The sequence below is a fragment of the Streptomyces melanosporofaciens genome, assembly GCF_900105695.1.
Classification (GTDB): Bacteria; Actinomycetota; Actinomycetes; order Streptomycetales; family Streptomycetaceae; genus Streptomyces; species Streptomyces antimycoticus.
This window is the reverse complement of sequence record NZ_FNST01000002.1, coordinates 3428613-3485459: the sequence shown is the minus strand read 5'-3', so window position 1 is coordinate 3485459 and position 56847 is coordinate 3428613. Positions and strand designations below refer to the sequence as shown.

The window sequence follows — 56847 nt, the reverse complement described above, 5'->3', positions numbered from 1 at the left end:
GTGGCGGACCGGGGAGGGTGAGCAGGGTGCGGACGAGGTGATCGCTGTAGGAGCAGCCCTGTTCGTGGACGAAGAAGCTCTGCGCGGCCAGTTCGTCCCAGTCCGCCTCGCGTCCGGCCAGCGGGTGGCCGGGGGCGGCGAGGTAGACGAGGGGTTCGCGGGCGATGGGGCGGGCGACCAAGTCGGCGTCGGCCACGTCCTGTTCGATCAGGAGGGCGAGGTCGAGCCGTCCCGTACGGAGTCCCTCGACGGCCGCCGCGGTGCCCGCGGGGTGCAGGTGGAGGTCGATACCGGGGTGGGTGCGGCGCAGCGAGGCGATCACGCGGGGGAGGTGCGAGGCGCACAGGGACTCGCCCGCGCCGAGCGCGACGGGGCCCTCCACCGCGCCGTCCGCGCCGTCGCCGTTTCCGGCCGCCGCCACCGCGCGCAGCCGGGCCTCGGCGTCCAGGACCTCCTCGGCCTCCTTCAGCAACCGGCGGCCGGCGCTGGTCGGCAGGGCGCCTGAGGGCAGCCGGTCGAAGAGGCGGGTGCCCAGCTCCCGTTCCAGCGTGCGTATCTGGACGGTGACGGTGGACTGGGCGAGATGGAGATCCGCGGCGGTCGCGGTGAAGCTGCCGGTTCTCGCCAGTGCCGCGAACGTCCTCAGGAGTCGTGTGTCCACGAGGGTCAGGATAGGCAGCCGCCACCTGGCTCCATCGGGTTTCTCGATCGCCTCCAGCGAAAGGAATCGTTGGACGCGATACCGGCCGCGGTGGAACCGTGGACGGCATGACGGCACCCACGACAGACATCGACGTTCTGCACTACTCCGCCTTCACCACCCACCCCGACGGCGGCAACCCCGCCGGTGTGGTCCTCGACGCCGCGGCCCTCGCGGACGACGACGCGGCCATGACCGCCGTCGCCGCACGGGTCGGCTACTCGGAGACCGCGTTCATCACCGAGCGGGACGAGGCCGCGCGCCGCTACCGGCTTCGGTACTTCAGCCCGCTCGCCGAGGTCGCCTTCTGCGGACACGCCACCATCGCCACGGCCGTCGCCCTCGCCGACCGCGACGGCCCCGGCGAGCTGATCTTCGACACCGCCTCCGGCGAGATCCGCGTCGAGACCACGGCCGACGGCGACGGCCCGTCCCGCGCCACGCTCACCAGCGTTCCCACGCGGTCGCGCCCCGCCGACCCGGGCGCGGAGGTCGAACCGACGCTGGCGGCGCTGCGCTGGTCCGCGGACGATCTGGACCCGGCCCTGCCCCCGCATGTCGCCTTCGCGGGCAACGACCACCTCGTCCTCGCCGCCGCCACCCGCGAGCGGCTGACGGACCTCGACTACGACTACGACGCGCTGGAGGCGGTGATGCGGCGGCGAGGCTGGACGACGGTGCATCTGGTGTGGCGCGAGGCGGGGGACGGCTCGGCGGACGAGGTGACGAACGGCCTCGTCTTCCACGCCCGCGATCCGTTCCCGGTCGGCGGGGTGGTCGAGGACCCGGCCACCGGCGCCGCGGCCGCCGCCTTCGGCGGCTATCTGCGGGCACTCGGCCTGGTCGGCGGCCCGACCCGGGTCCGTATCCGCCAGGGCGAGGACATGGGCCGGCCCAGCGATCTCCTGCTCGACGTCACGCCCGACGAGCCCCGGGCGCGCGTCAGCGGGCAGGCCGTCCGGATCCCGCAGAGCGGGTGAGGAGCGGCGCGAATCACCGGCGCGGGACACCGTGACCCCGTGACACCGGCCTCGGCGGTCAGGGTGCGGGCGGAGCCGCCTGTACCAGGCCCGTCTGGTAGGCGATGACGACCAGTTGGGCACGGTCGCGGGCGCCGAGCTTCATCGTCGCGCGGTGGATGTGGGTGCGCACGGTCAGCGCGCTGAGCGTGAGGATCTCGGCGATCTCGGTGTTGGACCTGCCCTCGGCGGCCAGGCCCATCACCTCGCGCTCGCGGCCGGTGAGCTCCTTCTGGGACTCGATGCCCGGCATGGAGAACCCGTCGTCGGAGGCTCCCGGAGCCTTGAGGGTGCCCAGCCCGACGGCCCACTCGGTGAAGGAAAGTAGCCACGGCAGGAGGTCTCCACATCTGGTGCCGAACATCTGGTGCCGAACGTTTGGTGCCGACTGTCCGCCCAGGCTCTCCGGGAGGGGGCGATCGTGTCGTCGTGCGCCTGCCGACAGTTCGCGCTACTGAGAACGCAGTAGGGAGGGGGCGAGGGGGTCCGCCGCCGGTACGACTGCCCCTGTGGGGTGACTGGGGGTCCGGGCTGATCGGGGTGGTCGGGTGCGGCGCCGTTTCGCGCCTTCGGCGCAATTGAGCAGCGGCGCCGGGGGTGGGGGGCGCGGCGCCGCCGCCGGGCGCCGGGTCGGTGGGGGTGGGCGCCGGGGCGGCTGAGCTGGTGGGGGGCCGCGGTTGGTGCCGGACAGCCGGGAGGGGGTTGGGGTACCCCCCTTGAAAACGTTTGACAAATTAGTTGCTTCAGATCAAGCGTTTTTTCGGGGGGTGTCCAGAGGGGCCTATCGGAGGCCGTGGAGCTTGGTGATCAGACGTCGCACGAGAGCCACCCGGTCGCTGCCACGCGGTCGGCAGTCCTCCAGACGGCGGACGACCCCTGGCGGCACGTCCTCGACCCCGACGGCGTCAACGACCTTGTCGAGCGCGCGGATGCCCCAGTACTGGTTGAAGGCGAGCGGCTCCTTGACGACGGCCTCGGCGAGGAGGGTCAACGCGTCGGGCACCGGCACCGCGTACAGCCGCGCGTACGCCGCCAGCCGCAGACCGCCGTCCGGGGAAGTGAGCCAGTCGTCCAGGTCGGGATCCGCGAGCCGCTGAGTGGTGCGCACCAGCCGCGCGAAGATCCCGCTCATGCGCTGCGTACGGGCGGATCCACTGGCCATCGACCGACGGACCTCGAGGTATTCGGCGGCCAGTCGGCGCACGTCCGCCAGCGCCGTGGGGTCGTCGGTCTCCGGTCCGTCGTCGCCGCTTCCGACGAGGGCGGCGTCGGCGATGCGCTCGGCGGCCTCGATGCGCTGCTCGACGGCCTTGAACTCCACGCGGAACCCGCCGGGCAGTTCGATGCTGTTGAGCAGATCGCGCAACCAGGGCACGACCGCCACCACCAGGAGCGCCACGGTGACGTTGTCTATCTTCAGGTCCGGCGCCAGCACATGCGTGACCGCCACCGCGACAGCCACCCCGCTCACGACGGACGCGACGATGTACCGCCGCCACGCGGCCCGCCCATCCACTCCGTGCTCCCCCCGCCTCATGACCCCCAGCCTTCCCCAGCCGGGGCCACTTCAGACCGGCGAGCATGGGCTTGGGCCAGCCGCCTACGCTGCCCGCATGATGCGCGCAGCGGTCTTCGACGTCGGCGAGACCTTGATCAGGGATGACCGCGGATGGGCCATGTGGGCGGACTGGCTGAACGTCCCCCGCCATACCCTCTCCGCACTCGTCGGGGCGGTCGTCGCTCAGGGCCGTGACAACGCCGATGCCCTGCGACTCATTCGGCCCGACATCGACATCGCGGCCGAGCGAGCCGCGATGGAGGCCGCTGGGGTGGGTGAGGAACTGAGCGAAGCCGATCTCTACCCGGATGTCCGCCCCGCCCTCGCGGCCCTCCGTGAGAAGGGGCTCCGCGTCATCATCGCGGGCAACCAGACCGCGCACGTCGGCCAGTTGCTACGAGAGCTGGACCTCCCGGTCGACGAGATCGCCACGTCGGGAGAGTGGGGCGCGGCCAAGCCCGACCCCCGGTTCTTCGCCCGCGTACTGGACCTCGCGGGCACCCCGCCCGACAAGACGGTGTACGTGGGGGACCACCCCGCGAACGACATCCGCCCGGCAAAGGCGTCGGGACTGCGCGTCGCGCATCTGCGCCGTGGGCCGTGGGGCCATCTGTGGTCCGGCACTGCTGAGGCGGCTGGTGCCGACTGGCAGATCGACTCGCTGCACGATCTCGTACGATTCGCCGCCAGTTGAGGTGAGCAGCCCCGCTGCCGCAAGGGCGCTCGCTACCGTTCGGAGGGGACGCACCGAACGGAGCACCGGTATGCCCAGCGATCTCGGCAAGCGTGTGGCCTATCAGCGCCGCATCGCTCGAATGACACAACAAGAGCTGGCGGACGCCGCCGGTGTGCACGTCGGCACCCTGCGAAAGATCGAACGCAACGCCCGGGGCGCCGGTGACAACGTGGTGGAGGCCCTCGCGGCAGCTCTCGGGGTCGACCCATCGGTCTTGTGGGGAAGCCGGGACCGGACGGACGCCCGCGTTCACGCAGCGATGCCATCCCTGTCGGCCGTCATCGCGGCGTACGACGTGCCCGACGACGGGCCGGTGCGGCAGCTCAGCGAGCTGAGCGCAGCCGTGGATGAGGCGGTGACCTGGCGCCTGGCCGCCCAGTACGTCCGGATCGCACGCCACTTACCCTCGCTCATCAGCGAGCTGATTCGTACTTTCCACCTCGCTTCGGCAGAAGCGAAGCCCGAGGCAGCGAGCCTGCTCATCGGTGCGGTTCGAACCGCTGACGCTGTGGCGTACAAGTACGGTGCCCGGGATCTGTCTGCCCGTCTGGTCGATCTGATGCGCTGGGCGGCGCCGTACACCGACGACCCGCTGCTGGACGCCACCGTCGCCTACGTCCGCACCGAGACCTTCTTCGCCGCCCGCGCGTTCACGCCTGGGCTACGCGCGCTGGAGGCCGCATTGGACCGCGCACCCACCAGTGAGGATGAGGCGGCCATGGCTGCCCGAGGCGCCTTGCACATGCGCGCCGCTGTCATTGCGGGGCGCGCCGGTCTCGTGACGGCCGCGGACAAGCACCTCGCGGAGGCTCGGCGCCTGGGGGATGCCGTGCCTGAGAACGTCTATCAAGGCACAGCCTTCGGGCCGAACAGCGTCCGCGTCCACGAAGTGTCCGTTGCGGTCAGCCTCGGTGGTGACCATGTGCGTCGCGCCCTCGACGTGGCCAACGATTGGGCCCCGCCGCGGGACCTTCCTGCCGAGCGCCGCAGCGGGTTCTACATCGAGGTGGCCCGTGCGCAACTGTGGTCAGGGCTGACCCGCGATGCGTTCGAGTCGCTGAAGGCCGCGCGGCACATCGCTCCACAGCACACCCGTGATCACCCATGGGTGCGAGAGGACGCCGCGACTCTCCGCCGCCTGCGGCGCGGAGATGCCGAGAGCTTGAGCAAATTCGCGGAGTGGTGTCACGCGGGTGAGTGACCCGCACTGACCCTCGCCGGGTCACTTACGGCCCTTCCAGCGGAGAACCATCTACCTGTCCACACCGACCAGGCGGATGGGACCGCTGTACGCCGCCCGACCCATCATTCTTCCCCGGCGGGATCGCGTACGGCCTGACGTCGTCTGTGAAGACCACCGCGACCAAGGCGAACCGAATGTCAGTTGACTCTCTCAAGTCCCCACCATGGGCACCTCCGAGCAATACCGACGTAGAGATGGTGCGGGTCGGCCCGCACTGGGATGTCGTACGGGCGCCGGAGGCGCTCGGCGGGCGGGCGCTGGAGTTACTCGGTGGGGCAACCGGGGCCGTCATCGCCGACTACAACCTCATGTACTGGCTCATCCGGCCGGGCAGCGCCCAGTACTGGCGACGCATCCGGCAGGTTCAGACGCTCGGTACGGGGCGCGTCGAGACCTCGTACATCGGCGTTCCCCCTGTCGATCGCACCAGCGGGCCGTATCTGCACTGGCGCGTGCCGCTCGGGCCGGGTCGGTATCTCACCGACGCCAACCGGCTTCGCGAGGCCCTCGCCCGAGCAGCCGGTGCCGAGCTGGGCATCGATGAGGAGGCGGATCGGTGACCGAGGGCTTCTTGGCCGCGCAGCAGCCGGCAGCTCCGCGGGGCATCGAGTTGCCGGATCCCGACACGCTGACCGGGCCGCAGCTGGAGGGCTGGCACTGCGCGCTGTGCGGGCGGCGGCTGTATGCCGATCAGTTGCTCGGCACGGTCGAGTGGACCTGCGGCAGCAGGCCGCGGGAGGTCGAGCTGTGGGTGTGTCGGCCGCTCTGCCGCGAGGCGTGAAGCGGAAAGTCCGCTGCCGTGGTGTGGCACACCGGGGCAGCGGACTTTCCGCTCGGAGATGGTCTTGGCTCAATTCCGGGCAGTGCCGACGTGGTCAGCCGATGGGGTTGACGAAGGTGGCCGGATGGGTGGCGGCTCGCTGGTCGACGAGCGCGCCCCACGGCCACTCCAGCTTCAGCGAGGTGGTCTCGTTCGGCGGAGTGACGACGGCGAAGGCGGGCTTGTAGGAGCCCTCCTCGCTCTCGTCGGTCATGCCGAGGTTGATCGTGAAGTCGGTGCTGTCCCCGGGGCCCAGGGTGATCGAGCCGTACTTGGCCGACGAGCGGGCCAGCGACCAGACCTGACCGCCGTTCTCGGACGTGAGGTCCACGCCCGCGAAGCCGCCGATCTTGCAGGTGCGGTCGCCGGCGTTGGTCAGCACGATGCTGGTGGTCGTCGAACCGCCCGCGTTCGGGTCCGGGGCCGCGTCCTCACCCGTGGCGAACGACGCCTCCAGGCCGGAGGTGTGGCAGCGCTCGACGCCCGAGCCCGCCCGGTCACCGTTGGCGGCGTGCCCGCCGCTCGACTGCTTGCCCGCGGCGCCCGCGTCGGTGCCGCCCTTGGCAGCGGGGTCCGCCTTGGCACCGGAGTCCTGCGCTCCGGCGGAGGAGCCCCCGCCGTTGGACTCGGCGCCGGCCGCGGGCTTCGAGGCGTTGGCGTCCGAGTCGTTGCAGGCGGTCAGGGTGAGGGCGGCGGCTGCGGTCAGGGCCGCGGCGGCGATGCGCAGGGTGCGGCGACGAGCGGTGCGAGCAGTGGTGTTGGAGCTCATTTCGGGTCCCCCCGGGGCGGTCGGTGTCGTTGTCTCCTCGGTACGACAACCACTCTGCTCGGGGCCGCTATCGCCAGGCTGCCGCACCGCTAACACCCGGGTAACTGGCCGCAAGCGTGGAGGTCAGAGGCCCGAATCAGGCCGGATACGCGTGGGTCTGGGTCGCCTTGAGGGTGGCCCAGACAGTGCGGCCCGGGTGGAGGGCGAGTTCGGCCACGGCGGGTGTGGTGAGGTCGGCGAGTAGGGGGAGTTCGCCGGTGAGGTCGACGCGGATCTGGTCGCCGTGCGACTCCATACCGGCGACCTCCAGCCGCCACAGGTTGCGTGCGCTGGAGTCGGGGCGGTCGCGGTGGAGGGTGACCGCGGCGGGTGGGAAGGCGACGAAGACCGGGCCGGTGAGGTCCTCGGTGGTGGTGATGGTGGCGCCGCCGTCGAGCCGTACGGTGTGGCCGTCGGCGCGGCCCTGATAGAGATTGAGGCCGACGAGGCTGGCGATGTAGTCGGTACGGGGACGGCGGGAGATGTCCGAGGGGGCGCCCTCCTGGACGGTACGGCCGTCCTCCACGACCACGAGCCGGTCGGCGAGCACCATCGCGTCCAGCGGGTCATGGGTGACCAGGACGGCCACCGCCTCGAACTCGGCCAGATGGCGGCGGAGCCCGGCGCGCACGTCGAGGCGGGTGCGGGCGTCCAGCGCGGCCAGCGGCTCGTCCAGCAGGAGCAGCCGGGGGCGGGTGGCGAGGGCGCGGGCGAGGGCGACCCGCTGGGCCTGACCGCCGGACAGGGCGCGGGGTTTGGCGCCCGCGCGGTCCCTCAGGCCCATCCGCTCCAGCAAGTCGGCCGCCTGGGCGCGGGCCTCCGCCTTCGGCACCCCGTGGCAGCGCGGGCCGAAGGCCACGTTGTCGAGGGCGGTGAGATGGGGGAAGAGCAGATAGTCCTGGAAGACGACGCCGACCGGGCGGTGTTCGGGCGGGGTCCGCAGCCGGCGCTCCGGCTCCTCCAGGGTCCGGCCGTCCAGCCGCAGCGCACCCGTGGTGAGCGGGGTGAGCCCGGCCAGGGCGCGCAGAGCGGTGGTCTTGCCCGCGCCGTTGGGCCCGAGCAGAGCGACCACCTCGCCGGGGGCGGCGGACAGCCGCAGGTCGAGGCGGAAGGTGCCGCGGTCCACGACGAGGCGGGCGTCGAGGCCGTCGGTGCGCCGCCCGGCGTCCTCGGTGGGGGAGGCGTCCGTGGTCATGAGGCGGCCATCCAGCGGTCGCGCAGTCCGGCCAGGACCGCGATGGAGACGGCGAGCAGGACGAGGCTGAGCGCGATGGCGGCGGCCGGGTCGCTCTGCAGCGCGAGATAGACCGACAGCGGCATCGTCTGCGTACGGCCGGGGAAGTTGCCCGCGAAGGTGATCGTGGCGCCGAACTCCCCCAGCGCCCGCGCCCACGCCAGCACCGCGCCCGCGGCCACGCCGGGCGCGACCATCGGCAGGGTGACGCGGCGGAAGGCGGTGAAGCGCGAGGCGCCGAGGGTGGTGGCGGCCTCCTCGTAGCGCGGATCGGCGGCCCGCAGCGTGCCCTCGACGCTGATCACGAGGAACGGCATCGCCACGAACGCCTCCGCGATCACCACCCCCGCCGTGGTGAACGGCAGCGTGATGCCGAACGCCGAGTCCAGCCAGCGGCCGACGATCCCGTTGCGGCCCAGCGCGAGCAGCAGCGCCACACCGCCCACCACCGGCGGCAGCACCAGCGGCAGGGTCACCAGGGCGCGCACCAGCCGGCGGCCGGGGAAGCGGGCGCGGGCCAGCAGCCAGGCCAGTGGCACGCCCAGCACCAGCGCCACGGCGGTGGCGGCGGTCGCGGTGATCAGCGAAAGGCGCAGCGCCTGCCACACCGCGACGCTGGTGAGCTGGTCGGGCAGACTCCGCCAGGGCGCGCGGACCAGCAGCGCCACCAGCGGAAGCACCAGGAAGACCAGACCGCCGAGGGCGGGCAGCAGCAGCGGCAGCGGGACCCCCGCCCGGAAGCGGGGGGTGCCGGACCGTCGCCGCGAGCCACCGTCCAGGACCTCCGCCGGGCCGGTCACGGCGTCCGGCACCGGCCCCGACTTCTGCTCCGTCACGGCTTGTGGAAACCGGCCTCGCCGAGCACCTTCTGGCCCTGCGCGGACTTCACCAGGTCGATGAAGGCGGTGGCCGCCTCGGCGTTGGGGGCGTTCTTCAGCAGGGCGATCGGATAGTCGTTGATGGCCTGCTTGGACTCGGGGAACTCCACGCCCGCGACCTTGCCGCCCGCCGCCTTCACATCGGTCTTGTAGACGACGGAGGCGTCCACCTCCTTGAGCTGCACCTTGGTCAGGGCGCCCTTGACGTCCTGCTCGTACGAGACCGGGGTGAGCTTCAGCTCGGACGCGTCCAGCGCCTTCTGGGCCGCCGAGCCGCAGGGCACCTCCTTGGCGCACAGCGCGACCTTCAGCCCGGAGCGGGTGAGGTCCTTCAGCGTCGCGATCTTCTTCGGGTTGCCCGGGAGGGTCGCGATCTCGAGCTGGTTGCGGACGAAGGTGGCCGGGGTGCCCTTGGCGTCCTTGGCGTCGGTGACGGTCTTCATGGTCTTCGGGCTCGCGGCGGCGAAGACATCGGCGGGCGCCCCGGAGGTGATGCTGGCCGCGAGGGCGTCGCTGCCGCCGAAGTTGAAGGACACCTTGGTGCCGGGGTGTTCCTTCTCGAAGGTCTTGCCCAGCGCGGTGAAGCTCTCCTTCAGCGAGGCCGCCGCGAACACGGTCACCGTGCCGGACGGCTTCTTCGAGGACGAGCCGGAGTCGGACTCCTCGGAGGAGTCGTCGGAGTCGCCGGAGGAGCAGGCGGTGAGTGCCATGGCGGCGAGCGCGAAACCGCCCACCGCACGGTAGGTCCAACGGACTCGGGATTGGGATCCGGATACGGAACGGGTCGTCATGGAGTCTGTCTCTCCCTCTCTGCCTCTGCTGCCGCTGCCGCCTGTGCCACTGCCGCCCTCGGCGCGCGTGCTCACGGGGTTTCCACGACCACGTTGGTCGACTTGATGACGGCGACGGCCGGAACGCCGGGCTCCAGCTTCAGCTCCTCCGCCGACTCCCGGCTGATCATGGACACCACGCGGAACGGCCCGGCCTGGATCTCCACCTGCGCGGACACATCGCCCAGGATCACCTCGGTGACGATCCCCGAGAAGCGATTGCGGGCCGAGGAACCGGGGTTGTCGCGCTCCGCGCTCCTGGCGACCTCGCGGGCGAACGCGGCGAGCGCCGGGCCCGGGATGATCCGGCGCCCCTGCTCGTCCCGTTCGGCGGTCAGCCGTCCGCTGTCGACCCAGCGCCGCAGGGTGTCGGCGCTGACCCCCATCAGGGCCGCGGCCTCACCGATCCGGTACGTATGCATCCGCCGATGGTAGCGCCGCATCTGCGAGCCGGTACATGGCGGTCAGGTGGTATTCGTCCAACGATTCGGGTACGAAGGCTGGCATCTGCGCGAGGGATGGGGCTCAGGGCTCGTCGTCCGCCTCGGCTCCGGGCTCCTCGTCCCCGTCCGCCATCCCCGCCAGCTCCCCCAGCGTCACCGGGGCCGCGAACGGCCGTGCCGAGAGCGGTCGCAGATCCTCCGCCGTGGCCGGGCGGCCGGTCAGCGACGCGGTGACGGCGGCGACGGCGAACCCGCAGATCCGGCCCTGGCACCAGCCCATCCCCGGGCGGGCCAGGAGCTTCATGGTGCGGGGGTCCTCGGCGCCGAGTTCGCTGCGGGCTCGGCACAGCTCCCCGTAGGTGACCTCCTCGCAGCGGCAGACCACCGTGCGTTCGGTCAACCGGCCGGTCCAGCCGGCGGGCACGGGGTAGGTGTGGTGCAGGGCGGCGGCGAAGGCCCGGCCGTGGCGGATCGTGGTGCGCAGCCGTCGCGCGGCGCGCGGATCGACCGGCAGCCCGTGGGCCGCCGCCAGGGTCAGGGCGGCCAGCCGTCCCTCGGCGACGGCCAACGCGGCGCCGCCCACGCCCGTGGTCTCCCCCGCGGCCAGGACGTCCGGGACGGTGGTGCGCTGACGGGCGTCGACCACGGCGACGAGGGAGCCGTCGAGGTCGCGCCGGGTGTCGGCGCCGACCATCAGCGGCAGTTCGAGGGCGGGGGTGAATCCCCAGCCCAGCGCCACCAGATCGGCCTCGAGCACCTCGCCGCCGTCGAGCCGCACCCCGCGCACCCGGTCCTCGCCCAGGATCTCGGTCACCGCGGCCCGTGTCCGGTACGGGATGCGGTGGCGGGCCATCAGCGCCGCGTACCGCAGCGCCTCGGCGGACTTGGCGGGCGCCTGTACCGCCCCGCCCAGGTGGCGCAGCCAGCCATGCGCCGGGTTGGCCTCGCATACGGCCAGGACGCGCACACCCGCCTGAGCCAGACCCGTCGCCACCGGCAGCAGGAACGGGCCCGTGCCCGCGACCACCGCCCGGCGACCCGCCGCCGTCCGATGCCCCTTCAGCAGTGCCTGGACGCCTCCGGCGGCCATCACCCCCGGCAAGTCCCAGCCGGGCAGAGGCAGTTGGCGGTCGTGGGCGCCGCAGCAGAGCACCAGGGCGCGGGCCCGCACCCGGTCCCGCTCGACGGGGGCCGTGTCGTACGGACCGTTCAGGCGCAGGGTGAACGGCCCGGTGTCCGGGCGGGAGCGGTCGATCAGCCAGACCTGATGGCCGGGGAGGTAGTGGAGGCGGCCGAGGCGGCGCTGGTGGTGCAGCCGGGCGCGGAGGCGGGCGAAGAGCCGCCCGTCGCGGTGGCCGGGGTGCGGGGGGTGTTCGTCGTCATGGCGCCAGTACTGGCCGCCGGGGAGCCGCCCCGCGTCGATGAGGGCCACGCCCAGGCCCGCCTCGGCGGCGCCGACGGCGGCGGAGAGCCCGGCGGGTCCCGCGCCCACGACGGCCACGTCATACGTCGGCGGATCAATCGACATCGCCACCACCACCGCCCTTACCCTCGCCATCTACACGGCTATCGACACCGCGACGGTCGCCGTCATCGCGACGGCCACCGCCGTCGCCGCCCTCCGCCGACAGCCGCATCCCGTCCCGCGCCGGGACCAGACAGGCCCGCTGGCCGGGCCGCCCGTCCACGGTGATCAGACAGTCGAAGCACACCCCGATCCCGCAGAACAGCCCGCGCGGTCTGCCCTCCCGCCGCGTCGTCCGCCAGGCCACGATCCCGGCGGCCATCAGCGCCGCGCCCACGCTCTGCCCGGGCAGCGCCGTGACCGTCGCGCCGTCGAAGGTCAGCCGATACGGCGGCGGTCCACTGCGGGTGCTGCGCTCACTCATCCGCGCCCTCCTTCGCCCGCGAAGCGTTCGGGAGCGAACGGCGCCAGGTCCAGCTCCGTCGCCTCCCCCGTCAGGGCCTGCGCGATCAACTTCCCCGTCCCCGCCGCGAGGCCGATGCCCGCGCCCTCGTGGCCGCAGGCGTGCCACAGCCCGGGGGCGCGCGGGTCGGGGCCGATGACCGGCAGATGGTCGGGGCAGTACGGCCGGAAGCCCGCGTACACCCGCATCGCCCGCACCGACGCCAGCACCGGGAACAGCCCGATGGCGCCGCGGGCCAGCGCCTGTAGGGCGGCGGGGGACGGTCGCCGGTCGAAGCCGACCCGCTCCCGGGTGGAGCCGATCAGCACCGTGCCGCCGCCCGTGCCCTCCACGACCGGCGACGCCTGCAGCTCCGCGTCCGAACTGGCCACGGCGTCCACGTAGTCGGCCGCGTAGACCTTGTGCCGTACGGTCGCGGGCGGCAGGGGTTCGGTGACGAGGACGAAGCCACGGCGCGGCAGCACCGGCAGTTCGACGCCCGCGAGCCCCGCCACGGCACCGGCCCAGGTGCCCGCCGCGTTCAGGACGGCGGGGGCGCTGATGGTGCCGTGAGGCGTTCGTACGCCGGTGACCGGGGAGCCCACGTGACCATCGCCCGGCCGCCCGCCACCCGGCCGCAGGAACCCCACCACCTCCGTCCGCGTCCGCACCACCGCTCCGTGCCGCCGCGCGAGCCGCAGCAGCTGCGCCGCCGCCAGCATGGGCTGCACCTGGGCGTCCTGCGGATACAGCGCGCCTCCGGCGGCCTCGCGGGTCAGCCGCGGTTCGAGGGCGTGGAGTTCCGCCCCGGACACCTCGTGTACGTCGACACCGAGGGCCCGCTGCCGCTCGGCCAGCGTCCGCAGCGCGTCCAGGGCGGTGGGGGTGGAGGCCACCACCAGCCCGCCCTTGGACTCGAACTCCCACAGCCCGCCGTACGCGCCCAGGTCCTCGCCCCACACCTGCCGCGAGTACTGGGCGAGTTCCAGCTCCGGGCCCGGCTCCTTGTCCGAGACCAGGACGTTTCCCTCGCCCGCACCCGAGGTGCCGCCCGCGACGGCGCCCCGGTCGACCACCACGACCCGCAGCCCGGCCAGGGCGGCGAACCAGGCCGCGGCCGCACCGACCACCCCGGCGCCGATGACGACGAGGTCGGCGGTGCTCGGCAGCTCCTCGGTGGTCCCCGGAGTCGTGCTGGAGGGGCGCCCACGGGAATCGGATGTCTCTCCCACCATCGCCACGCTCCCCTACGTCCCCTACAGCAAAAACCCGGCCGGAAACGGATCGTCGGGATCGAGATGGAACTGCGCGGTGCCGGTGACCCACGCCCGCCCGGTGATCGCGGGCACGACGGCGGGCAGCCCCGCCACCGTGGTCTCCTCCAGCAGCCGCCCGATGAACCGCGTCCCGATGAACGACTCGTTCACGAACTCCTCGCCGAGGCCCAGCTCACCGCGTGCGTAGAGCTGCGCCATCCGCGCGGAGGTGCCGGTCCCGCAGGGGGAGCGGTCGAACCAGCCCGGGTGGATGGCCATGGCATGGCGGGAGTGGCGCGCCGTCGACCCCGGGGCCTTCAGATAGACATGGTGGCAGCCGGTGATGTCCGGCCGCTCGGGGTGGTGCGGCGGCTCCTGCGCGTTCACCGCCTCCATGATCTTCAACCCGGCGGTCAGCAGCTCCTGCCCCGCCGCCCGGTCGAACGGCAGCCCGAGCGCGTCCAGCTCCACGATGGCGTAGAAGTTGCCGCCGAACGCGATGTCGTAGCGCACCTCGCCGAAGCCGGGCACCCGCACCGTACGGTCCGTGGCCAGGCTGAACGAGGGCACGTTCCGGATCGTCACCGAGGTCGCGGCGCCGTCGCGCACGGCGACGTCCGCGACCACCAGGCCCGCCGGGGTGTCCAGGCGGATGGTGGTGACCGGTTCGCGCACCTCGACCATCCCGGTCTCGACCAGCACCGTGGCCACCCCGATGGTGCCGTGCCCGCACATCGGCAGCACCCCGGACACCTCGATGAAGAGCACTCCGTGATCCGCGTCCGGCCGGGTCGGCGGCTGCAGGATGGCCCCGCTCATCGCGGAGTGGCCGCGCGGTTCGTACATCAGCAGGGTGCGCAGATCGTCCTGGTGCTCCATGAACCACCGGCGGCGCTCGGCCATGGTCGCGCCCGGGAGCGTCCCCACCCCGCCGGTGACCACCCGGGTGGGCATGCCCTCGGTGTGGGACTCCACGGTGTGCAGGACCCGCCGCGACCTCACGAGCGCCCCCTTACCGTTCGCCGCGACCTCACCGGCTCCCCTTCGCCGATGGGCCCTTCGCCGACGGGCGCCTCACCGGTACCCCAGCCCGAGCACGGTCTCGGTCTCCCGGACGACGCGCGCCGCCACCTCGCCGCTCAGCCGCGAGCGCGGCGGCCGGCAGGATCCGCCGCGCAGCCCGGCGAGGTCCATGGACGCCTTGATGGCCTGGACGAACTCGGTCCTGGAGTCCCAGCGCAGCAGCGGATGCAGCGCGCGGTACAGCGGCAGCGCCTTCTCCAGGTCCGCGCCGACGCCCGAGGTGGCGAGCCGGTACAGCTCCACGGTGGACTCGGGAATCGCGTTCGGATACCCGGCGATCCACCCCACGGCCCCGGCGAGCCCCAGCTCCAGCAGGACGTCATCGGCGCCGACCAGCAGATCCAGCCCGGGGGAGCGCTCGGCGATCTCGTACGCCCGCCGCACATCCCCGCTGAATTCCTTGACCGCGACGATCAGCCCCTCCCCGTGCAGCTCGGCCAGGAGCTCCGGGGTGAGGTCGACCTTGGTGTCATGGGGGTTGTTGTACGCCACCACGGGCAGCCCGGCCCGCGCCACCTCGCGGTAGTGGCCGACCACGGCCTCCCGGTCGGCGCGGTAGCTGTTCGGCGGCAGCGCCAGCACCGCCCGCGCCCCGGCCTCCCGCGCCTGCTCCGCCCACCGCCGGCTCTCCAGCGCCCCGTACGCCGCCACCCCCGGCATCACCCCGAACCCCTCGGGCGCCGCCTCCACAGCCACCCGCACCACCCGCGCGCGCTCCTCGTCCGTCAGGGTCTGATACTCCCCCAACGACCCATTGGGGCAGACCCCGTCACATCCGTGCTCGGCGAGAAACCGCACATGGGCGGCGTATCCCTCGTAGTCGACCGACAGCTCGTCATCGTCATGGAACGGAAGCGCCGTGGCGACATGAACGCCACGCCAGGGCGCGGAAACACCGGGAATCTCGGGCATGCGGAACCTTCTCGGGGAGGGGACCAGGCCACTTGTCCGTTCAACGGTAACAGTGCAATGTCACACCGCACAGACCTCGGCACGCGACTGGTTATGGCAAGAGGACGCCGGATCGGCGGCCGGGGCGCACCTCACCGGAAGTCACCGGAAACGCACAGGAGTTCACACGGCGAACGGTGCGGTCTGGACCTTTTGCGGCGGGGAACTTTGTGTCGCATTGAGCAGTGAACGTGACTACTATTCACCTCAATTCGACACGACCTCACGGCTTGTCAGGCGGCTCGAAATCCCTAAACGGGGACTGCTCTACGTCTCTTGTCAGCCAGGTCACCGGCATGAAAGGCTCGGCCCGCCCCGTAAGGGGAATCCCCAACTCCGAGGCAGAGCTGTGCTGTTGGCTGACCACCCCGCAGCCCGTTTATGAGAGGGTTGCCCCCGGCGGGGGCGCCGCTGTTCGTGAGTGAGGAATTGCCTCCATGCCCGACCACTCATCGCCCAGGGAATCTCCCGGGGACGGCTCCCCGGCGCGCCACGGTCTCGCCGAAGCGCCCGCCGAGGAAGTCGATGGCGCGGCCTCCGCGACGGCGCTGCTGGGCGCCTATTGGGAGGCGGTCGCCGATTACGCGGAACTGTGCACGACCACTCCAGAAGACGGGATGCGGCTCGCCACCGAGGCGTTCCGGCGGGGTATTCGGGAAACCCGCCACCGCCGCACCCGGGGCTTCGGCAAGCGTCTCCCGTGGCTGCCGCTCTTTCTGACCTCCGTACGCAAGACCGCAGCCGACTGGCACGCCCACCGCCACGGCGACCGACTCAACCCGGAGCTGCGGACGTGGCTGACCTCCGACCTCGCCGCCCGCTTCGCCGCCCCGCCCCGCGACCAGCCGCTCGCGCTGCGCGCTCTGCGGGATCTGCCGGAGGCGGACGGGGAGCTGCTGTGGCTGGTCGAGGTGGAGGCGCGGTCCACGGAGGCGGTGGCCCGGCAGCTGGGCTATGACCCGGAGTACGCCACCGAGGAGATCGACCGGGTCCGCGCGGCCTTCCGTGAACGGTGTCAGCGCGCCCATGTGGAGACCCTCACCGACGAGGAGTGCCGCAGCTACGCCAAGCTGCTGGACGCCGCCACCCGGGCGCCCGACTCCCCCTCACCCGCCGACCTGTGGCAGCACCTCGCCCGTTGCCGGTCCTGCCGTGACGCCGCCACCTGCATGTATGTGGACGGCGAGGGGCTGCCCGGCGCGCTGACGAGCGGGGTCATCGGCTGGGGCGCGCACCCCTATCTCGCGCGGCGCCGCGCGCTCGCCGAGCGGGCCCCGGGCACCACGCCCAGCGCCCGCGCCGCCGCGCCCACCGCGCACGCGGTCCGCGCGTCGCTGTGGGAGCGGCTGCGCGACCGGGTCCTGGACGCGATCGGGGGGCGACGGAGCAGACGGGCCGGTGGCAGACGGGCCGGTGACGCGGGCGGCAGAGCCGGAGCCGACGGCAGAGCCGGAGCGGGCGGGGCCGATGGTGCGGGTGGTTCCCACGCCGGCGGGCACCGGGCCGGCCGGAGCCGCACCTCCCGCCGCCGGTTACGCAGAGCCCGTACGACGGTCATCCTGGCGGTGATAGCCGTCGTCGCCCTCGCCGCACTGGTCGCGATGACCAGAACCGCCACGGACTCCGACGACCGCAGCGGCGGGTCCACGGGCCCGGACGAGACCTACGGCGGCCTGGCCCCCGCCACCTCCTCACCGCACAACCCCGGCGGCACCGCCTCCCCGAGCCCCTCGACGGGCGGGAGCGACGGCAAGGACCCGGGCGAAGGCTCCGGCCACGACCCCGGCAAGGGTTCGACGAGAAAGCCCCGTCACTCCCCCTCCGCGTCCCCCCGCCCTCCAAGGGCGACTCGGGCTCCGGCTCCGCCTCCGGCCACGGTGGAAGGCCGCCCTCCGGCCGGACGCCCGGCACATACGCCGACTGCACGGCCCGCTTCGAGCTGGTCACCGAATGGCCCGAGGGCTTCAAGGCCGCCGTCACCCTCACCTCCCGCAAGGCCCTCGACGACTGGCGGGTCACCTGGACCTTCCGCGACTCCCAGCGGGTGACCCAGATGTGGGACGGGGAGTTCACGCAAGCCGGCGCGAAGGTGACCGCCACCGCCGCCGACTACAACAAGCGGGTCAAGGCGGGCGGCTCCCTCTCCGTGGGCTTCCTCGGCACCTGGAACGACGGCAACCGGCCGCCCGGGGCGTTCACCCTGAACGGCCGCCCCTGCGCGGACTGACGACAACGCGCTGCCCGGCCCGAACGGCGTTCCCACCCGGATGGCGGAACAAGTCCTCCGTCCAGGGGGAAAACATCTCGGAGTGAGCAGTGTCCTGAGCGGCATCGTGACCCTGCCCCCCGACGCCCCCGCCGGGCGGGCGGCGCGGGTGGTGGTGGAAGTGCGCAACGTGTCCCGCTCCGATACCCCCGAGTCGATCGTGGCGGCACAGGTCCTCACCGATGTGCCGCTGAGCCCGGGGGCCACGTCCCGTTCAGTGTCACCGTCCCGGGTGAGCTGGTGCCGGGCGACAACTACGGGCTGCGGGTCCATGTGGACGTCAGCGGCTCCGGGGTCATGGAGAGCGGCGATCTGGTCAGCGCCGAGGCCAACCCCGTACCGGCCGGATCCACCGCCGGTCTGATCGCCTCGGTCACCCTCGTCTGAGGGGCGTCCCCGGCGCGATGCCGCACCGGGGGCCTCCCGACTCCGTGTGGTCAGTTGTCGCTCGCCGCGTCGGAGTCCGCCTTGTCGGCCGCCGACTCGGCGTCGTCCACCAGCTTGTTCAGCTCGTCCAGCTCGGAGGTGGACGGGGCCGGTGCGGTGGCCGAGGGGGCGGACGACGACCCCGATGAGCCGTCCGAGCCGTCCGCGTCGTCCGAACCGCCCTTGCCGCCACCGCAGCCGGTGGCCAGCGCGGCGCAGAGCACCGCCGTGGCCGCCACGGTCCAGGGGCCGCGCCGCACGGGCCGGCCGCGCCTCATGTGCCGGAACCCTCACCGCGCGAGGCGCACCACGTCTGGACCTTCGACAGGTCCTTCTGGCGCTGCTCGAGCGTGGTCACGAGGGACCTGCGGAAGGTGAGCTTGTGGTTGAGGAAGGTCTCGACCTCGGTGTGGTCCGCCTTCTCGGCCCGCTCGACCCGCTTCGCCAGCCGGGCCACCGACCCCTTGACGTTCGCCTGGCCCTTCAGCCGCTTCAGCGCCCGGTCCAGCCGCTTGTCGATCTTCTTGGCGCGCTTGCACAGCCCCTGGGAGCCGTCCCCCGCCCCCTTGTGCGGCTTCGCGCTCGGGGTGGCGGCCGGTGTCGAGGCCGGGGCGCCGCCGTCCGCCGCCGCGACGCCCACCGGACCGAGCAGCGCAGCGGTGGCCGCGCAGGCCACGATGACGCTCTTTCCACGGTGCATGGTGCTGTTCCTTCCCTCGGGGCCGGACGGCCCGGGAGGGGCCGGGCCGTCCCGGACTGGGGAAAAACCTAGGAGCCTTCTTTGTGGAAACTCTGTGGGCCGGAAAAGCCCTCCCTCACGGGCCTGTTGGACCGCCCTCCGGTGTTCCCGACGGCCGCAGGACGAAGCCCACGCCGCGCACCGTGTGCAGTATCCGGGGCCGGCCGCCCGCCTCCAGCTTGCGGCGCAGATAGCTGACGAAGGTGTCCACCGCGTCCGTCCGCACCTCGAAGTCATAGCCCCAGACGCGGTCCAGCAGCTGATCGCGGGTGAGCACGATCCCGGCGTTGCGGGCGAACATGTCCAGCAGCTCGAACTCGCGCCGGGTGAGCCGCAGCGGCGTTCCGTCCAGCCACGCCTCCCGCGCCTCCGGCGCCATCTCCAGCCCGCCGGCCCGCACCCGGTCGGTGGCGGCGGGCGGACGGCGGCGCAGCAGGGCGTGCAGCCGCAGCACCAACTCCTGGAGTGCGAACGGCTTGACGAGATAGTCGTCGCCCCCGGCCTGCAGCCCGGCCACCCGGTCGGCCACCTCGTCGAGCGCCGAGAGCATCAGGACGGGGACGTCATTGCCGTCCCCGCGCAGGGCGCGGCACACCTCGATACCGCTGAGGTCGGGCATGGAGATGTCCAGGACCACCACATCGGGCGCGCCGTCGCGCACCGCGGCGAGCGCGGCGTGGCCGCCGTCCGCGAGGGTCACGGAGAACCCGTTGAGCCGCAGCCCGCGCTCCAGGGACCGCCGTATGGCCGCGTCGTCGTCGGTCACCAGGACGCGACCGCCACCTGTCTCTCCCATGTCCCCACCACCTCCGGCCGGGCATGGTACGTGGCGCGTGGTGCGCCCGGCCCGGCCCAGGGGGCCGGTATGGCCTTTGGGCCAATTGACTCTGTCCCGTCCGCGCCGTGGGATAAGCGTGGTTCACCCCTTTCCCGCCGCGCCCGCCCAGGAGCCGGTGTGTCCTCCGCCCGCGAAGGAGCCAGCGTGTCCCAGCCCGCCACCACCCCGGACGCCCTGGACGCGCCGCGTACCCCGGACGCGCCACACCCCCTGCAGACCCTGGAGGCCCTCGGCCCCAAGGGGCCCTACCGCTCCCGTCACCGCCTCACCATCAGCGATGTCACCGGCGCCCCCATGGCCGAACTCTCCCTGGTGCCCCGGCTGTTCGTCACCCGGGCGCTGGCCGCGCTGCACGCCGCCGCCACCCCGCCGCTGGAGGAGCGGCTGGCCGCGCTGAAGCGGGCGGGGGAGCTGTTCGCCACCGGCACCGTCGCCGGGATGACGGCGGCGGCCTACGAGAGCGCGGTGTGCCGGATGTCGGGCACCCCGCTGGCCAATGTGCGGATCGCCGTGGAGGCGATACGGCTCAGCGCCACCGAGGCGTACCGCAGCGTCCAGGCGGCCCGCCCGGTGGGGGCGGTGGGCGACTGGCGCGATCCGTACGCCCGCGGCGGCACCGCGGTGTGGATCCGGCGCGGCGATGTCTTCGCCGTGCACGCCGCCGGCAACCACCCCGCCGTGCACGCCCTGTGGCCGGAGGCGCTGGCGCTGGGCTACCGGGTGGCCGTACGCCCCTCCCGCCGTGAGCCGCTCACGCCGTACCGGCTGGTCAGCGCCCTGCGCGAGGCGGGTTTCGGGACGGATCAGGTGGTGCTGCTGCCCACCGACCACGACGCGGCCGGGGAGATCCTGCACGGTGCGGATCTGTCCATGGTCTACGGCGGCCAGGAGGTCATCGACCGCTACGCCGCCGATCCGGCCGTGCTGCCCAACGGTCCCGGCCGCTCCAAGATCCTGCTCACCGCCGACCGGGAGTGGCGCGACCATCTCGATGTGGTCGTCGACTCGATCGCCCGCCATGGCGGCACCGCGTGCGTCAACGCCACCGCCGTGCTCGTCGAGGGCGATCCGGCGCCGGTCGCCGAGGCGCTGGCGGAGCGGCTCGCCGCGCTCCCCAGCCTGCCGCCGCAGGACGAGAAGGCGGTGCTGCCGGTCCATCCGGTCGAGACCGCCCGTGGCTTCGAGCGCCTGCTGCTCGGCAAGGCGGCGGGCGCCCGGGCATGGCTGGGCGGTGACGGAGTGGTGGACGACCTCGGCGACGGCAGCGCCGCCCTGCGCCCCGCCGTCTTCCAGCTCGACGATCCGCGGGACCCGCGGCTGGGTATGGAGCTGTCGTTCCCCTGCGTCTGGGTGGCCCCCTGGACGCGTGCGGCGGGGGCCGCGGCGCTCCGGGACAGCCTGGTCGTCACGGCGATCACCGGGGACGAGGCGCTGCTGGACGCGCTGCTCGCCGAGCCGTCCATCAAGAACCTCTACATCGGGGACCACCCCACGCACTGGATCGCCCCGGGCATCCCGCACGACGCGTATCTCGGCGAGTTCCTGATGCGTACGAAGGCCGTCATCCGCGGCTGACGGCGCCGACCCGGCGTCGCCCGTCCTGACGACGCCGGCCCCGCGCCGCCTGTCCCGACGGCGCCGACCCGGCGTCGCCCGCCCCCACGAGGAGCATGAGGAGCAACCCGTGCCGACAGCTTCCCTTTCCGTGCTCGACGTCCCCTTCGACGAGCGCCCCGACCCCGACGAGTACATCCGCGCCGCCATGGAGTGGCACTTCGGCCCGGACACCGGCTCCCCGTTCTGGCTGCGGAAGGCACGCACGCTGGACTTCGATCCGCGCCGGGACGTCAAGGGCGTCGCCGATCTCGCGCTCTTCCCCAATGTCACCGGGGAGTTGCGCGAGGTGCCGGTGCGCGATCTGATCCCCCAGGGCTACGGCGCCGACGCCCGGATCGTCGGTGTCTTCGAAAGCGGCGGCACCACCGGCGCGCCCAAGCGGATCGTGTGTCTGCGCGACTGGCTGGACCGGCTCACCCACGGGCTGAGCGCCGACCTCGACGGGCTCGGCATCCCGCGCGGGGTGGACTGGCTCGCCATCGCGCCCAGCGGCCCCCATATGGTCGGCGAGATGGTCGCGGGCACGGCCGCCCGGCACGGCGGGCTGATGTTCCGCGTCGACATGGATCCGCGGTGGGTGAAGAAGCTGATCTCCGCCGGGAAGGCCGAGGAGACCGACGCCTATGTGAGCCACCTGGTGGAGCAGGCGGCGTACGTCCTGCGCACCCAGGAGATCGGGGTGCTGATGACCACCCCGCCGCTGCTGGAGCGGCTGGCCCGGCATGACGACCTGATCGAGCTGATCGGGGAGAAGGTCAAGGGCATCATGTGGGGCGGTGCCCATATGGACGCCGACACCCGCGATCTGCTGCGCACCGAGGTCTTCCCCGGCTGTGCGCTCTACGGCACCTACGGCAACACCATGATCCTCGGCGGCGCCACCGAACGGCTGGGGCTCGGCCCGGACGAGCCGTGTGTCTTCGATCCGCGCACGCCGTTCGTCACCTTCTCGGTGGTGGACCCGGCGAGCGGGGAGCCGGTGCCGTACGGCGAGCGCGGCCAGGTGGTGATGAACCACGTCAGCAAGTCCGCTCTGCTGCCGGGCAACCTCGAGCGCGATCTGGCGATCCGCGTCCCGTCGCCCGAGGGCGCGACCGGGGACTCGGTGGCGGATGTGGGGCCGGTCGCGATGTTCGACGACGAGGTCGTGATCGAGGGCGTCTACTGACGGGCGGCGTACGGCGGGCGGCACCTGGCCCACACCGGGCGGCCGGACGGCACGCCTGACACCACGCCCCCACCAGGCGTTTGCCCACGTTCCGCCATGGACCCATTCAGTCGCGACAGGCGCAGTGGTTACGATCTGGCGCGATGGGCAGAGGGCAGGGCGGAGTGGGCCACATACGGACGGACGCGGTGCGCGGCACCGTGCCGTCCGTCCTCTGCCGTGCCGTGCTGCTGCTCGCCGCGGCGATCTGGGTGGCGCCCTCGTGCGTCCATCCCGCCGCCGACCACAACGGCCTGTCGACGGGGTGCCCGCGCCGTCCGGCGGACACCGCCGCGTGGGCCGAGCCGCACGAGAAGCCGGTCAGCTATCCGTCTCCCGGGCACGGCCCGTCCGACGTCTCCGGCTCCGGCACCGGCTCCGGAAGCGACGACTGTGTCACGGGCCCCCGGGGCGTGGTCCAGGCCCTGGTGCCCACGCCCGTACCCCCGCTCTTCCTCGCCGAGGTTCCACCGCCCGGCGGCCACCGGAATCCGGACTCCGTCCGGGCGCCGCCCGACCGCCCCGTCCGCGCCCTCGGCCTCCATCAGCTCCAAGTGCTTCGGACCTAGGCCGGCGCCGGTAACCGCGATGTACCGCTCCATCCATCCAGCGTGCGCACTGCGCGACCTGCGCGAACGGTGAGCACTCCGAGGACAAGGACAGCCATGGGCTCCAAGGGATCGAAGACGAAGGGCACCGCGGCCGACCGCCGCGCGAAGATAGAGGAACTGCGCCGCGCGGAGAAGGCGCGCGAGCGCAGGTTCCGGGCCATCACCATCACCTCCGTCGCGGTGATCGTCGCCGGGCTCGCCGTCGGGGGCTACTTCCTCGTCGACGCGGGCAACAAGAAGGACGAGAAGGAGGCGAAGGTCACCTCCGCGGTCGTGAAGACCGGCGAGTTCAAGGGCATGAAGACCTGGAAGAACCTGGGCCGGACGCATGTCCAGGGCACGGTGAAGTACGCGATGTCGCCGCCGGTCGGCGGAAACCACAACCAGGTCTGGCAGAACTGCAACGGCGACGTCTACACCAAGCCGCTGGCGAAGGAGAACGCGGTGCACGCGCTGGAGCACGGCGCGGTGTGGGTGACGTACACCGACAAGGCGACGAAGGAGGACATCGCCACCCTCTCGGAGCGGGTGAAGAAGACCCCGTACTCGATGATCAGCCCCTACCAGGAGCAGGACGCGCCGATCGTCCTCAACGCCTGGGGCAACCAGCTGGACATTCAGAAGGCGTCGGACCCGCGGGTGGCCGCGTTCTTCAAGAAGTTCGTCCAGGGCAAGCAGACGCCCGAGCCCGGCGCCTACTGCACCAACGGAAAGACCTCGTGAGCGACGGGACCGCCGTCGGCCGCGCCGCACGCCAGCCGTTGGTGGCGGGGATCGCCGCCGCCCTCGCGCTGCTGACGCTGGTGGCGGTGGCCGTCCTGTGGCTGACGAGCGACCGCTCGGAGGGCACGACCGACACGGGTACGCCGAAGGACACCTCCGCCGAGGCCGGTTTCGCCCGCGACATGTCCGTCCACCACCAGCAGGCGGTGGAGATGTCGTTCATCGTGCGCGACCGCACCGGCGACGACGAGGTGCGGCGGCTGGCGTTCGACATCGCCAGCACGCAGGCCACCCAGAGCGGCATGCTGCAGGGCTGGCTGGACATGTGGGGGCTGGACAAGACGTCCGAGGACCCGCCCATGACGTGGATGAAGAACGGCATGGACGGCATGGAGGGCATGGACCACGGCTCGATGAAGGGCATGGACGGCGGCGGCACGTACAAGCCGCACGACGGCTCGCTCATGCCGGGCATGGCCACCAACACCCAGCTCGACGCGTTGCGCAAGGCCAAGGGCAAGGCGGCCGAGGTGCTCTACCTGAAGCTGATGACCGCCCATCACAAGGGCGGCGTCGAGATGGCGAAGGGCGCGGTCGAACTGGTCAAGGACCCGACCGAGAAGCATCTGGCCACGACCATGGTCCAGGGCCAGCAGTCGGAGATCCAGCTGATGGCCGACATGCTCAAGGCACGCGGCGCGTCCTCCTGACGCCCCGCCGATGGCGCCCCCGCCCCGGGGGCGCCATCACCCCTCGCGTTCCCCCTTGCGTACGAACACCCCGGAGCGGGCGGCCTGATACGTCGTCTCGACGGTGGTGTGCACCAGCCGGTCGTCGATGGACCCGCGCAGAATGAGCACCCGGTAGTAGAGGGGCGCCGCCAGCGCGGCGATGACCTCCCGCGGATCGGTGTCCTCGGGGATCTCCCCCCGCTCCACCGCCTGCCGCGCGATCAGGGTCACCTCCTCGATCCGCCGCACGAACGCGGCACGGACGATCTCCTCGACCCGGGGATCGTGCGCGGCGGCCGCGAGCAGCCCCTGGAGTACGTTGCGGTTGCGCAGCGCGTTGTTGAAGTCCGCGATGGCCTGCGTGAGTTGCGTCAGGTCCCGCCGGAAGTCACCGGTGTCCGGGGTCGGCAGCGTCGAGCCGCGCTCGGCCAGCAGCTCGACGACGACGCCCTCCACCGTGCGCCAGCGCCGCCGGATGGTCGACACATGCACCCCCGACCGCCGGGCGAGCCGGTCCAGGGTGAGCGCGGCGAACGAATCGCGGTCGAGCTCCTCGTAGGCGGCCGCCAACACGGCGGCACGAGTCCGGGCCGTACGCCCCCCGGGGCGAGCCGACCCATGCGGTGGTCGCTCTGTCATGACGCGCCGACTTACGGCCCCTCCACCCTCGTGAGCACCAGACCTTCACGACATCCGGGCGCCCTACGCCGGGTAACCCATTGCACGGCGTACACGCCCCTCGCTATTGTGACACCCGTTACCTAATGCGCGCGACAGCGCATTAGGCCAACGGGGCGCAGAGTTGCCGGACCTTCCTCACGAGGGGAAGGAAGGTCCAGCACGCCCCCCTTTTCTTCCCACCGAGGCGACGCTCCCGGCCCGATACCAGCAGGGCCCGCGCACAGGTGGACGACGCGCTGACGGCGAAGGCCCCGGACCATAGGTGGTCCGGGGCCTTCGCCGGGTTCAGGGGGCGGGTCAGCGTGTGGTGGCGGTGGCGGCCTGGTCGATCAGGTTGGTGACGGCCTGGGGGCGGGAGACGGAGACGGCGTGGGAGGCGTTGATCTCCACGGTGTGGGACTGGGCACGGTCGGCCATGAAGCGCTGGGCGGCCGGCGGGATGTTCTTGTCCTGGGCGGCGAGCAGGTACCAGGACGGGACGGTCTTCCAGGCGGGCGTGGTCGCCTTCTCCTCCAGGGCCGAGGCGGCGACCGGGCGCTGGGTGGCGGCCATCAGGTCGGTCTGCGCGGTGGGGACGTCGGCCGCGAACTGGTCGTGGAACTTCTCCGGCTTGATGTACAGGTCGGTTCCGGTGCCGCCGTCGGGCAGGGGGAAGGGGACGGAGTTGAGGGTCTCGCCGAGGGTGCTGCCGGGGTACTTGTTGGAGAGCTCCAGCGCGCTCTCGCCCTTGTCCGGGGCGAAGGCGGCTATGTAGACGAGCGCCTTGACGTCCGGGTCGCCGACGGCGGCCTCGCTGATCACGGCGCCGCCGTAGGAGTGGCCGACGAGCACGATCGGGCCCTGGACGCTCTTGAGGACGCTGTGGAGGTAGGCGGCGTCGCCGGCCAGACCGCGCAGCGGGTTGGCGGGGGCGAGGACCGGGTAACCCGCGTGCCGCAGGCGCTTGATGACGCCGTTCCAGCTGGAGGAGTCCGCGAACGCGCCGTGCACCAGCACCACCGTGGGCTTCTTCTCCGCCGGGCGGTGTGCGGCCTTGGCGGCGGTGGCCGGGGTCGTGGCCGCCAGTGACAGGGCGGCCAGCGCGGCGAGCGAGCCGGCGAGGACGGCCTGGGTGCGGATCGGGCGAAGCAGGGACGTGAGGTTCATAGCGGAGCTCTCCATCTTCCCAGGGGCGCGACGACAGCGCCTGCGTCTGCGGCCCCTGGCTTGTTGTCCGGGGCGATACCGAGAAACCTAGCGGCCGATTACCTCGTGCGCAAGTAACTCGTGCGCGATCTTATGGAAGGCGAGCTTCTAGAGGGCGAGAGAAGTGCGACAATGGCTGCTCACGCGACCGACCGACGGCCAAGGAAGAGGAGGGGACCGGTGAGCGACACCCCCACCCCGACATCCGGCGAACCCGGCCGGCCCGGCGAGCCCTCGCTGCTGCTGGACGACCAGTTCTGCTTCACGCTGTACGCCGCCTCACGCGCGGTGACCAGCGTCTACCGCCCCCTCCTCGACGAGGTCGGGCTGACCTACCCCCAGTACCTGGTCATGCTCGTGCTCTGGCAGCACCGCACCGCCCCCGTCAAGGACCTGGTCACCACCCTGCACCTGGACTACGGCACCCTCACACCGCTGATCAAGCGGCTGGAGACGCACGGTCTGCTCAAGCGGCAGCGCCGCCCCGACGACGAACGGGTGGTCGAAGTGGCGCTCACCCCCGAGGGCGCCGCGCTCCGCGAGCGCATCCGCACCGTCCCGTCGGCGATCGGCGACGCCATCGGGCTCGGCGATGACGAGATCAAGACCGCGCAGGAGCTGCTGCGCCGGCTGACCACCAACGTCGAGCAGCACGCTTCCGGCAACGGCAACGGCAAGCGGTCGGCCGGAAGCGGACCGGCCGAATCCACCCCCTGAGTCCCCGAAAAGCCCCGCTCCCCCGGTGGGTGCCGTACCACCGGGGGGAGCGGCGTGCGTCGAACGGTCAGTGCGGGTGAGCCGGGGTGAACCGCACCGGAAGGGCAGCCATGCCGCGCATCATCAGCGTGACCCGCCATTCGAGGTCGTCCGGGTCGACGGACAGGGTGACGTCCGGGAGCCGGTCGAGCAGGACCTCGACCGCGGTGCCGGCGATGACCTGGGCGATCTCACGGGCGGCCGGGGGGCAGCCGTGCTTGCCGTGGCTGAAGGCCATATGGGCCTGGTTGCCGCCCGCGCCGGAGTGGAAGTCCGGGCGTACGTCGGGGTCGGCGTTGGCCGCGGCGAGGCCGAGCATCAGGCAGTCGCCCTTCCTGATGCGGCGTCCGCCGAGCATGGTGTCCTCGGCGGCCCAGCGGCCGATCCAGAACGGGACCGGGGTGTCCTCCCACAGCACCTCGTTGAGCGCCTGGCCGACGCTGCGTCGGCCGCCGGAGAGGGTGATGGCGAACCGTTCGTCGGTCAGCATCAGCCGGAGGGCGTTGGCGATCAGGTCGCTGGTGGGCTGCTGGACGGCGTAGACGCTGCCGAGCAGGTCGTTGACGATCTCGTCGTCGGTGAGCCCGGCCGGGTGGGCCACCAGATGGGCGGCGATGTTGACCTGGTCGGGGTTCTCCCGGACGCGCTTGATCAGCGCCTCCGTCCGGGTCTGCATATTCCGCAGCGCGAGGGGCGCGTCGTTCCCGGTGAGGTGGAGCGCATCGTCCTGGATGGCGGCGGATTCGGTGTCGTCCAGGCCGTACAGCCGGGTCACCACCCGCAGCGGGATCTGGCTGGCGTACTCGGCCACCAGATCGGCCCGGCCGCTGCCCGCGAAGGTGTCGATCAGCCGGTCGGCGACGCGCTCGCACTGCGCGCGCAGTTCGAACTGGTCGACCGCCGCCAGACCGTCCCAGATCGCCTCGGCCCGCCGCTGGTGATCGGCGCCCTCGCTGAACAGCATGGTCGGGCGGTAGCCGACGAAGCTCATCAACTCCCAGTCGGACGGCACCAGATGCCAGGAGTGCCAGCGGCGGGAGTCGCGGGCGAACAGATGGGGATCGGTGGTGACCCGGACCACCTCGCGGTAGCCGAGCACCGCCCAGACGGGGATCGTGCCGTCCAGCAGGACGGGCACGACCGGGCCGTGGTCCCGGCGCAGCTCCCGGTAGAGCTCCAGCGGCTCGGCCCGGAACCGCTGGTAGTCCAGCGGCACCGACCCGGCGGGCACCACCCCGTCGGGCGGCGCGGGGGCGGACCGGAAGACGGGCTCGGGCCAGTCCTCCGACAGGCCCTCCGGCGCGTCCTCCGACGCGTCCTCGAACGGGGACATGGGGTCAGGGGTGGTCACGCGGTGCTCTCCCCGGCGGTGCCGTTGGCGGAAAGGGAGTAGAGGTAGCGGGCGAGCGCGACCAGTACGGCCTTGCTGGAGTCGCGCTTGCGGGCGTCACAGTCGATCATCGGCACCTCGGGCGGGAGGTCGAGGGCCTCCCGCACCTCCTCCAGCGAGTGCTGCGGCTCGGTGAAGTTGTTGCGGGCCACGACGAACGGCGTGCCGTGGTGTTCCAGCCGGTCCAGCGCGTACCAGGAGTCGGAGAGCCGATTGGTGTCCACCAGGACGACCGCGCCCAGGGTCCCGGAGAAGAGCCGGTCCCACAGGAACCAGAACCGCTCCTGGCCCGGGGCGCCGAACAGATAGAGCACCATCTGCTCGTCCAGGCTGATCCGGCCGAAGTCGAAGGCCACCGTGGTGGTGGTCTTGTGCCGCACGAACGAGGCGTCGTCGATGCCGACGCCCGCCTGCGTCATCGTCTCCTCGGTGCTCAGCGGGCGGATCTCGCTGACCGACTGCACCATCGTCGTCTTGCCGACGCCGAACCCGCCCACGATCACGATCTTGAGACCGTTGCTCGCGCTCTCCGGCAGCGGAGCGTGTCCGGTACTGCCGGGGAGTGCCATGCTGACGGTGTCGTCAGAGATTCTGGAGTGCAACGAGCACCTTCTTCAGGGTTTCGGGCCCGGGCAGCCGGCCGCCGGGGCGGGCCGCCTGCGGATGGCGCGCGGTGATCCGGCCGGTGTCCAGCAGATCGCACAGCAGGATCTTGACCACGCTGACGGGCAGTTCCAGATACGAGGAGATCTCCACGACCGACAGGGGGCGGCGGCACATCCGCAGGATCCGGACGTGCTCGGACTGCATCCCGGGGGTGGGGTCGCTTTCGCTGACGATCAGCGTGACCATGTCGAACCGGCTCTCATCGGCCCGGCTGCGGCCGCCGGTGACGGTGTACAGCCGGTCCGGCCCCTCCTTGTCCAGCGGCCCTCGGATCATGCCGTCGCCCCGCCGCCGCTGTCGCCCGCGACCACCCTCGGAGCGGCTCGCAGATGGTCGCCGATCTGCTCGACCAGCTCGTTCATGTTGTGGCCGATGACGCCGACATCGGCGTCGTCCTGGGCCACCACGGCGAGATGGGCGCCTTCGCCGGCCTCGACGATGAACAGAATCCCCCCGTGGAACTCCGTCATCGACTGCCGTACGCCGCCGCTGCCGTCGCCGAACTCGATGGACGCGCCATGGGCGAGGCTCTGGATGCCCGACGCGATGGCCGCGAGCTGATCGGCCTGGTCCACGGACAACCCGGAGGAGAGGCACAGTTTGAGCCCGTCCCGCGACAGCACCAGCGCGTGGCGTGACCCCGGGGTCTTCTCCAGCAGGTTCTCCAACAGCCAGTCCAAGCTGCGGTCAGTGGTGTTCATCGGCGTTCCTTCTGTCACGGCTTGTCGTTCTCGGCAGGCTCGGCGGACTCGGCGGTCTCGTGGTGATCTGCGGATACCGAAGGCTCGGTGTCACACGGAGCACCGGCGGCGAAACCACCGCGGGCCGCCTGGCGGAAGGCGCCGAAGCGGGCTCCGGCTTCCTCGGGTCGTGGACGGCTGGTCTTGGCCTTGGGTTCCGCCTCGGCCGCCTGGGCGGCCGCCCGGGTGGCGGCGGCGAGCGTCTCGCCACGGCGCCGCTTGGGCAGTCCGTTGACGGGCCGTGAGGGCTGCGCGGCGGGATCCGGCGCGGACGACGGCGAAGGGGACGGCGAGGTGGCGGGTGCGGGGGCCGTCGCGGCAGGGGCCGCGGTGGCGGTGGCCGTGGACGCGACAGCCTGGGCGGGCGCCTGCCGGGGTACCCCGGAGCGTACGGAGCCCGGTGCGTCGAGGACGACCGCGTCCTGGTTGACGTGCGTGATCAGCTGCTGCGGGATCAGGACGACCACACCGGTGCCGCCCCGCGCGGACGGCCGGAAGGAGACGGTCAGCCCGTGCTTACGGGCCAGACAGCCGACGACCGCCAGGCCCAACCGGGTGCCGGACAGGCTCATCAGGTCCAGGCTCTCGGAGGAGACGGACTTCTGGGCGCGGTCCAGGGCGGCCGGGCCCATCACGAGCCCGCCGTCCTCGATGGTCACCACGACGCCCGCGTGCGTCTCCTCGACGTACACATGCACCTCCTCGGTGGGAGGCGAGAAGCTGGCGGCGTTGTCCATCAGTTCGGCGAGGGCGTGCATGACGCCCTCGGCCGCGTAACCGGCCACCGCGGCGTTGCTGGCCGAGTGGACCCGTACCCGCTGGAAGGCGCTGATCCGGCCGATCGCGCCGCGCAGCACGGACTCCATGACGATCGGCTTGGTCCAGCGGCGCCCGGAGCGGGCGCCGGTCAGCACCGCGATGCTGTCCGCGATCCGGCCCGCCTGGGCGGTGGTGTGGTCCAGCTTCAGCAGATCGCCGAGGACGGTCTCGTCGTGGCGGTTCTCCATCTCCCGCAGATCGGCCAGCATGCTGGTGGCCAGCGCCTGGACACGGCCCGCGGCGTTGGCGCACGCGGCCATCGCGGAGGCGCGCATCCGCTCACCGTCGCCGATCTCGCGCAGCAACGCCCGCAGCAGGAGCTGATGGGCCCTGCTGGTGGGGCGCTCCATGCGGGTGATCACGGTATCCACCGAGCCGCCCTCACGCAGTCTCCGCACCGCGGACGGAATCGTTTCCTCGGCGAGGCGGGTGGCCTCGATCTCCTTGGCGGCGGCCATGGTCTCCAGCTCCGTGACCCGCTCCTGGAGACGGCCGATGGTCCGCGAGCGGTTGGTGGCGACCGCGAGCGCCACCCCCAGCAGCACGGCGGCCACCGAGCAGAAGACGGCGACGGCGGCGCGCTGGGCGGACGGCACGGCGGTGGTCACCCACAGTCCCGCGCCACCGGCGACGACGGCGGCCAGCAGGGGGACGGTCAGGGCCCCACGTGTCACCGAGGGCCCTTTGTACGGATGGCTGGATATGTGTGCTGACATCTATCAGGTCCTCATGGGCGCGTTGAGGGTTTCTGGCTGGACCACGCGGACATCAAGCCGTGGGCGCCACATGTTAGTAGAGTCACGTCGCTTTGACCGGTCCCGCTCATCACATGGATCATGACGGTCCGTCAAGTTGGAGCGCCGAGAAGCGTCATCTTCCGGACGCATATGCCGCTGCCATCGCTCGCAAGCGATACAGACCCCAAAGCGTCACGGATCCGGAGACGTCACGGACCCGGAAGCGTCACGGATCCGGAGACGTCACGGATCCGGCAGCGTCACGGATCCGGCAGCGTCACGCCCCCGAACTTTCACGGAATCGCCAGCTCCGCCCAGATGACCTTGCCGTCCGAGGTGTAGCGGGTGCCCCAGCGCTCGGCGAACTGGGCGACCAGGAAGAGCCCCGGCCGCCCTCGTCCGTCGTCGCCGCGTACCGCAGATGCGGGGAGGTGCTGCTGGTGTCGGAGACCTCGCAGATCAGGGCCTTGTCGCGGAGCAACTGCACCCGGATCGGGCCGGTGGCGTGGCGGATGGCGTTGGTGATCAGTTCGCTGAGCACCAGCTCGGCGGTGAACGCCGCCTCGTCCAGCCCCCACTCCGCCAGCTTCCGCATCACCTCGGCGCGCACCCCGGCCACGGCGGCGGGGTCGGACGGCACGTCCCAGGAGGCCACCCGGTCGCCGCCCACGACCTGGGTACGGGCGGCGATCAGGGCGATGTCATCGCTCGGGTTGCTGGGCAGCAGCGCCTCCAGCACCTCGGTGCAGATCTCGTCGGGCGTGCGACCGGGGTGGGACAGGGCGTCGCGCAGCATCTCCAGACCGGTGTCGATCTCCCGGCGGCGGTCCTCGATGAGCCCGTCGGTATAGAGGACGAGATGGCTGCCCTCGGCCAGTTCCACCTCGGCGGTCTCGAACGGCAGCCCGCCCAGGCCCAGCGGCGGCCCGGCGGGCAGGTCGAGGAACTCCACGGAGCCGTCCGGACGCACCAGCGCGGGCGGCGGATGACCGGCCCGCGCCATCGTGCACCGCCGCGTCACCGGATCGTAGATCGCGTACAGACACGTCGCCCCCGTGATCCCCTCACTGCCGGCGCCCTCGCCCTCCGGCCCGCCGGGACCCTCGTCCTGGTCGATCCGGGCGATCAGATCGTCGAGGTGCGAAAGGATCTCATCGGGCGGCAGGTCGAGGGTGGAGAAGTTGTGCACCGCCGTCCGCAGCCGACCCATCGTCGCCGCCGCGTGCAGGCCATGCCCAACGACATCGCCCACCACCAGCGCCACCCGCGCCCCCGGCAACGGGATGACGTCGAACCAGTCGCCCCCGACCCCCGACTCGGCCGGCAGATAGCGGAAGGCCACATCCAGCGCGTTCTGCTCGGGCAGGGCGCGGGGCAGCAGGCTGTGCTGCAGGGTGACCGCCATGGTGTGCTCGCGGGTGTAGCGGCGGGCGTTGTCGATACAGACGGCGGCGTGCGCGGCGAGTTCCTCGGCGAGGGACACCTCTTCCTCTTCGAAGGGCTCGCGCTGCTTCATCCGCCAGAAGTTGACCACGCCCAGCAGCACGCCCCGGGCCCGCAGCGGCACGGTGACCAGGGACCGGACGCCGTATTCGATGACCTTGGCGGTCTGCTCGGGATCCTGCGCCTGCCAGCCGATGGCCTCGGTCAGATCGTCCTCGACGACCGGCTCACCGCCGCTCAGCCCGAACGCCTGGGGCGAGGTCGGGACGAACGAGAACACCCGGCCGACCGGATAGAAGGGGTGGCCCTGGCCGGGCCGGATCCCGTGGACCGCCTCCCGGCGCATCTCGATGCCGCCGACCGCCAGCGGCTCATCGCCGCGCGCCACGGGCTCCGCCAGGTCGACGGTGACGAAGTCGGCGAAGCGGTCCACCGCCACCTGCGCCAGCTCCTGGGCGGTCCGGGCGACATCGAGCGTGGTGCCGATCTCCACGCTCGCGTCGTAGAGCAGCTTGAGCCGCTTCTGGGCCACATCGGCACGGCCGGAGAGGGCGCGCAGTTCGGTGGAGTCGCGCAGGGTGGCGACGCTGCCGGGCGGGCCGCCGTCGCGGTCGGTCAGCCGGTTGTTGATGGCCAGCAGCCGGTCACCGGCCACCAGCACCTCGTCGGTGACATCGCGCCCGGAGGCCAGGACGTCGGCGACATGGGGCTCCAGGTCCAGATCGTCGACCAGCCGCCCCTCCGGCCGCGGCGGCAGATCGAGCAGCCGGGACGCCTCGTCGTTGGCCAGCACCAGCCGCCCGTCGCCGCCGACGATCAGCACGCCCTCGCGCACCGAGTGCAGCACCGCGTCATGGTGCTCGTACATCCGCGTCATCTCGACCGGGTCCAGGCCGCGGGTCTGCCGCCGCAGCCGCCTGCTCACCAGGGCGGTGCCGCCGGTGGCGAGGACGAGGGAGGCGGAGACGGCGCCGACGAGCAGCGGAAGCTGGCGGTCGGCGAGCCCGCTCACCTTCCGGATCGTGATCCCCGCGCCCACCGCACCGACGACCTTGTGGTGGCTGTCGAAGATGGGCACCACCGCATCCATCGCCTCGCCCAGTGTGCCGGGGCCGGTATCGACCGTGGGGTGCCCGCGCAGCGCCGGCTCGATGTTGCCGACGTAGTGCTTGCCGATCCGGTTGAGCTTGGGGTGGGTGAGCCGGATGCCCTTGTCGGTCGTCACCACGACGAAGTCGAGCCCGGACTTCTTCCTGACGGCCTCGGCCTTCGGCTGGAGCACCTTGGTCGGGTTGCGGCTGTGCAGGGCCTGGACGATGCCGGGGGAGTTGGCGAAGGCCTCGGCGACCGCGACGGACCGGCCGCGGGCCTCGTCGGTGGCGTCGTGCCGCACCTGGAGCACCAGGGCGATGGTCGCGGCCGCGCCGAGCAGCAGCACGATCACGAGTTGGAGGACGAAGACCTGGCCGGCGACGCTACGGACGCTCAGCCACGATCGAAAGCGCCGGCCCGCCACCTCCGGGCGCTCCCGGCGCCGACTCCGTGGGCGCCGACCGGGGATCATGCGGGCAGCCCACGATCGACCCATAAACCGGGCCATACACATACATCTACACCGGGAAATCCTGGAAGGCGAATCTCCGCTTCCATCGGCCAGGCGGCAACGGTAACGCGCACACGGTACGCGACTTTCCGTATCGACTCGATTACGGACCGCTCTTGTGGGACGCGTTCACGAGGGGCGAGGTGCCGACGGCGGGGGTCTATGCAAATCTGAGAAAAAGGGCAATTCACCCTTATTGTCGTCAACCGGTGCCAGCGCGGCACTGATTGCGCCTGACGAAGGAGCCCGACATGGCCAGTCACGCCGGTGGAGTTCAGACAGGGGTCGCCCCGGGCCACGCGCACCGGGCGGTGAGCGGATGGCTCGTCTTCGCGGCGGTCATGATGATCTTCAGTGGGCTGATGAACCTGCTCCAGGGCATCTCGGCCATCCGGACCGACCAGGTGTTCCTGGTCACCCAGAGCTATATCTTCCAGTTCGACCTCGCCGGCTGGGGATGGGTCCACTTCGGCGTGGGCATCGCCCTCCTGCTCTCCGGGCTCGCGGTGTTCACCGGTGCGATGTGGGCCCGTATCGCGGGCGTGGTGCTGGCCGGGCTCGCGCTGATCGCCAACTTCCTGTGGCTGCCGTACTACCCGGTCTGGGCCACCGTGCTGCTCATCGTCGACGCCCTCGTCATCTGGTCGCTGTGCGCCGGGCCGAGCCGCGGCGGCGCGGGAGGACGCGGCGAGATGGGACGCGGCGAGGCGGGACGTACGGCCTGAGAGCCACGGTGCCTGGCTTCCCGGCGGCGTGCGGGGCAGGCTGGAGCCATGCTGCTGGCTGATGTCGCGCTGACCTCCCGCCAGGTCGCGGCCACCGCCGCCCGCTCGGAGAAGATCGCCGCGCTGGCCCGGCTGTTCCGGCGTACGGAACCGGCCGAAGCGGCCGTGGTGATCACCTACCTCGCGGGCAAACTGCCCCAGCGCCGGACCGGAGTGGGCTGGTCCACCCTGCGCCACCGGCGGGAACCCGCCGCCGAGCCGACGCTCGCGGTGCTCGATGTGGACGAGGCCCTGACCCGGGTCGCGGCGGTCTCCGGCACCGGCGCTACGGCGGCCCGCAAGCGGCTGGTGGGCGAGCTGCTGGCCGCCGCGACCAAGGACGAGCAGGGCTTTCTGCTCGGGCTGATCGGCGGGGAGCTGCGGCAGGGAGCACTGGAGGGGCTGGCCGTGGAGGGGCTCGCCGAGGCGGTGGGCGCACCGGCCGCCGAGGTGCGGCGGGCGGTGATGGTCGGCGGTTCGCTGGGCGCCGTCGCCGAGGCGCTGCTGGCACGCGGCCCGGAGGCGCTGGCCGACTTCCGGCTGGAGGTGGGGCGGCCGGTGCTGCCGATGCTCGCGCAGAGCGCCAAGGACCTCGACGAGGCCATGGACCGGCTGGGGCCGTGCGCGGTCGAGGAGAAGCTGGACGGGATCCGGGTGCAGGTGCACCGGGACGGCGAGGACGTACGGATCTACACCCGCACCCTCGACGAGATCACCGACCGGCTGCCGGAGGTCGTCACGGCGGCGCGGGAACTGGCGGTGGACCGGGCGATCCTCGACGGTGAGGTGATCCTGTTGGACAGCGAGGGGCGGCCACGGCCGTTCCAGGAGACCTCCGCCCGGGTCGGCTCCCGGCTCGATGTGGCCGGGGCGTCGGCCGCGCTGCCGCTGTCCCCCGTCTTCTTCGATCTGCTCGTCGTGGACGACCGCGATCTGCTCGACCTGCCGACCCGCGAGCGCCATGCCGAACTGGCCCGGATCGCCCCCGGGCCCCGGCGGGTACGGCGGCTGGTGGCCGACGACCCGGCGGATCCGGAAACCCGGCGGGGGGCACGGGAGTTCGCCGCCGACGTGCTGGCCCGGGGGCATGAGGGGGTGCTGGTCAAGGCGCTGGAGGCGCCGTACGGCGCGGGCCGGCGCGGGGCCTCCTGGCTGAAGGTCAAACCGGTGCACACGCTGGATCTGGTGGTGCTGGCGGCGGAGTGGGGCCACGGCCGCCGCACCGGAAAGCTGTCCAACCTCCATCTGGGCGCGCGAGCCGCGGACGGCACGTATCTGATGCTGGGCAAGACCTTCAAGGGGCTCACCGACGCGATGCTGGAGTGGCAGACGCAGGCGCTGCTGGGGATCGCGGTCAGCGACGACGGCTGGGTGGTGCGGGTGCGGCCGGAGCTGGTGGTGGAGGTGGCCTTCGACGGGCTGCAGCGCTCGACCCGCTATCCGGCGGGCGTCACGCTGCGGTTCGCGCGGGTGCTGCGCTATCGGGAGGACAAGCCGGCGGATCAGGCGGACACGGTCGAGGCGGTGCTGGCACTGCGCGGCGAGTGACCGGCCGGGGCCGGGCGGTCCGGGCCCAGGAGCGCGAGACCCCGGACCGCCTCGCGGTCCGGGGTCGGGCGGGATCGGGAGCGATCAGGAGGGGTTCTCCGCGTGGGTCAGGGTCTCCCAGCCCAGGAAGAGGCTGTTGGTGCCCGCCGGGCGCTGCTGCTCGGTGAGCTTCTGGGTGTTGGCCATGGCGATGCCGAGGCGGGTGTGCAGGGCGTTGTAGCCGACCTCGGTGATCGGGCCGAGACCCCGCTTGACACTGCCGCCGCACAGCCAGGACGGCACGCCCTCGCCCAGTTCGTACTTCGACTGGAAGCCCAGCGCCTGCCGCAGCCGCTCGCCCACCTCGGGGTAGAGGTCCTGGCCCTGGATGCGGCTGGTCTCGGCGACATGCGCGATGGAGGCGATGCCGTATCCGGTGTGGGTGAAGTCGCGGCAGGTCTCCTGGGTGAGGCCGGTGACGAAGGTCGTCTGGCCCTGCCAGTACTTGACGATCTTGTCGCGGGTGTCCAGGCCGCTGCCGGGCGCGGTCTTGGGCAGTGAGCCGTCGGACTGCAGGTAGATGTAGGCGGGGACGCGGCCGCGGAACTTCGCGACGGCCTTGTCGTAGCTGGCCCGGTCGTCGAGGAAGACGGAGATGCCGGTGGCGGCCTCCATCATCACCAGCTCCCAGTTGCCGTTGGAGTTCGAGCCGCCGATGACCTTCGGGAGGTAGACGTTCCGCAGCATGGTGGAGAAGCGGCTGATGGAGGCGTCCGACCAGCTGTCGTAGGTGTAGCGGATGATCTCGGCCGCCCGGGGCCAGGAGGATCCGGCCCAGCCGGTCTGCAGCGGGGCGTTGCTGTTGGTGTGGTCCTTGATGGTGGCCGACCAGGCGTCCATGATCTGGATCGCCTTCTCCGCGTAGCGGCTGTCGCGGGTGATGTACCAGGCCAGCGAGAGCGAGTAGGCGGCGAGCGCGTCCTGGCGCTCATCGGTGCAGCCGAGGTTGGGGTCGGAGTACGGCCCGCATTCGACGACCGCCCGCGGCTTGGGGGTGCGCGACAGCGAGGCGTACGGGCTCGACAGCATCGCGTCGTACGCGCCCTTCCAGGGCTGGGCGCCGGCGTTCACCTTGGAGCGGACGAAGTCGAGCTGGGCCTGGCTGACCAGGACGCCGGGGTGGGTGAAGGCGGCGGCGGCCTTGGGTTCGGCGGACCGCTTGGTCTGCCCGGCCGTGGCCGGACCGCTGAGGATGCCCGCGAACAGCGCGGCCAGCGCTGCGGCGAGGGCGAGATACAGGGCTCTGGTGCGCATGGGGGCGGCTCCTGACGGTGGGGTTCGCATATATGAACGACGGATGCCGACGTGAACTCCTGCGATGTTCCGGGAAGTTAGCTCATGAACACGTCAAGGTCTAGACCTGCGGGGCGTAGGAGAGAATGTGCGCCCCGCCCCGATCGAGAGGCCCAGCGTGGAGACGACAGTCGCGGAGGACCAAGGCACAGGCCCCGGCCGCCCGCCCGGCGCCCCACGCGGCGCCCGGGCCGCCGTCGCCCGGCTGCTCCGGCTCCCCGGCGGCCGCGCCCGGCGGACGGCGGCCTGGTGTGCCGTGGTGCCGCTGGCCCTGGTCAGCGTGGTGGTGCTGTGCCGGGCCGCGGACATCGACGGCATCACCCCCATACCGCAGCTGCTGGCCTTTCTGCCCTGGCTGCTGGTCCCGGCGGCGCTCGGGCTGCTGCTCGGCACGGCCGCGCGCTGGCCGCTGGGGTGCGGCTGGGCGCTGGCGGCAGCCGCGGCCACCGGGTGGTTCATCCAGCCGTACGACGGCGGCACCCCGCCCGAGCCGCACGGACCGGTCCTCGCCCGACTGCGGGTGATGACCGCGAACCTCGAGTTCGGCCAGGCCAGGGACGGGCTGCTGACCGCGCTGCGCCGGGAGCGGCCGGACCTGGTCGCGGTGCAGGAGTGCGACACGGGGTGCGCCGAGGCGCTGGACTCGGCCGCGGTGCGCGCGGCCTATCCGTACCGGAGCGTCGCGCTCGGCGACAGCGCCGCCGCGGGCTCGGCGATCCTCAGCCGCCACCCGCTGACCCGGGAGGAGGGGGTGCGCGGGACGCTGCGGATGCCGGGGGCGATCGTCCGGATCGCGGGGCAGCGGCTGCGGCTGCAGGTCGCGCATCCCATGCCGCCGATGCCGGGCCAGTTGGACGTCTGGCGCACCGAGCTGGGACGGCTGCGGGCCTACGCCGCCGGGCGGGGCGAGGAACCCACGCTGATCGCGGGCGACTTCAACGCCACCCAGGACCACGCCGCCTTCCGGGCCGTCCTGGACACCGGGTTGCGGGACAGCGCACGCGCCACCGGGATCTCCCGCACGCCGAGCTGGCCGAGCGCCACGGCCCCGGTGCTGGGGGCGCAGATCGACCATGTGCTGGCCAGCCGGGCGCTGCGGCCGCGCACGGCCCGCTTCCTGGAGCTGCCGCACACCGACCACCGCGCGCTGCTGGTGGAGCTGGACCTGTACGGGCCGCAGGGCTGACCGGCGGCCCAACTCCCGCTCGGGTCGCGGCTCAGCTCCCGCTCGGGTCGCGGCTCAGCTCTCGCTCGGGTTACAGCTCAGCTCTCGCTCGGGTTGTAGGAGTTGGCCAGCTCGAACGGATCGGGCTCCAGGCCCGCCGTGGGCCAGCGCTGCTCCCGCTGCCAGCGCTCGTTCTCCTGCGCGAGCGCGTCCCAGAGCAGATTGAGCGGATGGGCCGCGTCATAGGACGCCCGCTCACCGCGCCGGGTGAAGGCGCCCAGCAGCACCTCCAGCCGGGGCCCGGTGTCATTGACCAGCTCGACGGCGCGCAGCCCGCGTCCGTACGCCACCCGCGGATCGCCCGCCGCGTCCGCGACCCCCTTGGTGACCAGCATGCAGCCGCGCAGCAGACCGGAGCGCAGCAGCTCGAAACCGTAGTTGACGGTGTCGATCTCGGCGGCGATGCGCAGCTTGTTGCGGTAGTCACCGCCGAACCAGGTGTGCAGCACCCCGGCCATCAGCCCGCTGGCCGAGACCACCAGCGGCAGCGAGCGCAGCGCGCTGCTCGGGGCGGTGGGACCGGGCAGCTCGGCCTCGGACAGATTGGTCAGCAGCGAGACCCCGCTGCGGCGCCACTCCATCACATCGAAGGCGGCGAGTTCATCGTCGCCCTCGGGCCGGGTCACCACGGAGCCGCACACCAGGTCGACATCCTTGGCCCGCAGCTTGGCCAGCACATCCCGGGTGCGCACATGGCCGACCTTGAGCTCGATGGCGCGCTGCCGGAACTCCTCGGCCACCCGCTCCCCGGCGCCCGCCAGATAGCTGAGGGTAAATCGGGTGGTGCCCACCACCAGGGTTTTTCCCAGGCGCCGCCGCGACTCATGGATGCCGTCCAGCCACTCGCCGAGAGTTCCGCGCGCCAATTCGACCAGGGCTTCTCCGGTGCCGGTGAACAGCACGTCCTTGCCACGCCCCTGCTTGAGTATGAGGGGTTCGCCGCAAAGCTCGCGAAAGTTCCGGTTCATGGTGTCGATCTGCTTTTGCACGCTGGACTGTTCACGGCCCAGAATCCGTGCGGCGCCCAGTGCGGTACCGGCCTCATGGACCATGATCAAGGTGCGCAACTGGTCCATCGTGGTGTCCATGAGCGCGAGTGGGCTCTGCGCCCAACGGCCGCGCCGATCCGTCGTCGGTGGTCCGAGCGACCCTGGTCTCACCATGATTTCCCCCGCTTTTCAACTTCTCCCGTTTTCCTGACTCCAGAGTTTAGTCAGCCATCCACACGGTTACCCGGGTCCGATATGAGCGAGAAGCGGACCGATGCGCGAAACGTCAGGGCCGGGGGCCACACCGTACGGATCAGCCGCCCGGAAAAGGTGCTCTTCCCCGACGACGGGATCACGAAGTGGGATCTCGTCGCGTACTACCGCTCGGTCTCCCGCCGCATCATTCCGCAGTTGCGCGGCCGCCCTTTGATGATGGAACGCCATCCGGACGGAATCGGCGGCAAGCCGCTGATGCAGAAGAACGCCCCCGACTACTTTCCGGACTGGGTGCGCCGCGCCGTACTCCCCAAAGAGGGCGGCGAGGTCACCCATGTGGTCTGCGACGACACCGCGACCCTCGTCTACCTCGCCGACCAGGCGTGCGTCACCCCGCACCGCTGGCTCTCCCGCGCCGACCGGCCCGACCACCCGGACCGGCTGGTCTTCGACCTCGATCCGCCGTCGGCGGAGGAGTCCGCGTTCGAGGAGGTGCGCTGGACGGCCCGCCGCTGCTGCGGGCTGCTCGGCGAGCTCGGGCTGCCGGGGCTGATGATGACCACCGGCTCCCGCGGACTGCATGTCATCGTCCCGCTGGACCGCCGCGCCGACTTCGACACCGTGCGGTCCTTCGCGCGCGAGGCCGCCGATCTGCTGGCCGCCCGCCACCCCGACCGGCTCACCACCGAGCCGCGCAAGGCCAACCGGCGCGGCCGGCTCTACCTGGACATCCAGCGCAACGCCTACGCCCAGACCGCCGTCGCCCCGTACGCGGTGCGCGCCCGCCCCGGAGCCCCCGTCGCCACGCCCATCGACGCGGCGGAGCTGGACGACCCCGAGCTGAGGGCCGACCGCTGGACGCTGCGGACCGTCGGCGAGCGGCTGGCGGACGACCCCTGGGCCCGTACGGACACCAGGGGCCGTTCCCTGCGCGCCCCCGCGAGCGGCTGCGGCGGCTCGCGGAGGGCGAAGGCTAGCGCTCGAGCCTCGGGGGCCTCGTGGGCCTCAGACGCCTCAGGGGTCCCATGGACCTCATGGACCTCATGGACCTCATGGGCCTCAGGCGCCGATGTCGCCGCCGTCGCGCCGCCAGACGCTGACCACGGACGGCCGGGTCAGCTTGCCCGGCCCGTCGGGCCAGGTGGACGCGGGCTTCTCGACGCTCGCGCCGTCGAGCTCACCCGGGTGCTGCACGGCCACCAGCACCCGCCGCTCCTGCACGATCGGGCCGCAGGTCTCCGCGCCGTTCGGCACCGTCAGGAACTGCCTGACCTGGCCGCGGCGGCTGCCCGCCGTCGCCACGCCGAACAGCCCGTCGTGGTTGCCGAGCGCGTTGCCGTCCGTGGAGATCCACAGATTGCCGTGCGCGTCGAAGGTGATGTTGTCCGGGCAGGAGATCGGGCTGACCTGGTCCTTGGGGAAGCCGCCGAAGTAGGTGCTCGGGTCCTCGGGGTCGCCGCAGACCAGGAACAGCCGCCAGTTGAAGCGGGTGGAGCCCGGGTTGTTCCAGCGCTCGGTCAGCTCCAGGATCTGGCCGTGCTTGTTGGCGTTGCGCGGGTTGGCCTCGTCGACGGCGGCCTTGCCCTCCTTGCCGCGGTCCGTGTTGTTGGTCAGCGCGATGTACACACGACCGGTGCGCGGGCTCGGCTCGACGTCCTCGGGGCGGTCCATCTTCGTCGCACCGGCCTTGTCGGCGGCCAGGCGGGTGAAGACGTACACCTCCTCGGCGGTCATGCCCTCCACGAAGGAACGGTCGCCGCAGGCCAGCGGGATCCACTCACCGGCGCCGTCGAACTCGCCGTCCTTGGGCAGCTTTCCGGTGCCGTCGATCTCGGCGGACGGGCTGTCGCCGGTGAACTTGGCGACGTACAGCGTGCCCTCGTCCAGCAGCGTGCGGTTGTGCTCACGGGCGGTGCGGCTGTTGCCCTTCATCATCCGCTTGGCGGAGACGAACTTGTAGAAGTAGTCGAACTTCTCGTCGTCGCCCATGTAGAGGACCGGACGGCCGTCGGTGGTCAGCCGGGGCTCGGCTGCCTCGTGCTTGAAGCGGCCCAGCGCGGTCAGCTTGCGCGGGGTGGAGTCGGGGTCGAACGGGTCGACCTCGATCACCCAGCCGAAGCGGTGCGCCTCGTTGGGCTCCTTGGCGAGGTCGAAGCGGTCGTCGAAACGCTCCCACTTGCGCTCCGAGGCGCCGTCCTCGAAGCCGTAGCGCTTCAGGCCGGCCTTGACGGTCGGGTCGGTGACCTTGTCGGGGTTGGCGAAGTACTGGTTGAAGTTCTCCTCGCCGGAGAGCACCGTGCCCCACGGCGTGATGCCGCCACCGCAGTTGTTCAGCGTGCCGAGGATGCGCTTGCCGGACCGGTCGGCGGAGGTGCGCAGCAGCTCGCTGCCCGCCGCCGGGCCGGTGACCTCGAACGGAGTGGTCGCGGTGATACGGCGGTTGAGGTGGTGGCGGGACACGGCGGTGAGCCGGCCCAGCCGGCGCTCCTCGGCCGTCACGACCACGGACAGCCCGTGCGCGGCCCAGCCGATCTCGGCCTGCTCGCGGGTGGGGTTCTCCGGGTCGTACCCGGCGAACATCAGCACCTCGTCGGTGTACTCATGGTTGACCACGAGGAGCTGATGGTCGCGCTCGCCGGGGACGTCCAGCACGGCCATGTAGTCGTTGTTGTAACCGAACTGGCCCGCCTGGGCCTTGGCGCTCTGCTTGGCCGGGTCGAACGCGGGCGCACCGCGCAGAATCGGGTCGCCCCAGCGGAGCACCACGTTCTGGTCGTGGCCCTCGGCGACGACCACGGTGTCCTCGGTGTTGGGGGCCACCGGCGAGAAGCGGAGGCCGCGCGCGGCCTTGTCCTTCGCCGCGGCGGCGGAACCGGCGGTGGCGGCGTCGGCCGACGCGGCGGACGCCTGCGGCGCCCGCTCGATCGCCACGGCACCGGTCGCGGCCGCCACGGTCATCACCGCACCGGCCCGCAGAAGGGAACGGCGCGAGGCGGCAGCGGCGATGACGTCGCCCACGTAGGCGTTGTCACTGGTGTTCGGCGTCTCGTGAAAGCAGGCGTCGCCACAGCGGTACCGGCACGTCAGCGCGGAACGACCGCCCGGGTGTGAGCTGATGAGCGGCAGGAGGTTGCGCACGTCTTCCCCTCCGTAAGGGTGTCACGTATGTGCTTCGCAGGGCCCCGCATGGGCAGTAGGCCGACGCGGTCCGGGCCGACATGACGTCGGGATCCTTTGGCGGCGAAGCTATGGGCGTAGAACCGCACGGCGGCGACGAACGCCTGAACCAGAGGTGAACGAAGCGCGAGCGGAATCGGCGGAAGAGGGCCGTCCGACGGCCCGCTAGCCTTTCGGCACCACGGTCATGCACCGCCATGCACCGCACTCGACACGTGAGAGGTATCTCCCATGGGCATACGGGACCTACTGCGCAAAGTTTTCGGCCGCTCCCGAACCACGGGGGTGGACGATGCTTCTGCCGCGCCGGAGGCGGAGGTTGTCCCGGACCCCCAGTCGGCCGAGAAGTCGGCACAGCCGACGGTAGAGCAGACGGCAGAGCAGACGGCAGACGAGAAGGCCGAGTCCAAGGCTGAGTCGGCCGTCGAGCCGAAGGCCGAGGTGGAAGTCGAGGCCGAGCCCGAGCCCGAGTCTCAGCCTCAGCCGAAGGCTGAGCCGAAGCCTGAGCCGGCCGCGGACATGGCGCCGGCCTCGGACTCCCCCGACGAGGAATCCACCCACGACCCGGCTCTGTCGGCTCCGCTGAAGTCCCTCGACGAGATCCTGAAGTCCCCCGCGCCCGAGGACACGACAACCTCCGGCGAGAACGCACCGGTTGCGGCAGCGGCCGACGAAAGGGAAACGACCGCCACTGAGGCGAAGACGGAGGCGGACGAGCCCAAGCCCGCCGCCGAGGACGGGGCAAAGGCCGCGTCCGAGCCGGACGTTGACGCCCAGCCGACTCCTGCGGCCGGTGACGACGCTACGTCCCCCACCGCAGCCGAGCCGACGCCCGAACCGGCAGCCGAACCGGCGTCCCCCGCCGAGGCCGAGGCGGAGCCCGCTACCGTGGACGCCCCGTCGGCGGAGGCGAGTGCCGACGCCGGAGCCGAGGCGACGGCAGGCGACGAGGCCGCTGCCGAGACCAAGACCGCCGACGAGCCCGCCGAGACCACGGCCGTGGCCGAGCCTGAGCCCGCAGCCGACCCCGCTCCGGAGACCTCCGAGCCGGTGGCGGAGACCGCCGACGCATCCTCGGTGGAGGCCGACACCACGCCCGAGGCCGAGGTTGCGGAGGACCCCGCGCCGGAGCCCACCACGGCAGAGGCGGCAGCTGCCGCCGCGCCCGAGAATGAGGCAGCGGCAGAGGCTGACGACGAGGCCATGCCCACGGCCACCACCGACGGGGTCATGCCCGCCACGGCAGAGGCCAAGCCGGAAGCCGAACCGGAGGCCACGGCGGAGGCCGAGCCTGAGGCCGAGGCCGACAGCGAGGCCCCGGCGGCCACGGCGGCGGAGGCAAGTGCCGAGGCCGAGCCCACGGCCGAAGCCGAGGCGGCAGCAGAGGCTGACAGCGAGACCGCCCCCGCGGCGAAGACCGATGACGGGCCCGCCGAGGCGGAGGCCGAGCCCGAGCCCGAGGCCGCGGCCAAGACCGATGACGAGCCCGAGGCCGCCCCCGCGGCCGACCCCGAGCCGGTGGCGGCCGCGGCCGCCGCCCCCACCGCCGCCAAGACCGACGCACCCGCCACGGCACCCGCCACCGCGACCGCCCCCACGCCCGCATCCGCCATCGCGCCCAGCGACCTCGCATCGCGGGCGCCCGGGCTGGTCGGGGCCTTCGCCGCCGCGGGGGAGGCCATCCAGGCGCATGGGCTGGCCGGGCAGCGGGCGGTCGTCTACCTCGTGCTGGACCGGTCCGGGTCGATGCGCGGGTACTTCAAGGACGGCACCGTCCAGCACCTCGCCGAGCAGGCGCTCGCCCTGTCCGCGCAGCTCGACGCCACCGGCACCGTGCCCGTCGTGTTCTTCTCCACCGACATCGACGGCACCGCCGATCTCGAGCTGGACCAGCACACCGGCCGCATCGAGGAGCTGCACGGCTCGCTCGGCCACATGGGGCGGACGAACTACCACACCGCCGTCAACGCCGTCATCGAGCACTACAAGGCGTCCGGCACCACCGACCCCGCGTTCGTGATCTTCCAGACGGACGGCGCGCCCACCGCCAAGACCGCCGCCGAGAAGGCGCTGTGCGAGGCGGCGGGGCTTCCGCTGTTCTGGCAGTTCCTGGCGTTCGGCGACCCGGAGGCGAAGGGATTCGACTTCCTCCGGAAGCTGGACACCGCGCCCGCGCTCGCCGTCCCGGCGAAGCGGGCAGTCGACAACACCGGCTTCTTCCACGCCGGGCTCGACCCGCGTACGGTCGCCGACGCCGAGCTGTACCGGGAGATCCTGAAGAAGTTCCCGGGCTGGCTGGCCGCCCGTACGCAGGGCTGACCAGGGGCCGCACCACACCCGGCAACCCACCGAGCACCACACCGGGGGCCATCCGCCGCGGGAAAAACGCCGCGCGGGTGGCCCCCGTCACTCGGATACGATATGGGCGGCTCAGTAGAGCCGGACGTCACCTACCGTATCGACTCGGGAGCAGCCTGCAATGGCTCGACACCTCATCACCAGCGCCCTTCCCTACATCAACGGGATCAAGCACCTGGGCAACATGGTGGGGTCCATGCTCCCGGCCGACGTCTACTCCCGCTATATGCGCCAGCGCGGCCATGACGTCCTCTACATCTGCGCCACCGATGAGCACGGCACCCCGGCCGAGCTGGCCGCCAAGGAGGCCGGGCTGCCGGTCGACGAGTTCTGCGCCCAGCAGCACGAGGCGCAGAAGGCGATCTACGACGGCTTCGGACTCGCCTTCGACTACTTCGGCCGCAGCTCCTCCGCGCAGAACGTGCAGATCACCCAGACGATCGCGCGTGAGCTCAAGACGAACGGCTTCATCGAGGAGCGCTCGATCCGCCAGGTGTACTCCAACGCCGACGGCCGCTTCCTCCCCGACCGCTATATCGAGGGCACCTGTCCGCACTGCGGCTACGACAAGGCCCGCGGCGACCAGTGCGAGAACTGCACCCGCGTGCTCGACCCGACCGACCTGATCGACGCCCGCTCCGCGATCAGCGGCAGCAGCGATCTGGAGGTCCGGGAGACCAAGCACCTCTTCCTCCTCCAGTCCAAGCTGGCGGAGGAGGTCGCCGCCTGGGTCGACGAGCGCGGCAAGGACTGGCCGACGCTGGCCTCCTCCATCGCCCGCAAGTGGCTGAACGAGGGGCTGCAGGACCGGGCGATCACCCGCGACCTGGACTGGGGCGTGCCGGTGCCGGCCGACACCTGGCCGGACCTGGCGGCCGAGGGCAAGGTCTTCTACGTCTGGTTCGACGCGCCGATCGAGTACATCGGTGCGACGAAGGAGTGGGCGGATCTTGATGCGGAGCACCGCGACTGGAAGTCGTGGTGGTACGACGTGGACGAGACCGTCCGCTACACCGAGTTCATGGCCAAGGACAACGTCCCGTTCCACACGGTGATGTTCCCGGCCACCCTCCTCGGCACCCGGGACGCCTGGAAGAAGGTCGACTACGTCAAGGCGTTCAACTGGCTGACGTACTACGGCGGGAAGTTCTCCACCTCCCAGAAGCGCGGGGTCTTCACCGACGCCGCACTCGAGGTGCTGCCCGCCGACTACTGGCGCTACTTCCTGATGGCGAACGCCCCGGAGTCCGACGACACCTCCTTCACCTGGGAGCATTTCACCGCCACGGTCAACAAGGACCTGGCCGACACCCTCGGCAACTTCGTCAATCGCGTGCTGTCCTTCTCCCGTAAGCGGTTCGGCGACGAGGTCCCGGCCGGGAAGGCCGCCGGTGAGGCGGAGGAGCGCCTGGGCGAGGAGATCGCGCGGCTGCTGGCGGAGTACGAGGAGCACATGGACGCGCTCCAGTTCCGCAAGGCCGCGGCGGCGCTGCGCGCCCTGTGGAGCGCGGGCAACTCCTACCTGGAGGAGAAGGCCCCCTGGCTGGAGATCAAGACCGACCAGGAGGCCGCGGCCCTCACCCTGCGTACGGCGATGAACCTCATCCACCTCTACGCGATCGTCTCCGAGCCGTTCATCCCGGCCTCGGCGCGGGCCATGCGGTCGGCGTTCGCGCTGAGCGAGGACACCGCGGTCTGGGTCGCGCAGGAGGAGGCGAAGACGCTGGCGTCGGTTCCGGCGGGCACGGCCTTCACCGTTCCCCCGGTGCTCTTCGCGAAGATCACCGAGGAGGACCTGGAGTCCTTCCGGGAGCGCTTCGGCGGCGCGGAGCAGAACGGGAACGGCAACGGCGCCGCGTAGCGGTCGGCGAGCGGAGCCGCGCAGCCGCTCATGCGCGTGTTGATCGCGCGGCAACCGTTCGTTTAGTCCCCTCGATGACCCTGTGGAGTCCATAACCACCGGGGAGTCGAGGAAGCAGTGCCGGACGCACGTGTCACGGTGACGGTCCACGGCCCCGACCCGCTCAGCCGGGCCGGGGTCGTGCGTCATCTGCAGCATCAGCCCAGCGTCGAGCTGGTCGACCGGCCGTGCCCGCCCGGCGACGAACCCCGCGGCGCCGTCGCCGTCATGCTCGCCGAGCGCCTCGACGACCGCGCCGGGGCGGAGCTGCGCCGCCTGGTGCGGGGCGGCCGGCAGCGGGTGGTGCTGATCGCGGGCGAGCTCCGTGAGACGGAGCTGATGGCGGTGATGGAGTACGGCGTACAAGCCGTCTTATGGCAGCACCGGACCACGCCGAAGCGGCTGTTGCGCGCCGTGCACCGGGCCGCCCGCGCGGACCGTGGCACACCGTGCGGCGTCGACCGGAGGCTGTGACCCGAGGGCGCTTCAGGGCCTCACCTCCCCCGGGGTTTCACCTCGCCCCGGGGTTTCAGAGGTCCGTGCCCTCGTGGGTCGCGTCGGGGTCGACCCCCAGGGTGAGGCTTGCGGTGACACCCTTCTCGATCTTTCCCTTGCGGTACCTCAGGTTCAGCAGACCGCCCTGCGCACCGTTGCCGGGGTAGATCCCGTCAGCGTCGAGGGTGGTGCGCTCGGTGGTGCTGGTGTTGTACGGGGCCACCTCGGCCGAGGCGAGCACCGCCTCCTCGGCGAAGAAGAGCTGACCGGTGTGGCAGGTGTGGCCGCCCTCGTAACCGGCGTCCGTGAGCGTGCCGCCGACGTGCACCTTGGTGTGGATGTGCACACAGCGGCCCCGGTACCAGCCGGGGAAGACCGTGGTGAACTCGACGAAGCCGTGCCGGTCGGTGAGCTGGGTGCCGCGCAGATACCGCTTGTCGTCGGTCGGCTCCTGGTGGCCGCCGCCGGGCGGGCCACCGGTCGGAGCGCCCGTCGGGGTGCCGGTGGGCGGCGTCCCGGTCGGCGGGGCCCCGGTGGGCGGGGTGCCGCCCCCGCCGCTGCTCGAGCTCTCATAGCCCGAGTAGAGCCCCAGCGCGTCGCAGTGCCAGATGTCGACGGCCGCCTTCGCCACGGGTTCGCAGCTGTCGGACTCGATCACTTTGAGGCGGAGGGTCATCGGAATGCCCTCCTTGTTCTCGGTGATGTCCTTTCTGATCTTGTCCGCGTCGATGTAGTACGGCCCCTCGGTCGTCTCCGAGGTGAGGCGGTAACAGACCTCCCCGGACGGGGAGGAGGCGGAGGCCGAGGGGGTGGCGGAGGTCGCGGAGGTCTCGCCCGCCGAGGCGGTGGTGGCGATGGCCGTTCCCAGGCCCGCCGCCGCGACGGCCGCGCCGCCCGACACCACGACCCGCCGCCTCGTCAGGTCCCGCTGGGGATGGAGGTCGTTGCTCTGCTGTTCGGTCATGGCCCGGGACAGTAGGGAGGCAACCTGGCAGCCCCATGGGTGCCGACTGTGAATGGCTGTGCGAAGCGCGTCATTCGGCCATCCGCAGACGCGGGGCGGGGGCGCGCCGTTCGGCACGCCCCCGCCCTGTGGGTCTCGTCCGGCCCGACTACTCGGCGGGCTTCTCGCCCTCCGCGGCCGTCTTCGCTGCGTTCTCGGCGGTCTCGGCCTTCTTGACCTGCGGCGGCTTGCGCACCGACAGGTGCAGCTCCCGCAGCCGGGCCTCGTCCACCTCGCTGGGCGCGCCCATCAGCAGGTCCTGCGCATTGCCGTTGAGCGGGAAGGCGATGGTCTCGCGGATGTTGGGCTCATCGGCCAGCAGCATCACGATGCGGTCGACGCCGGGGGCGATACCGCCGTGCGGCGGGGCGCCGAAGTGGAACGCGCGCAGCATGCCGCCGAACTCGCGCTCGACCTCTTCCCGGTCGTAGCCCGCGATCGCGAACGCCTTGTACATGACGTCCGGCTCGTGGTTCCGGATGGCGCCCGAGGACAGCTCCACGCCGTTGCAGACGATGTCGTACTGCCACGCGAGGATGTCCAGCGGGTCCTTGGTCTCCAGGGCCTCCAGACCGCCCTGCGGCATGGAGAACGGGTTGTGGGAGAACTCGATCTGCCCGGTGTCCTCGTTCCGCTCGAACATGGGGAAGTCCACGATCCAGCAGAAGCGGAAGACGCCGTCCTCGAAGTGGCCGGCCCGCTTGGCGGCCTCGACCCGCACCGCGCCCATGATCTTGGAGACCTCGTCGAACTCACCCGCGCCGAAGAAGATCGACGTGCCGGGCTTGCCCTGGACCTCGCTGATCAGCTTCTCGACGTCCTCGTCGGTGAGGAACTTCGCGATCGGGCCGGTCAGCTTGGCGTCCTCGCCGATCCGGACCCAGGCCAGCCCCTTGGCGCCCTGCAGAGAGGCGAACTCGCCGAGCTGGTCGAAGAACTTCCGCGGCTGATCGGCGGTGTCCGGCACGGCCAGCGCGCGTACGTGCTTGTCCGCGAACGCCTTGAAGCCGGAGCCCTCGAAGATATGGCTGACGTCCCGCAGCTCCAGCTGGGCCCGCAGATCCGGCTTGTCCGAGCCGTACTTCAGCATGGCCTCGCGGAACGGGATCCGCGGGAAGGGCGAGGTGACGTGGCGGCCGCCGCCGAACTCCTCGAAGAGCTCGGTCATGACCTTCTCGATGACGCCGAAGACGTCCTCCTGCTCGACGAAGCTCATCTCGACGTCGAGCTGGTAGAACTCGCCCGGCGAGCGGTCGGCGCGGGCGTCCTCGTCGCGGAAGCAGGGCGCGATCTGGAAGTAGCGGTCGAAGCCCGCGATCATCAAAAGCTGCTTGAACTGCTGCGGGGCCTGGGGCAGCGCGTAGAACTTGCCCGCGTGCAGCCGGGAGGGGACCAGGAAGTCCCGGGCGCCCTCCGGCGAGGTGGCGGACAGGATCGGGGTCGCCAGCTCGTTGAACCCCTGCGCGGTCATCTTCTGCCGGATGGCGGAGATGACCGCGGAGCGCAGCATGATGTTGCGGTGCATCCGCTCGCGGCGCAGGTCCAGGAAGCGGTACTCCAGGCGCCGTTCCTCGCCGACTCCGTCCTCGGGGAAGACCGTGAAGGGCAGCGGGTCGGCGGCGCCGAGCACCTCGACGTCGGCGACCTCGACCTCGATCTCGCCGGTGGGCAGTTCGGGGTTGACGTTGTCCGCGCCGCGCGCGATGACCCGGCCGTCGACGCGGACGACGGTCTCCTTGCTGATCGAGCTCAGCGCCTCGTTGGCGGGGGTGTCGGGGCGCACCACCAGCTGGACCAGGCCGTAGTGGTCGCGGAGATCGATGAAGAGGATGCCGCCCAGGTTCCGTCGATTGTGGAGCCAGCCGGAGAGCCGGACGTCGGTGTCGACGTCAGCGGCGCGGAGCTGACCACAGGTGTGCGACCGGTACCGATGCATCATTCATCCAAGTCGTCTGATCGGGAGGCGTGCGTACCCTCATGAACTTCCGGCCAAGCCTACCGGCGCCGCGACCCTCACTGGTAAGCGGTTGGCAAATCCCCATAAGGTAGCGCAATGCGCACCGAGGACCTGCTGGCCGCCATAGCGACCGGCCTATGGCGTTGGGACAGTGTCTCGGGCGCCGTCAGCTATGACGCGGAGGCGGCCCGGCTGGTGGGCCTGCCCGCCGAGCCCGTCACCCTTCCCGAGGCGGCCGCCCGCGCGTGTTTCCACCCGGCGGACTGGCTGGAGGTCAAGGCGATCGTCGACCTCGCGGTGGCCGAGGGCACCCTGGCCGAGGCCCGGCTGCGCATCGTGGACGAGAAGGGCACCGTGCTGCGGACCGTGCGCACCCGGTCCCGGCCGATAGCGCGGGGCGGCAGCGAGGACGGCTACTACCTGCTCGGCACCCTCCAGGAGGTCCCCGACCCGCTGCCCGGCACCTCGGCCGCGGGCCCGCCGGTCACCGGCGACTGGCGCCGCAACCGCGAGGCGTTCCTGCTGGACGCGGGGCGGGCGCTGGCGGAGGCGATGTCCACCGCCGAGGTGCTGAGGGTCGCGGCGGGACTGTCCATGCCGGGCTTCTCCCCGGAGGGGCTCGCGGTCTTCGGCGTCCAGGGCGAGCGGATCTCGGTGATCGGCCACCACGGGCCGCGGGCGGGGGCCGATCACCCTTTTCACGACATCGCGCTGGGCACGGACTATCCAGCGGCCGAGGTGGTCCGCACCGGCCGGGCGGTCTATCTGCCCACACCGGAGGAGTACCGTGGCCGGTTTCCGGCCGCCTGGTCGCTCGGCCGGCCCCGTAAGCGCCGGTCCTGGGCGTTTCTGCCGCTGATCGTCGCGGGCCGCACCATCGGCGCGTGGATGGCCGGGTTCGCCCATCCGGTGTCGTTCTCGCCTGATGAGCGCTCGGTGCTGACCACGATCGCCCGGATGCTGGCCCAGGCGCTGTCCCGCACCGCGCTCCAGGAGACCGAGCGGGAGCTGGCGGACGGGCTGCAGCGCTCGATGCTGCCCGCCAGCAAGCCCGATATCCCGGGGCTGACGGTGGCCGCGCGCTATGTGCCGACCGGCGGTGGACTGCAGGTCGGCGGCGACTGGTACGACGTGATCGGGCTGCCCTCGGGCCGTACCGCGCTGGTGATCGGCGATGTGCAGGGCCACGATGTGCACGCCGCCGGGATCATGGGCCAGCTACGGATCGCGGTCCGGGCGTACGCCTCCGAGGGGCACCACCCCGACGCGGTGCTCTCCCGCGCCTCCCGTTTCCTCGCCGGGCTGTCGGGGCCCGACGGCCCGGACGGCCGGTACGACCCGAGGTTCGCGACCTGCCTCTATATGGAGGTGGACCCGGTCGCCGGCACCCTGGACATCGCCCGCGCGGGCCACCCCGACCCGGCGGTCCGGCTCGCCGACGGCACGATGATGATCCGGCCCACGGCGGGCGGGCTGCCACTGGGCATCGACCCGGACACCGACTATCCGACCACCCGGGTGGTGCTGGAGCCCGGCGAGACGCTGCTGATGTGCACCGACGGGCTGATCGAGACCGGCGGACACGATCTGGAGACCGGCTGGGACCGGATCCGTAAGGTCTTCGAGCGGCCCGCCACCCTCATGGACGACCCCGGCGCCCTCCCCTCCCACGGCCTGGACTCCGACGACCTCGAAGCCCTCGCCGACTCCCTGGTGCAGGCCGTGCACGGGCCGCCCTCCCACCACACCACCGGTCCGCTCGCGGACCGGCGCGAGGACGACATAGCGCTGCTGCTGATCCGCCGGGAGGCGGAGGTGTGCCTGGTCGGGCCCGGTTCGGCGCCGGTGCGGCGGACCGCGGTCACGGTCGCCCAGGCCGAGCCGGAGCGCATAGCGGGCACCCGGCAGCAGCTGCGCGACATGCTGCACGACTGGGCCGACCCGGACCAGGTGGAGTCGGCGGTGCTGATGCTCTCCGAGATGGTCACCAACGTCCTGGTGCACACCGACGGGGACGCCCTGCTGGTGGCCGAGGTCAGCGGGCGGCACGGATCCCGGCGGCTGCGGCTGGACGTCGCCGACGGCAGCGATGAGCTGCCGCACCGCCGACGGCCGGGCGAGCTGGCCTCGTCGGGGCGCGGCCTGCTGCTGCTGGAGATGCTCGCCGACAACTGGGGGGTGGATCCGCGCGGCGACGGCAAATGCATCTGGTACGAGCTGTACGAGGCGAGCCCGAACGAGCAGCCCGACCCGGCGGCGGACGGGTCGGCCCCCCGCGCGTGATCAGCTCGCGCCGGCCGGGATGGTGCCGAGGCGGCCGGGCCGGTCAGCGGAAGAGCCGGGAACCAAGCGGGCGTTGTTCGTCGAAACCGGGAAGTATCAGAAAAGTCGCACTGGCGGTCGTGGTCGTGTAGTCCAACAGGGCGTCGGAATTGTCCATGTTGGTGAGGGTGCTGGTGAAGGTCCGTATGTCGTTCTGGAAGCTCATGAAGAGCAGGCCGGGGGCGGGTCCGTCGATGCTGTAGGAGCGACGGAGCATGAGGCCGACGCCGACCGCGGTGGCGTGCGCTCTGCGGGCATGGGCGTCCGCCGGGACGAGGTAGCGTCCGTCCGGTGTTTTGGCGCCGAGGTCCGGACCCGAGGCGATGGTGCCACCGGAGAGGGGCACGCCGTTGGCTCGGCGGCGGCCGAAGACCGCTTCCTGTTCGGCGACGGACAGCCTGGCGAACCGCGGCAGATCGAGTTCCATGCGTCGTAGTACGGCAAGGGTGCCGTCGGCGACCGGAGCCGGCCCGGACAACCACAGGTCGCGTTCCTGTTCGGCCCTCGTATGGGGGCCCACGATGCCGTCGACGAAGCCGAAGAGGTTTCGTGGCGCGGCACGGTCCCGATCCACCGGCACGTTCGCACCACGGACCCCGGACTGCCGCCAGCGTTCCCGTATCCGGTCACCGGCCCGCTCCAGCAGCGCGGCAGCCACGACCGGTACCACCAGGGCGTCGTCGGCGCAGATCTGTATCAGCAGGTCGCCACCGCGTGCCCGGGAGGCGATCTGTTCGCGGGAGAACCGTGGGAGGTCCTTCGCGCCGGGCAGGGCAGGATCGACCGTGCGCACCAGCCGGGGGCCCACCCCGATCGTCACGGTCAGATCGCCCGGCTCCAGACCCATCAGCCGTGCGTCGGTCCCCGCGGTGAGCGTCCGGATGGCCTCGCCGAGTTCGGCCAGCAACGGACGGACGGGCACGGCGTCAGCGAGGTCGGCCACCACGGCCAGCAGGTTCCGCTGGGCCGGTTGTGGAAGCGTGATGCCCGCCTGGTACCGACCCGTTGGTGACACCGGCGGGGTCGGCGCGGGGGCATCGGACCGGTCCGGCGGGGCGGAACGCGATTGGCAGCCGGCGGAGAAGCCGACGGCGGTCACGGTGCCGGTGGCACCGAGAAACGCGCGGCGTGACGGGCGGGAGTCGGCTTGGCACACAGTGTGAACTGTGCCATATCCGTATCGGCGACTGCGACCCCGTCGGCGCCCGTGCCAGGATGAGGCCATGCCTCGTCTCCGTCTTCGCGTGATGGCCGCGTTACTCGGCACACTGGCACCCGTCATGGTCGGCTGCGGCGCGGACGACGACGGATCGGATGACGGCCGACGACCGTCCGGTGCGCATGTGACGATCAACGTGCCGGCCGACGCCCCGACGATCTCGGCCGCGGTGTCCCTGGCTCGGCCCGGCGATCTCGTGCTGGTCGCGCCGGGCACGTACCACGAGTCGGTGAGGATATCGACGGCTCGCATCACTCTTCGCGGCGCGTCCCGGGACAAGGTCGTCATCGACGGGCGGTTGCGGCAGCCGAACGGCATCGTCGTCGCCGCTCCCGGGGTGGCCGTGGAGAACCTGACCGTGGAGAACAACACCCAGAACGGGGTCCTGGTCACCGGCTCGGCGAAGGCGGCCGCCGGAATGCCGGGTCAATCCGGCGGCTACGACACCGGCGATGAGCCCGTCACCTTCCTGAAGTCGTTCCTGGTCTCCCATGTGACCGCGACCCGCAACGGGCTGTACGGCATCTACGCGTTCTCCGCGCAAAACGGTGTCATCGAGCACTCGTACACCTCGGGCTCGGCCGACTCGGGGATCTATGTCGGACAGTGCAAGCCCTGTCGCATCGTGGTGCGGGACAACATCGCCGAACTCAACGCGGTCGGTTACGAAGGCACCAATGCCAGTGGCGACATGTACGTGGTCGGCAACCGCCTGGTCGGTAACCGGGTCGGGCTCACCACCAACTCCGACCACCAGGAGAAGTTGCTCCCGCAGCGGGATGCCGTCATCGCGGGCAACCTGATCGCGGCCAACCAGCAGGCGGCCACCCCCGAACAGGCCGACGGCGGGTGGGGCATCGGCATCGGCGTCGACGGCGGCACCGACAACCAGTTCATCCGCAACCGAGTCGCCGGCAACAGCACCGCCGGGCTGGTGATCACCGCAACCGCTGACCTGCCGCCGAACGGCAACCGGATCCTGGACAACACCTTCGCCGCCAACAGCGTTGACGTCGGCTGGACGTTCCCCACCGCCACGAAGGGACGGGGCAACTGCCTGCGCGGCAATGAGCTGCGAACGACGGTGCCCGCCCGGCTCGCGACCACCGCGTCCTGCCCGCGTCCCGCCCGGTCGTCCTCGCCGTCCGGCACCTGGGCGAAGCCGACGGCACCCGGCGGTATCCCGTTCACCGACGTGGCGGCGCCCAAGCGACAGCCGCAGTTCCCGAACGCCACGACCGCGGGCGCCACCGCCGTTCCGGCCGTTCCGGCGCTACCGGACACGGCGGACTTCCGGCTGCCGTCGGCGTCACTGCTCGCCGCGGGCGCGCGGGTGGCGACGTCCTGAGCGGCGGCTACCGCGTCGGGGTGGCTCCGGGTACCGGCCGGACCGGAACGTACTTGTGGGTGTCGAAAGCGATGACCACCGGCTCCGATGCGGACGCCACGCCGACGCGAACCCGGTACATGGTGCCGTCCGAGCCGATCCAGTAGCGCACGGCACCCGGTTCCCCCGTCGGACCGGACGTGGCACGGGCGCTCGGCCCGGTCATGATGTCCACCCGATGGCCGTCCAACCGGTCCTGTCCCACCCAGGCGGCACCGTTCTGCGGCAGGAGTTCGGCGTTGTCCGGCCGGTCGCTGCCGAGCTTCAGCGCGATGGCCAGCGAACTGTCCAGCGAACTGCCGTACCTCTGC

51 protein-coding genes and 3 pseudogenes (2 of these 54 running past the window's edge) are annotated in these 56847 nt (G+C 71.8%); 23 read left to right on the top strand and 31 right to left on the bottom strand.

All coding sequences use genetic code 11. From position 1 onward, the window contains the following. Positions 1–661, bottom strand: partial view of a LysR family transcriptional regulator gene (locus tag BLV72_RS17500; protein WP_093463347.1) — the 5' portion only. Its footprint begins 239 nt before the window's first position; the window shows 661 of its 900 coding nt (coding positions 1–661); the start codon lies at positions 659–661; its stop codon lies off the left edge, out of view. A 107-nt stretch (positions 662–768) separates the two neighbouring features. On the opposite strand from BLV72_RS17500, the gene BLV72_RS17495 reads away from it, so the two are divergent. After that, a complete protein-coding gene (locus tag BLV72_RS17495; RefSeq protein WP_093470402.1) occupies positions 769–1680 on the top strand; it encodes a PhzF family phenazine biosynthesis isomerase in 912 nt (303 codons plus the stop codon). 58 nt (positions 1681–1738) lie between these two features. Here the strand turns inward: BLV72_RS17495 and BLV72_RS17490 are convergent. Both BLV72_RS17490 and BLV72_RS17485 read right to left on the bottom strand, forming a co-directional pair. Continuing rightward, a pseudogene (locus BLV72_RS17490) lies at positions 1739–1960 on the bottom strand (response regulator transcription factor); the annotation flags it as partial. A 540-nt stretch (positions 1961–2500) separates the two neighbouring features. Beyond that, positions 2501–3190 carry a hypothetical protein gene (locus BLV72_RS17485; RefSeq protein WP_143059785.1) on the bottom strand — a complete coding sequence of 230 codons (690 nt, stop codon included), beginning with the start codon at positions 3188–3190 and terminating at the stop codon, positions 2501–2503. Between the two features lie 142 nt (positions 3191–3332). Here BLV72_RS17485 and BLV72_RS17480 point away from each other — a divergent pair, with 142 nt between their 5' ends. From BLV72_RS17480 to BLV72_RS17465, 4 genes are all read left to right on the top strand, one after another. After that, the gene (locus BLV72_RS17480) at positions 3333–3971 is read left to right on the top strand and encodes an HAD family hydrolase (RefSeq protein ID WP_093463344.1); all 639 of its coding nucleotides are present in this window, start codon (positions 3333–3335) and stop codon (positions 3969–3971) included. 70 nt (positions 3972–4041) lie between these two features. Continuing rightward, positions 4042–5214 (top strand): helix-turn-helix domain-containing protein, encoded by a 1173-nt coding sequence (locus tag BLV72_RS17475; RefSeq protein ID WP_093463342.1) that lies wholly within the window; start codon positions 4042–4044, stop codon positions 5212–5214. A 236-nt stretch (positions 5215–5450) separates the two neighbouring features. Continuing rightward, positions 5451–5816 carry a hypothetical protein gene (locus BLV72_RS17470; RefSeq protein ID WP_093463341.1) on the top strand — a complete coding sequence of 122 codons (366 nt, stop codon included), beginning with the start codon at positions 5451–5453 and terminating at the stop codon, positions 5814–5816. Further along, positions 5813–6037, top strand: a complete 225-nt coding sequence (locus BLV72_RS17465; RefSeq protein WP_093463339.1) for a hypothetical protein — start codon at positions 5813–5815, stop codon at positions 6035–6037. The genes BLV72_RS17470 and BLV72_RS17465 overlap by 4 nt, the downstream gene beginning before the upstream one ends. Before the next feature lie 94 nt (positions 6038–6131). Here BLV72_RS17465 and BLV72_RS17460 read toward each other — a convergent pair whose 3' ends face one another. The 10 genes from BLV72_RS17460 to BLV72_RS17415 form a co-directional block, all read right to left on the bottom strand. Continuing rightward, positions 6132–6845 carry a DUF4232 domain-containing protein gene (locus tag BLV72_RS17460; protein ID WP_093463338.1) on the bottom strand — a complete coding sequence of 238 codons (714 nt, stop codon included), beginning with the start codon at positions 6843–6845 and terminating at the stop codon, positions 6132–6134. A 136-nt stretch (positions 6846–6981) separates the two neighbouring features. Further along, on the bottom strand, positions 6982–8079 hold the full coding sequence (locus BLV72_RS17455; RefSeq protein WP_093463336.1) for an ABC transporter ATP-binding protein: 1098 nt from the start codon (positions 8077–8079) through the stop codon (positions 6982–6984). Next, positions 8076–8918, bottom strand: coding sequence for an ABC transporter permease (locus BLV72_RS17450; protein WP_425288523.1), 843 nt, complete (start codon positions 8916–8918; stop codon positions 8076–8078). Before BLV72_RS17450 ends, BLV72_RS17455 begins: the two co-directional genes overlap by 4 nt. A gap of 32 nt (positions 8919–8950) precedes the next feature. Then, the gene (modA, locus tag BLV72_RS17445) at positions 8951–9787 is read right to left on the bottom strand and encodes a molybdate ABC transporter substrate-binding protein (protein ID WP_208905653.1); all 837 of its coding nucleotides are present in this window, start codon (positions 9785–9787) and stop codon (positions 8951–8953) included. A 71-nt stretch (positions 9788–9858) separates the two neighbouring features. Beyond that, the gene (locus BLV72_RS17440; RefSeq protein ID WP_208905651.1) at positions 9859–10248 is read right to left on the bottom strand and encodes a TOBE domain-containing protein; all 390 of its coding nucleotides are present in this window, start codon (positions 10246–10248) and stop codon (positions 9859–9861) included. Between the two features lie 103 nt (positions 10249–10351). Continuing rightward, positions 10352–11797: an FAD-dependent oxidoreductase gene (locus BLV72_RS17435; RefSeq protein WP_208905649.1), complete on the bottom strand. Its 1446-nt coding sequence runs from the start codon at positions 11795–11797 to the stop codon at positions 10352–10354. Then, positions 11787–12158, bottom strand: coding sequence for a (2Fe-2S)-binding protein (locus tag BLV72_RS17430; protein WP_093463332.1), 372 nt, complete (start codon positions 12156–12158; stop codon positions 11787–11789). Before BLV72_RS17430 ends, BLV72_RS17435 begins: the two co-directional genes overlap by 11 nt. Beyond that, positions 12155–13411 carry an NAD(P)/FAD-dependent oxidoreductase gene (locus BLV72_RS17425; RefSeq protein WP_208905647.1) on the bottom strand — a complete coding sequence of 419 codons (1257 nt, stop codon included), beginning with the start codon at positions 13409–13411 and terminating at the stop codon, positions 12155–12157. The genes BLV72_RS17430 and BLV72_RS17425 overlap by 4 nt, the downstream gene beginning before the upstream one ends. A gap of 21 nt (positions 13412–13432) precedes the next feature. After that, complete coding sequence (locus tag BLV72_RS17420; RefSeq protein ID WP_093463330.1) at positions 13433–14434, bottom strand: proline racemase family protein; 1002 nt, start codon at positions 14432–14434, stop codon at positions 13433–13435. A 72-nt stretch (positions 14435–14506) separates the two neighbouring features. Beyond that, on the bottom strand, positions 14507–15427 hold the full coding sequence (locus BLV72_RS17415) for a dihydrodipicolinate synthase family protein (RefSeq protein ID WP_093463329.1): 921 nt from the start codon (positions 15425–15427) through the stop codon (positions 14507–14509). 476 nt (positions 15428–15903) lie between these two features. On the opposite strand from BLV72_RS17415, the gene BLV72_RS47960 reads away from it, so the two are divergent. From BLV72_RS47960 to BLV72_RS49900, 3 genes are all read left to right on the top strand, one after another. Next, on the top strand, positions 15904–17514 hold the full coding sequence (locus BLV72_RS47960; RefSeq protein WP_093463327.1) for an RNA polymerase sigma factor: 1611 nt from the start codon (positions 15904–15906) through the stop codon (positions 17512–17514). Then, positions 17406–17693, top strand: a complete 288-nt coding sequence (locus BLV72_RS17405) for a cellulose binding domain-containing protein (protein ID WP_093463325.1) — start codon at positions 17406–17408, stop codon at positions 17691–17693. The genes BLV72_RS47960 and BLV72_RS17405 overlap by 109 nt, the downstream gene beginning before the upstream one ends. Positions 17694–17972: 279 nt before the next feature. Then, positions 17973–18119: a hypothetical protein gene (locus tag BLV72_RS49900; protein WP_244320806.1), complete on the top strand. Its 147-nt coding sequence runs from the start codon at positions 17973–17975 to the stop codon at positions 18117–18119. A 50-nt stretch (positions 18120–18169) separates the two neighbouring features. Here the strand turns inward: BLV72_RS49900 and BLV72_RS17395 are convergent, their stop codons facing one another. The 3 genes from BLV72_RS17395 to BLV72_RS17385 all read right to left on the bottom strand — a co-directional run bounded on the left by BLV72_RS17395 (position 18170) and on the right by BLV72_RS17385 (position 19693). Next, positions 18170–18436, bottom strand: coding sequence for a hypothetical protein (locus BLV72_RS17395; protein WP_143059784.1), 267 nt, complete (start codon positions 18434–18436; stop codon positions 18170–18172). Beyond that, positions 18433–18858 (bottom strand): hypothetical protein, encoded by a 426-nt coding sequence (locus BLV72_RS17390; RefSeq protein ID WP_093463322.1) that lies wholly within the window; start codon positions 18856–18858, stop codon positions 18433–18435. The genes BLV72_RS17395 and BLV72_RS17390 overlap by 4 nt, the downstream gene beginning before the upstream one ends. Positions 18859–18973: 115 nt before the next feature. Further along, positions 18974–19693, bottom strand: coding sequence for a response regulator transcription factor (locus BLV72_RS17385; protein WP_093463321.1), 720 nt, complete (start codon positions 19691–19693; stop codon positions 18974–18976). Positions 19694–19945: 252 nt separating this feature from the next. Here BLV72_RS17385 and BLV72_RS17380 point away from each other — a divergent pair, with 252 nt between their 5' ends. From BLV72_RS17380 to BLV72_RS17360, 5 genes are all read left to right on the top strand, one after another. Then, the gene (locus BLV72_RS17380; RefSeq protein WP_093470398.1) at positions 19946–21310 is read left to right on the top strand and encodes an aldehyde dehydrogenase family protein; all 1365 of its coding nucleotides are present in this window, start codon (positions 19946–19948) and stop codon (positions 21308–21310) included. A gap of 109 nt (positions 21311–21419) precedes the next feature. Then, positions 21420–22520, top strand: coding sequence for an AMP-binding protein (locus tag BLV72_RS17375; protein WP_093463319.1), 1101 nt, complete (start codon positions 21420–21422; stop codon positions 22518–22520). Positions 22521–22663: 143 nt separating this feature from the next. After that, positions 22664–23128: a hypothetical protein gene (locus tag BLV72_RS17370; RefSeq protein ID WP_143059783.1), complete on the top strand. Its 465-nt coding sequence runs from the start codon at positions 22664–22666 to the stop codon at positions 23126–23128. Between the two features lie 96 nt (positions 23129–23224). Then, a complete protein-coding gene (locus tag BLV72_RS17365; RefSeq protein ID WP_093463316.1) occupies positions 23225–23893 on the top strand; it encodes a thioredoxin-like domain-containing protein in 669 nt (222 codons plus the stop codon). Continuing rightward, positions 23890–24603 (top strand): DUF305 domain-containing protein, encoded by a 714-nt coding sequence (locus BLV72_RS17360; RefSeq protein WP_093463315.1) that lies wholly within the window; start codon positions 23890–23892, stop codon positions 24601–24603. The genes BLV72_RS17365 and BLV72_RS17360 overlap by 4 nt, the downstream gene beginning before the upstream one ends. Positions 24604–24639: 36 nt before the next feature. Here the strand turns inward: BLV72_RS17360 and BLV72_RS17355 are convergent, their stop codons facing one another. Next, a complete protein-coding gene (locus BLV72_RS17355) occupies positions 24640–25197 on the bottom strand; it encodes a TetR-like C-terminal domain-containing protein (RefSeq protein WP_244320805.1) in 558 nt (185 codons plus the stop codon). A gap of 405 nt (positions 25198–25602) precedes the next feature. Next, positions 25603–26451 carry an alpha/beta fold hydrolase gene (locus BLV72_RS17350; protein WP_093463312.1) on the bottom strand — a complete coding sequence of 283 codons (849 nt, stop codon included), beginning with the start codon at positions 26449–26451 and terminating at the stop codon, positions 25603–25605. A gap of 219 nt (positions 26452–26670) precedes the next feature. Between BLV72_RS17350 and BLV72_RS17345 the strand changes: the two genes are divergently transcribed. Beyond that, on the top strand, positions 26671–27207 hold the full coding sequence (locus BLV72_RS17345; protein WP_244320803.1) for a MarR family winged helix-turn-helix transcriptional regulator: 537 nt from the start codon (positions 26671–26673) through the stop codon (positions 27205–27207). Positions 27208–27274: 67 nt separating this feature from the next. Here the strand turns inward: BLV72_RS17345 and BLV72_RS17340 are convergent, their stop codons facing one another. The 6 genes and pseudogenes from BLV72_RS17340 to BLV72_RS17315 form a co-directional block, all read right to left on the bottom strand. Next, positions 27275–28597 (bottom strand): cytochrome P450, encoded by a 1323-nt coding sequence (locus BLV72_RS17340; protein ID WP_093463309.1) that lies wholly within the window; start codon positions 28595–28597, stop codon positions 27275–27277. Beyond that, entirely contained in the window at positions 28594–29238 is a 645-nt protein-coding gene (locus tag BLV72_RS17335; protein ID WP_425288382.1) for a GTP-binding protein, read from the bottom strand. Before BLV72_RS17335 ends, BLV72_RS17340 begins: the two co-directional genes overlap by 4 nt. Continuing rightward, positions 29219–29578 carry a DUF742 domain-containing protein gene (locus BLV72_RS17330; RefSeq protein ID WP_078642513.1) on the bottom strand — a complete coding sequence of 120 codons (360 nt, stop codon included), beginning with the start codon at positions 29576–29578 and terminating at the stop codon, positions 29219–29221. The genes BLV72_RS17335 and BLV72_RS17330 overlap by 20 nt, the downstream gene beginning before the upstream one ends. Further along, the gene (locus BLV72_RS17325) at positions 29575–30003 is read right to left on the bottom strand and encodes a roadblock/LC7 domain-containing protein (protein WP_093463306.1); all 429 of its coding nucleotides are present in this window, start codon (positions 30001–30003) and stop codon (positions 29575–29577) included. Before BLV72_RS17325 ends, BLV72_RS17330 begins: the two co-directional genes overlap by 4 nt. Before the next feature lie 14 nt (positions 30004–30017). Further along, positions 30018–31577 (bottom strand): sensor histidine kinase, encoded by a 1560-nt coding sequence (locus BLV72_RS17320; RefSeq protein WP_093463304.1) that lies wholly within the window; start codon positions 31575–31577, stop codon positions 30018–30020. A 314-nt stretch (positions 31578–31891) separates the two neighbouring features. Continuing rightward, a pseudogene (locus tag BLV72_RS17315) lies at positions 31892–34641 on the bottom strand (SpoIIE family protein phosphatase). A 254-nt stretch (positions 34642–34895) separates the two neighbouring features. Between BLV72_RS17315 and BLV72_RS17310 the strand changes: the two are divergent. After that, positions 34896–35369 (top strand): DUF7144 family membrane protein, encoded by a 474-nt coding sequence (locus tag BLV72_RS17310; protein ID WP_093463303.1) that lies wholly within the window; start codon positions 34896–34898, stop codon positions 35367–35369. A 48-nt stretch (positions 35370–35417) separates the two neighbouring features. Further along, positions 35418–36956, top strand: coding sequence for an ATP-dependent DNA ligase (locus BLV72_RS17305; RefSeq protein ID WP_093463301.1), 1539 nt, complete (start codon positions 35418–35420; stop codon positions 36954–36956). An 84-nt stretch (positions 36957–37040) separates the two neighbouring features. Here BLV72_RS17305 and BLV72_RS17300 read toward each other — a convergent pair whose 3' ends face one another. Further along, a complete protein-coding gene (locus tag BLV72_RS17300; RefSeq protein WP_093463300.1) occupies positions 37041–38249 on the bottom strand; it encodes an alginate lyase family protein in 1209 nt (402 codons plus the stop codon). A 157-nt stretch (positions 38250–38406) separates the two neighbouring features. On the opposite strand from BLV72_RS17300, the gene BLV72_RS17295 reads away from it, so the two are divergent. Further along, positions 38407–39474, top strand: a complete 1068-nt coding sequence (locus tag BLV72_RS17295) for an endonuclease/exonuclease/phosphatase family protein (RefSeq protein ID WP_244320802.1) — start codon at positions 38407–38409, stop codon at positions 39472–39474. A gap of 77 nt (positions 39475–39551) precedes the next feature. Here BLV72_RS17295 and BLV72_RS17290 read toward each other — a convergent pair whose 3' ends face one another. Then, positions 39552–40601 (bottom strand): LysR family transcriptional regulator, encoded by a 1050-nt coding sequence (locus tag BLV72_RS17290; RefSeq protein WP_244320801.1) that lies wholly within the window; start codon positions 40599–40601, stop codon positions 39552–39554. Between BLV72_RS17290 and ligD the strand changes: the two are divergent. Further along, positions 40557–41558, top strand: a pseudogene (gene ligD / locus BLV72_RS17285) (non-homologous end-joining DNA ligase); the annotation flags it as partial. The gene BLV72_RS17290 and the pseudogene ligD sit on opposite strands and share 45 nt — an antisense overlap. A gap of 219 nt (positions 41559–41777) precedes the next feature. Here ligD and BLV72_RS17280 read toward each other — a convergent pair. Beyond that, positions 41778–43856, bottom strand: coding sequence for a PhoX family protein (locus BLV72_RS17280; RefSeq protein ID WP_093463297.1), 2079 nt, complete (start codon positions 43854–43856; stop codon positions 41778–41780). A 270-nt stretch (positions 43857–44126) separates the two neighbouring features. Here BLV72_RS17280 and BLV72_RS17275 point away from each other — a divergent pair, with 270 nt between their 5' ends. The 3 genes from BLV72_RS17275 to BLV72_RS17265 all read left to right on the top strand — a co-directional run bounded on the left by BLV72_RS17275 (position 44127) and on the right by BLV72_RS17265 (position 48627). Beyond that, entirely contained in the window at positions 44127–46214 is a 2088-nt protein-coding gene (locus BLV72_RS17275; protein WP_244320798.1) for a VWA domain-containing protein, read from the top strand. A gap of 160 nt (positions 46215–46374) precedes the next feature. Continuing rightward, a complete protein-coding gene (gene metG / locus BLV72_RS17270; RefSeq protein ID WP_093463295.1) occupies positions 46375–48114 on the top strand; it encodes a methionine--tRNA ligase in 1740 nt (579 codons plus the stop codon). Between the two features lie 117 nt (positions 48115–48231). Further along, on the top strand, positions 48232–48627 hold the full coding sequence (locus BLV72_RS17265) for a hypothetical protein (RefSeq protein ID WP_014053647.1): 396 nt from the start codon (positions 48232–48234) through the stop codon (positions 48625–48627). Between the two features lie 55 nt (positions 48628–48682). Here BLV72_RS17265 and BLV72_RS17260 read toward each other — a convergent pair whose 3' ends face one another. Beyond that, positions 48683–49612 (bottom strand): intradiol ring-cleavage dioxygenase, encoded by a 930-nt coding sequence (locus BLV72_RS17260; protein ID WP_093463294.1) that lies wholly within the window; start codon positions 49610–49612, stop codon positions 48683–48685. Between the two features lie 148 nt (positions 49613–49760). Next, positions 49761–51587: an aspartate--tRNA ligase gene (gene aspS, locus BLV72_RS17255; RefSeq protein ID WP_093470395.1), complete on the bottom strand. Its 1827-nt coding sequence runs from the start codon at positions 51585–51587 to the stop codon at positions 49761–49763. Between the two features lie 117 nt (positions 51588–51704). Between aspS and BLV72_RS17250 the strand changes: the two genes are divergently transcribed. Beyond that, the gene (locus BLV72_RS17250; RefSeq protein WP_093463292.1) at positions 51705–53891 is read left to right on the top strand and encodes an ATP-binding SpoIIE family protein phosphatase; all 2187 of its coding nucleotides are present in this window, start codon (positions 51705–51707) and stop codon (positions 53889–53891) included. Between the two features lie 43 nt (positions 53892–53934). Here BLV72_RS17250 and BLV72_RS17245 read toward each other — a convergent pair whose 3' ends face one another. Then, positions 53935–55086 carry a Dyp-type peroxidase gene (locus tag BLV72_RS17245; RefSeq protein WP_093463291.1) on the bottom strand — a complete coding sequence of 384 codons (1152 nt, stop codon included), beginning with the start codon at positions 55084–55086 and terminating at the stop codon, positions 53935–53937. 67 nt (positions 55087–55153) lie between these two features. On the opposite strand from BLV72_RS17245, the gene BLV72_RS17240 reads away from it, so the two are divergent. After that, positions 55154–56497, top strand: coding sequence for a right-handed parallel beta-helix repeat-containing protein (locus BLV72_RS17240; protein ID WP_208905645.1), 1344 nt, complete (start codon positions 55154–55156; stop codon positions 56495–56497). 7 nt (positions 56498–56504) lie between these two features. Here BLV72_RS17240 and BLV72_RS17235 read toward each other — a convergent pair whose 3' ends face one another. After that, positions 56505–56847 carry the end of a hypothetical protein gene (locus BLV72_RS17235; protein WP_093470393.1) on the bottom strand. It continues 347 nt past the right edge of the window, so 343 of the gene's 690 nt are visible here — the last part of the coding sequence; its start codon lies off the right edge, out of view; its stop codon occupies positions 56505–56507.

Coding starts and splice junctions, on each gene's coding strand:
- BLV72_RS17350 (WP_093463312.1), bottom strand. CDS start 26,451: ATGAACCTCACGTCCCTGCTTCGCCCGATCCGCACCCAGGCCGTCCTC.
- BLV72_RS17475 (WP_093463342.1), top strand. CDS start 4,042: ATGCCCAGCGATCTCGGCAAGCGTGTGGCCTATCAGCGCCGCATCGCT.
- BLV72_RS17480 (WP_093463344.1), top strand. CDS start 3,333: ATGATGCGCGCAGCGGTCTTCGACGTCGGCGAGACCTTGATCAGGGAT.
- BLV72_RS17430 (WP_093463332.1), bottom strand. CDS start 12,158: ATGAGTGAGCGCAGCACCCGCAGTGGACCGCCGCCGTATCGGCTGACC.
- BLV72_RS17440 (WP_208905651.1), bottom strand. CDS start 10,248: ATGCATACGTACCGGATCGGTGAGGCCGCGGCCCTGATGGGGGTCAGC.
- BLV72_RS17325 (WP_093463306.1), bottom strand. CDS start 30,003: ATGAACACCACTGACCGCAGCTTGGACTGGCTGTTGGAGAACCTGCTG.
- BLV72_RS17300 (WP_093463300.1), bottom strand. CDS start 38,249: ATGCGCACCAGAGCCCTGTATCTCGCCCTCGCCGCAGCGCTGGCCGCG.
- BLV72_RS17435 (WP_208905649.1), bottom strand. CDS start 11,797: ATGTCGATTGATCCGCCGACGTATGACGTGGCCGTCGTGGGCGCGGGA.
- BLV72_RS17250 (WP_093463292.1), top strand. CDS start 51,705: ATGCGCACCGAGGACCTGCTGGCCGCCATAGCGACCGGCCTATGGCGT.
- BLV72_RS17260 (WP_093463294.1), bottom strand. CDS start 49,612: ATGACCGAACAGCAGAGCAACGACCTCCATCCCCAGCGGGACCTGACG.
- BLV72_RS17310 (WP_093463303.1), top strand. CDS start 34,896: ATGGCCAGTCACGCCGGTGGAGTTCAGACAGGGGTCGCCCCGGGCCAC.
- metG (WP_093463295.1), top strand. CDS start 46,375: ATGGCTCGACACCTCATCACCAGCGCCCTTCCCTACATCAACGGGATC.
- aspS (WP_093470395.1), bottom strand. CDS start 51,587: ATGCATCGGTACCGGTCGCACACCTGTGGTCAGCTCCGCGCCGCTGAC.
- BLV72_RS17385 (WP_093463321.1), bottom strand. CDS start 19,693: ATGGGAGAGACAGGTGGCGGTCGCGTCCTGGTGACCGACGACGACGCG.
- BLV72_RS17455 (WP_093463336.1), bottom strand. CDS start 8,079: ATGACCACGGACGCCTCCCCCACCGAGGACGCCGGGCGGCGCACCGAC.
- modA (WP_208905653.1), bottom strand. CDS start 9,787: ATGACGACCCGTTCCGTATCCGGATCCCAATCCCGAGTCCGTTGGACC.
- BLV72_RS17395 (WP_143059784.1), bottom strand. CDS start 18,436: ATGAGGCGCGGCCGGCCCGTGCGGCGCGGCCCCTGGACCGTGGCGGCC.
- BLV72_RS17305 (WP_093463301.1), top strand. CDS start 35,418: ATGCTGCTGGCTGATGTCGCGCTGACCTCCCGCCAGGTCGCGGCCACC.
- BLV72_RS17320 (WP_093463304.1), bottom strand. CDS start 31,577: ATGTCAGCACACATATCCAGCCATCCGTACAAAGGGCCCTCGGTGACA.
- BLV72_RS17275 (WP_244320798.1), top strand. CDS start 44,127: ATGGGCATACGGGACCTACTGCGCAAAGTTTTCGGCCGCTCCCGAACC.
- BLV72_RS17290 (WP_244320801.1), bottom strand. CDS start 40,601: ATGGACACCACGATGGACCAGTTGCGCACCTTGATCATGGTCCATGAG.
- BLV72_RS17460 (WP_093463338.1), bottom strand. CDS start 6,845: ATGAGCTCCAACACCACTGCTCGCACCGCTCGTCGCCGCACCCTGCGC.
- BLV72_RS17370 (WP_143059783.1), top strand. CDS start 22,664: ATGGGCAGAGGGCAGGGCGGAGTGGGCCACATACGGACGGACGCGGTG.
- BLV72_RS17470 (WP_093463341.1), top strand. CDS start 5,451: ATGGTGCGGGTCGGCCCGCACTGGGATGTCGTACGGGCGCCGGAGGCG.
- BLV72_RS17390 (WP_093463322.1), bottom strand. CDS start 18,858: ATGCACCGTGGAAAGAGCGTCATCGTGGCCTGCGCGGCCACCGCTGCG.
- BLV72_RS47960 (WP_093463327.1), top strand. CDS start 15,904: ATGCCCGACCACTCATCGCCCAGGGAATCTCCCGGGGACGGCTCCCCG.
- BLV72_RS17415 (WP_093463329.1), bottom strand. CDS start 15,427: ATGCCCGAGATTCCCGGTGTTTCCGCGCCCTGGCGTGGCGTTCATGTC.
- BLV72_RS17425 (WP_208905647.1), bottom strand. CDS start 13,411: ATGGTGGGAGAGACATCCGATTCCCGTGGGCGCCCCTCCAGCACGACT.
- BLV72_RS17365 (WP_093463316.1), top strand. CDS start 23,225: ATGGGCTCCAAGGGATCGAAGACGAAGGGCACCGCGGCCGACCGCCGC.
- BLV72_RS17330 (WP_078642513.1), bottom strand. CDS start 29,578: ATGATCCGAGGGCCGCTGGACAAGGAGGGGCCGGACCGGCTGTACACC.
- BLV72_RS17240 (WP_208905645.1), top strand. CDS start 55,154: ATGCCTCGTCTCCGTCTTCGCGTGATGGCCGCGTTACTCGGCACACTG.
- BLV72_RS17495 (WP_093470402.1), top strand. CDS start 769: ATGACGGCACCCACGACAGACATCGACGTTCTGCACTACTCCGCCTTC.